The following is a 55,321-nucleotide window of genomic DNA, read 5'->3' on the forward strand; positions in this document are numbered from 1 at the left end:
CCCCCCCCCCTCCCCCCCCCTCCCCCCCCGCGGTGCCAAGCAGCGCCATCCATGGCGCGTCGAGTGCGCATGGCGCCACAATGACCCTGTCCGACGCCACGGCATTTTGCCAGTTCAGAGCAGCCACAGCCAAAGTCGCGCCACACGTGGCGCCATTCGGGCTTGCGCGTGGCGCCATAGTGGTGCCACTATGACGTCATGGACCTCACGCCGTATGTCGACACCCTCCGCCGCGAACTCGCGGTGGCCGCCGAGGCCGGCGGGGAGGATGCCCGCGAGCTGGCCGAGCGGCTCACCGCTCCCCTGGAGTCGGCGACCCGCCTGACCATGCTCAACGTGCTCTCCGCCGCGATGGACGAGATCACCCGCGAACTCGCCCCCGGCTCGGTCGACGTACGGCTGCGCGGACTGGACCCCGACTTCGTGGTGACACTGCCGCCCGCCGGCGGCGGCCCCGCGGACCCGCCCGTCGCGCCCGTCGAACCGCTCAAGGCCCCGGCCGAGGGCGACGAGGGTGGCACCGCCCGCGTCAACCTGCGCCTGCCGGCGCACCTCAAGGCCCGTGCCGAGGAGGCCGCGAGCCGCGAGGGCCTGTCGGTCAACGCGTGGCTGGTACGGGCCGTGTCGGCCGCGGTCGACGGCGCCCCGCAGCCGCGCACGGCGGAGAAGACCCGCACCACCGGACAGAGCTTCACGGGCTGGGTGCGCTGACCGCACCCCGCGCCCGACCCGCTTCACCCACACCGCGTCCCACCAGCGGGGACGACCCAAGGACTCAAGAGGACGGGACAGCCATGCCTTCTTTCGACACGCCCGAACCGATCTCGGTCACCGCCCACGTGGGCGCCGGCTCCGTCCGGTTCACCGCGGGCGACCGCCCCGACACCGTCGTCGAGGTGCGGCCCCGCGACCCGCAGCGGGACAAGGACGTGCGGGCCGCCGACCAGACCGAGGTCGGCTACGCGAGCGGCGTCCTGACCGTCAGGACGAAGGAGCGCCACCTCATCGGGCCCAGCGGCGCCGTCGACGTGACGGTCGAACTGCCCACGGGCTCGCGCGTCGACGTGACCGGCTCCTGGACCCAGGTGCTGGGCGAGGGCCGGCTCGGCGAGGTCCGGGTGAAGACCTCGTCCAACGACGTCCGCCTCGACACGACCGGCCCGCTGCGGCTGACCGCCTCGCACGGCTCGATCAACATCGACCGGGTCGAGGGCGCGGCCGAGATCACCACCAGTTCCGGCAGCCTGCGCGTCGGCACCCTCGACGGTCCCGCCGTCCTGAAGAACTCGCACGGCACCACGACCGTAGGTGCCGCGCTCGGTGAACTGCGGGTGCGCGGTGCCCACGGCAACGTCGACGTCGAGCGCGCCGAGGGCTCGGTCACGGCCACCGTCGCCCACGGCAACCTGCGCGTCGCCGAGGTCGCCGGCGGCACCGTCCGGCTGGAGACCTCCTACGGCGCCATCGAGGTCGGCATCCGCGAGGGTACGGCCGCCTGGCTCGACGTCAGCTCCGAGCGCGGACAGGTGCGCAACACGCTCGCCGACGCCGAGCCCCCGCAGAAGACCGAGGGCACCGTCGAGGTCCACGCCCGCACCCGCTGGGGCAACATCGAGATCCGCCGCGCCCGGGCCTGAGCGCCACCACCCCAACCACCGCCTCCCCCATCCACGTCAGCCTTCGAACGGAGGGCCCCGTGCCTTCATCTGTCATGCCCACGCCCATCCAGCCGGACGGCCACGCGTCGCCGGCCGCCGTCTCCGCCATCGGACTGCGCAAGTCCTACGGCGGCAAGACCGTCCTCGACGGCATCGACCTGCGCATCCCGGCCGGGTCCGTGTTCGCCCTGCTCGGCCCGAACGGCGCCGGCAAGACCACCGCCGTCAAGATCCTTTCCACGCTCATCACCGCCGACGGCGGGCAGGCCCAGGTCGCGGGCCATGACCTGGCCGGCAATCCGCAGGCGGTGCGTGCGGCGATCGGTGTGACCGGGCAGTTCTCCGCGGTGGACGGGCTGATCACCGGTGAGGAGAACATGCTGTTGATGGCGGACCTGCACCACCTGCCCCGGCGCGAGGGACGGCGGGTCGCCACCGAACTGCTGGAGCGCTTCGACCTGACCGAGGCCGCGAAGAAGCCCGCCTCCACCTACTCCGGCGGCATGAAGCGACGCCTGGACATCGCCATGACCCTGGTCGGCAGCCCGCGGATCATCTTCCTCGACGAGCCGACCACCGGCCTCGACCCGCGCAGCCGCCACACCATGTGGCAGATCATCCGCGAACTCGTCACCGGCGGCGTCACCGTCTTCCTCACCACCCAGTACCTGGACGAGGCCGACGAACTCGCCGACCGTATCGCCGTCCTGAACAACGGCACCATCGCCGCCGAAGGCACCGCGGAAGAACTCAAGCGCCTCATCCCCGGCGGACACATCCGGCTCCGCTTCACCGACCCCGCCGCCTACCGGAACGCCACCGCCACCCTGCCCGCCGCCGCCCGCAACGACCAGGCCCTGACCCTGCAGATCCCCAGCGACGGCAGCCAGCACGCCCTGCGCACCCTCCTGGACCGACTCGACGCCGCCGCCGTCCACGCCGACGAGCTGACCGTGCACACCCCCGACCTCGACGACGTCTTCTTCGCCCTCACCGGCGACACCACCCTCCCCCACCAGCCCACGGAGGCCCTGCGATGAGCACCCTGACCCTCGCCCTGCGCGACTCCTCGACGATGCTGCGCCGCAACCTCCTGCACGCCCGCCGCTACCCCTCCCTCACCCTCAACCTCCTGCTCACCCCGATCATGCTGCTCCTGCTGTTCGTCTACGTCTTCGGCGACACCATGAGCGCCGGCATCGGCGACGGCACCCCCGACCGCTCCGCCTACATCGCCTACCTCGTCCCCGGCCTGCTCCTGATGACCATCGGCAGCACCACCATCGGCACCGCCGTCTCGGTCGCCAACGACATGACCGAAGGCATCATCGCCCGCTTCCGCACCATGGCCATCCACCGCGGCTCCGTGATCGCCGGACACGTCGTCGGCAGCGTCCTGCAGTCCGTCCTCAGCGTCGTCCTCGTCGGCGCCGTCGCCGTCGCCATCGGCTTCCGCTCCACCCACGCCACCCCCCTCGAATGGCTCGCCGCCTTCGCCCTCCTGGTCCTGTTCGCCACCGCGCTGACCTGGATCGCCGTCGGCATGGGCCTGGCCGGCCCCAACGCCGAAGCCGCCAGCAACAACGCCACACCCCTGATCCTGCTCCCCCTGCTGTCCAGCGCCTTCGTCCCGCTGCACTCCATGCCCGGCTGGTTCCAGCCCATCGCCCACTACCAGCCCTTCACCCCCGCCATCGAAACCCTCCGCGGCCTCCTCCTCGGCACCGGCATCGGCAACAACGGCTGGATCGCCATCGCCTGGTGCGCCGGCCTCACCGTCCTCGGCTACCTCTGGTCCACCGCGAGGTTCAACAGCACCAGCGCGTTCTGATCCCGTGCCCGCGCACGACGGCGGAGGGCCCGCGACACACGCGGAGCCCTCCGCTCGCGTGTGGCGTCCCGGCTCGCGGGGCGCGGTGAACGGCCCGGCTCAGTCCGTCGTGAGGTGCGTCTCCATCACCGTCACCAGCGTCGCCCGCCGCGAAGTCCCCTTCGGCGCGCGGGTCTGGTCCAGCCGGAGCCCGGCGGCGCGGCCGCGGAGGGTCAGGGTCATGAGCTGGTTGCCGAACCAGGGGCCGTCCAGTTTGCGCCAGCGCAGCGACGGGGTGCCGGCGCGGCCGTGGCGGGTGAGGGCGCGGCCGATGAGGCGGGCGGGGCCGGTCCAGGCGAAGCGGAAGGCGAGGCGCATGTAGCCGGGGATCGTGTTGTGGACCGGCGAGCAGGTGAGCTGCAGCAGCCGGGAGCGCAGGGGTGCGCCGGGGCGGTGGGCCTCGGCGGTGTAGGCGTGGTGGACGTCGCCGGACAGGACGCAGATCGTGGCGGGGGCCTCGGGGCCGTCGGCGGCGTCGGTGAGGAGCCCGGCGAGATCGTCGAAGGAGCCGGGGAAGGCCGCCCAGTGTTCGAGGTCGCCGGCCTGGCGCAGGCGTTCGCCCCGGTGGGTCCAGCGGCGGCCGCGGCTGCCGCCGCAGAGGGCCGCGCTCCACGCCTCGGTGGCGTGGATGGCGTACGGCAGGAGCCAGGGCAGGGAGGTGCCGATGAGCAGGTGGTCGAAGCTGCCGTCGGGGCGGGCGTTCTCGCGCAGCCAGTCGAGTTCCGCCGGGTCCAGCATCGCGCGGTCGTGCTCGTCCAGGACGCGGGCGGCGCGTGAGTCGACCATGAGCAGGCGGGTGCGTCCGAGGTCGCGGCGGTAGCTCCAGCGGGTCTGCGCCGGGTCGGCCTCCACGCGGGCGGCGAAGGCACGCAGGGTCTCGGTGCCGTCGTCGGCGGCGCGTACCGCCGCGAGGAGCCGGTCGTCGGCGAGTTCGGCGGGGGTGAGGTTGCCGAGGTGCTGGTGGACCCAGTACGAGGCCAGGCCGCTGATGACGCGTTCGTTCCACCAGGCCGCCTCCCGCATGGTGTTGCGCCACGTGTGGGAGGTGTTCCAGTCGTCTATGACGTCGTGATCGTCGAAGATCATGCAGCTGGGCACGGTGGACAGCAGCCAGCGGATGTCCGGGTCGAGCCAGGACTCGTAGTAGAGGTGGGTGTATTCCTCGTAGTCGGCGACCTGGTCCCAGGGCGGCTCGTTCAGGTCGCGGCGCCGGGCGAGCCAGCGGCGGGTGGCCGCGGAGGTCTCGTCGGCGTAGATCTGGTCGCCGAGCAGCAGCAGGAGGTCGGGGCGGAGCGCGTCGCCGGATGCGATGTGGTGGGCCAGGGTGTCCAGCGCGTCGGGGCCGATGGGGTCGGGTTCGCCGGGGGGCGGTGCGGCCCAGCGGCAGGAGCCGAAGGCGACGCGCAGCGGCCGTGCGTCCTGCGCGCCCTCCCCATCGCGCCCGGCGGTGTGGATGGTGCTGGGCGGGTACGGGGAGTCGCGCAGCGGCCAGACCTGCTGCCCGTCGAGAAGGACGCGGTAGGCCGTGGCGGTGCCGGGGCGCAGCCCGGTGACGGTGACGATCGCGTAGTGGTGGCCGGCGATCTGCCAGGTGTGCCCGGTGCCGGTGGCCCCGTCGTCGCAGGCGACGGTCGCGGTGGCGGGGCGGTCGGCCTCGACCCACACGGTGGCCGTGTCCTCGTCCACGTATCGCAGCAGCGGTCCCAGGCGCAGTTCTGCCATGGCGGTCGGCCTTCCCTCCGTCGTCGTGAGGTGTGGACGCCGGAGGGAAGGCGTGAGTTCCCGGCCGCGCCCGGGGCCGCGGTCCCGGCGGCCGGGCGGGGCCGGGACGCGGGGTCAGCAGCCGCTGAGGACGCTGCCGAGCTTGCTCTTCTCGGCGGAGTCGACCGACAGGCCGTAGTAGTACTTCACCTGGACCCAGGCGCGCACGTAGGTGCAGGCGTAGGCGGTGCGGGGCGGCATCCACGTGGCCGGGTCCTGGTCGCCCTTGGCCTGGTTCACGTTGTCGGTGACGGCGATGAGCTGCGGGCGGGTGAGGTCGTTGGCGAAGGCCTGGCGCCTTGCGGTGGTCCAGGCGGAGGCGCCGGAGTCCCAGGCCTCGGCGAGGGGCACGAGGTGGTCGATGTCGAGGTCGGAGGCGGCCGTCCAGGTGGCGCCGTCGTAGACGGAGTACCAGCTGCCGCTGGTGGCGGCGCAGGAGGAGTCGGTGACCACGCCGCTGCCGTCGCGCTTGAGCACGGTCTCACGGGTGTTGCAGGCACCGCTGATGGTGATCCAGTGGGGGAAGAGGTCGCGGTCGTAGCCGGTGCGGTTCTCGGTGGCGACCTTGAGCGACGCCAGGTAGGTGCGGGCGGTGGCGGCGCTGACGGGGGTGGGGAGCGCCGCCTGGGCGGTGGGGCCGTTCAGGGTCGCGAAGCCGGCGAACAGGCTGGTGAGAGCCATGAGGAGACCCAGTCGTCGACGCGCGTAGACACTGCGCCGCGCGAGAGCACTGCGTATCCGGGACATAGGGAACTCCCTTGAATGTGGGGGTGTTTGACTGCTGGAACCGCCGGCCATCCTTCTGCTGGGACGTTTCTGCGGGACAAGCGGCAGGTAACAGATTGTCGACATGCACACGTCATGTCTAGGGGTGGGACGGCACCGGATCCGCGCCATGGCGTCCCCTCGCGCGGGCCGACCCCCCTGCGGCCCGGGCGCGGTAGGCGTATGTGTCAGAGCGTCAGAAAGCCGGCACCCGGACCGATCGCGGTGCGCGCCGCACGACGCGTCAGCCGACGGTGGTCGATGAGGCCGGCGGCGAAGGCGGGGATTCACCGCCGCAGGCTCTCGCCGCCATCAGCCACAGCCGCCGTGCCCCGGGATACGCTGCTCCGCTCCGCACCGACTGGAGGTCACCCGAGTGCTGCCCGCACGTCTGCGCGCCGGAGTTCCGTCGGCTCTGGTGATTCTCTCCCCGTCCGGCTGCTCCTTCCCCTGGGGCTGCACCGACACGACCGCGGAGCGCGGTGAGGCCGGAGTCAGGGTGCAGGTCGAGGACACCTACGGGCAGCCTCTCGGCGCCACCGCCGAGGTCGTCGACTGGCACCTCGAGCCCCACCCGCAGGTGCCCTCCGAAGGCGACCAGGTCCGCTTCCGCTACCGCTTCGACGGCGTCGACGGGAGCTCCGACCCCGTGCTGGACGCCTGCGCCGTCGACAGGGAGCGCGTGGCGCTGGGGTGTCAGCCCGTCTCTGCGTCCCAGGCGTTCGGACCGAACGGCGACCCCACGGGCACCGACTGGCTCGCCGTCGAGCACCCCGAGCAGGTTGCCGGAGTGCTGTTGATACCCAACGACCAGTCCTACGGCGGACGAACCTGCGAGCAGGACATCAAGGACGGCGCCGGGCCGCATCCCCCGGCGCCGGCCCGCATCGGGGACCGGTTGTGAGCCGTCGTTCAGTCAGCGAGCCGGCGATGCGGGGCGTCCTGGGCGGCGCCGAACTCGGTCACCGCGTCACGGACGATGGCCTCGAGGCGGGCGTGGTGCGCGCCCCGCCAGTACGGGCGCTCGCAGACGAGGCACTGCGCGAACACGTCGTAGCTGCGGCGGGTGCCGTGCTCCAGCTTCTCCCAGACCGCGTCCTTGCCGGCCTCCCGTAGCCGCCCGTTGCACGCCGTGCAGCGCGTCCAGGGCTCCAGGACGGGAGCGAACCGGCCCAGCACATCGCGCAGTTGCTCGTCGGGCTGGTCGCTGTAGACGTACGCGCCCGCCCACAACTCCCGGCGGCGCAGCAGGCCGCGGTCCCGCGAGAGCATCACCCGCCGCTCGGCGGCCGACCGGGCGGCCAGGGCGGGGTCGCCGATGTCCTCGCTCTCGTAGGCGGCGTCGACTCCCAGCAGGCGCAACCGCCGGGCGAGTGTGCCCAGGTGCACGTCGAGCAGGAAGCGCAGCGGCGCCCCGGGCACCGACTGCGGCCGGGTGACGGGCTCGACCTCCACGTGATCGCCGGCGACCGCCACGTACGACACGGGCACCTCCCGGCCGTCGGCCAGCAGTCGGCCGACCTCCGTGAGCGGGACCCCGAGCGACTCCACGACGTGCCCCAGCGAGGACACGCCGTCGGTGACGACAGTGGTACGCCCCTCCCGTCGCGCCGCCGCGGCGAAGAGCCGCAGCGGGGAGGCGAAGCTGATGCCGATCTCGGGTCCGGTCACGCCGCTCACCCGGCCAGGATGTCACCCCGGCGGCGCGGGGCACACGGGGTTTTCCCCGGCCCGCGTCACACCGCGCGGTGCTCGATGAGGCTGCGGGCACGCTCCGGCACCGTCTGCCGGGCCGGCCACCTTGCGGCCGTCCTCGCCGAGCCGCTCGGGCGGGGCCCAGGCCATGTCCGCCCTCCAGTCGAAGGCGCCGGAGGTCAGGAGGCGTTCGCCCGCGGCCGGCGGCGAGGTCATCTCCGGTCGCCGCAGGCGCTAGCCGATGCGGAGGAGGAGGGCGCCGTCGGCGGCGACCTCGACGTGGACCGCCGCGAGGGTGTCGACGTGGACGGTGGGCTCGTGGGCCGCCGCACGCGGGCCCACCCCGACCACGCGCATCCCGGCGGCCTTGGCGGCCGCGATGCCGACCTCGGAGTCCTCGAAGACCACGCAGTCCTCGGGCGCGAAGCCCAGTTCGGCGGCGCCCTTGAGGAAGCCCTCCGGGTCGGGCTTGCTGGCGCTGACGCGCTCCGCGGTGACCATGACGGCGGGGAGCGGGAGGCGGGCGGCGTCCATGCGGGCCCGGGCGAGCGCCTCGTCCGCGGAGGTCACCAGGGCGTGCGGGCGGCCCTGCAGCGCCGCCATGAAGGCCGGGGCGCCCTCGACCGGGACCACGCCGTCGACGTCGGCGGTCTCCTCGGCGAGCATGCGGGCGTTGTCCGCGTGGTTCTCCGCCATCGGGCGGTCCGGGAGCAGCACCGCCATCGTGGCGTAACCCTGGCGGCCGTGGACGACCTTCATCACGGCGTCGCCGTCGAGCCCGTGCGTCGCGGCCCACCGGCGCCAGCAGCGTTCGACCACGGCATCGGAGTTGACCAGCGTGCCGTCCATGTCCAGCAGCAGAGCGCGGGCGGGGACGACGGTGGACGGCGACAGCATGGAACTCCCTCGGACGTACAAGCAAGTGGCCCGCCCGCCGGTCAGGGGAAACGGGCGGAACCACTTTGTTCCTACACGATACAAAATCGTGCGGCGGTTCCGCCAGGGGGGGTGCCGGGGCGCCGCCCGCGTCGGGGCCGCCCCGCGTCGGGCCGCGCCCCGCCGGCCTCACGGACCGGCGCCCGGCCCGTCCACGTACTGCAGCAGTCCATAGGTGAAGCCCGCGGTCCGGCGGCCCGCCCCTGGCACGGCCTGCGGATCGGTGAACTCCAGCCGCCAGCGGGTGGGGGCGTCGCCCTCCAGGGGCCGTGCGGGCGGGAACGCCCGGGCCACCTCGTCGACGGTGCAGGACCAGGGCGTGAGGTCGTCGAGGCCCGACAGCCTCGGCCCCGGCTCCCCCGGGGCGCGGACCAGCCACTCGTTCCAGATCGCCCCGCCGCCCGGCGCGCACAGCACCTCGAACCGCAGGGTCGGCCACAGCGGGACCGGCCACAGCAGCGCCGGGCAGGTCAGGTCGCCCACCTTCCGCCGGAGCACCGCCTCGGGCGGCCCGAGCACCGTCCGGTAGCGGCGTTCGCCGCGCGGGAAGCCCCTGGCGTGGCCCCAGGCCTGCCAGCGGCGGTTCGCCTCCCGCATCTCGGTACGGCTCGCCCCGAGCGTGCGCAGCGCCTCCTCCACCAGTTCGGGCCGGTGGTCGGCCATGCGCCGCAGCAGTACGAGTTGGAAGCCCCGCGGCCCGAAGTCGTCGATCGCCACGCCCCCATCCTGCCGGAGCGTCCCCGGGGCCCGGGCATGGCGGCGCCCGCCGCGGGACCGGGTCCCGGGGCGGGCGTCGTGAGGCGTATGCGGAGCCGAGGCGGCGGCCGGCCGGTCTCAGCCGGGTCCGTTTCCGCTTCCGCCGTCGCCGGAGTCCGGGTTCGGCGTCGCGCCGGTCTTCGCCTCCAAGGCCGCCCGGGTGTTGGGCCCGTAGACGCCCTGCGGATCGCCCTTGACCCCGTAGAAGAACTGGAAGCGGGCCACGGCGTCACCGACCTTCCGGTCGTAGTCGCCGTTGGAGGGGCCGTAGTAGAGCCGCACCGCCTTGAGACGGTTCTGGAGGTCCACGACCGCGGGGCCCGTGTCGCCGCGCCGCAACGTCGCGGGCGCGGCCGGCGGAGCCGAACTGGGCGGCTGGGAGACCTGGCCGCCGGCGGAGGCCGTCGGCTGCGACGCGGTGGCGCTGGGTGTCGGGGTGCCCGTCGTGGCCGAGGCCGAGGCCGAGGCGCTCGCGGACGCGAGCGTGGAGGGAGTGACGCTGGGCGAGGCCGGGCGCGAGGCGGAGGACGAGGGCCGCGCGGACGTCGGCAGTTCGACCGCGGGCTCGGAGGCGCCCTGGTCGGGGGCGGCCTCGGTACGGTCCGGTATGCCGGTCAGCTGGGCGGTCAGGAAGACCGCGCCGACGGCGAGGCCGACGGCCCCGATGCCCGCGCCGGCGACCAGCGCACCGCGGCGGCGGCGATGGGCCCCGGCGCGGCGCCTGCTCACGGCAGGGGAGGGATAGGGCGCCAGCTCACGGGACGCGGCGGCAACCGGCACCGGCAGCCGGTCCGAGGAGACCGTGCCGAGGTCGATGAGATCGGTGTCCTCGTCCGGCCGCGCCGCCCCCGCGGCCCCCTCCGGCGGCACCGGCGCCAGGGGCGCGGTCGGCGGGTCCGCGTCGTGCGACGGGAAGGCCTCGGCGGCCCCCGCCGCCACGGCGGCCGTGACGGCCTCATCCGCGTCCGCGTACTCCTCCGGCCCCGGCACGTACGGCCGCACCCGTAGGGACTCGTACTCGTGCTCCTCCTGCGAAGCCGGTGATCCCGGCTTGTCAGACGCCACCGGCGCCCCCTCCCCATGCCCTGACAGACGCAGTGATTATGCAGACCGCGCGTGCTCACTGCCCAGGCGCCTCCGTTTCCGACGGTCGTACAAACGGAGCCAATCTTGTGGAAAGGGTGTGAATATTTGTGGGGTAGTGACGTGAACGCGGTACCGGAGCCCCCGGTGCCCGAGCGGAACGAGTCCGTATGGCGCAGGACGACACCACTGCCCCAGCCGGGCGGGCCACGACGGACGGCCCGTCGGAAGTGACCGACAAGCGGTCCGTGTACGTCGCGATCGGCGCGCTCGCGCTCGGTCTGCTGCTCGCCGCCCTCGACCAGACGATCGTCTCCACCGCGCTGCCGACGATCGTCAGCGACCTGGGCGGGCTGAAGCACCTCTCCTGGGTGGTCACCGCCTATCTGCTGGCCTCCACCGCCGCCACCCCGCTGTGGGGCAAGCTCGGCGACATGTACGGGCGGAAGAAGCTCTTCCAGTCCGTCATCGTGATCTTCCTGGTCGGCTCGGCGCTGTGCGGGCTCTCCCGGAGCTTGGGCGAGCTCATCACCTTCCGCGCGCTGCAGGGCCTGGGCGGCGGCGGTCTGATCGTGCTGTCGATGGCCATCGTGGGCGACATCGTGCCGCCGCGCGACCGAGGGCGCTACCAGGGCGTGTTCGGGGCGGTGTTCGGCGCGAGCAGCGTGCTCGGACCGCTGCTGGGCGGGCTGTTCGTGGACACCCTCGGCTGGCGCTGGGTGTTCTACGTCAACCTCCCCCTCGGCATCGTCGCGCTCGCCGTGATCGCCACCGTGCTCCACATCCCGGTCCGGCGGACCACGCACCGCATCGACTACTGGGGCATGGTGCTGGTGGCGGCCGCGGCGACCTGCCTGGTGCTGATGACCTCGCTGGGCGGTACGACCTGGCCCTGGGGCTCCTGGCAGGTCGTCGGGCTGGCGGTGGCCGGCGTGCTGCCGGTCGCCCTCTTCGTCCTCGTCGAGCGGCGGGCCGAGGAGCCGGTGCTGCCGCTGCGGCTGTTCCGCATCCGCACCTTCTGGCTGTGCTCGGTCATCTCGTTCGTCATCGGCTTCGCCATGTTCGGCTCGCTGACCTTCCTGCCGACCTTCCTCCAGGTCGTGCACGGCTACTCGCCGACCTGGTCCGGCGTGCACATGATCCCGATGGTGGTGGGCATGCTGGTGGCCTCCACCGCCTCCGGCCAGATCGTCTCCCGCACCGGCCACTACAAGATCTTCCCGATCGCCGGAACCGCCGTCACCATCGTCGGTCTGTTCCTGCTGCACCAACTCGACGAGACCACCGCGGTCCGGGCGCTGAGCCTGTTCCTGCTCGTCTTCGGCCTCGGGCTCGGCCTGGTCATGCAGGTGCTGATCCTCGCCGTGCAGAACGCCGTCGGCTACGCCGACCTGGGCGCGGCCACCTCCGGCGTCACCTTCTTCCGCTCCATCGGGGCGGCCTTCGGCGTGTCCATCTTCGGCACGATCTTCTCGGCCAACCTCGCCCGCGAGATCACCGCCGCCCTCGCCGGGCTCACCCTGCCGCCCGGCTTCGACCCGGCCGTGATCCAGTCCGATCCGCGCGGCGTGCGCCGGCTCCCGCCGTCCCTGCGCGACCCGGTGCTGCACGCGTACTCCACCGCCATCACCGGTGTCTTCCTGTGGGCGGTGCCGGTCTGCGCGCTGGCCTTCGTCCTGGCCTGGTTCCTGAGGGAGCAGCCGCTGCGGCGCACGGTCACCGTGCCCGACGCCAGCGAGACGATCGGCACCAACCCCGTCGACCGCTCCTCCCTCGACGAGATCGCCCGCGGTCTGAGCGTCCTCGGCAGCCGGGAGGCGCGCCGTGACCTGTACGCCCGGATCACCGCTCTGACCGGCCTCGACGTCCAGCCCGCAGCCGCCTGGCTGCTGCTGTACATCGCCCGCACCGGCTCCGCCGACCCCGTCGACCTCGCCCTGCAGACCACGGTGCCCTACAACGTCATCGAGGCCGCCGCCTTCGAAATCGAGGAACGCCGCTACGCCGTCCGCCACGGCAACCCGCTGCACCTCACCGAACGCGGCCAGGAGGTCGTGGCCCTGCTCACCGAGGCCCGCCGCAAGGTGCTGGCCGAGCTCCTCGGCGACTGGGACCCCGAGCGCCACGCCGACCTCGCGGCCCTGCTCACCCGGCTGACCACCGAACTCTGCGGCCAGGACCGGGACCGCCCCGGTCCCCACCGGCCCACGGCGTGAGCCAAGACGGTCACCGCGCTGACACGGCGAAGGCGGCCAGTGCGGTGAACTCGGGCTCGCGCAGGCCGACGCGCAGGCCGGCGCGGTGCGGGAGGGCCGGACCGGCGCCCGGCTGCTGTTCGTCATCCCGGGGCGCACCACGACGCTCGGGGTGAACGGCCGGGCCCGCGTCTCCCACCCGCCCGGAGCCGCTGTCGCGACTGACCGCCGTGGGCAAGCCGCCGGCCAGTGCGCTGGTGCTGGGGATCGGGGAGGTCTACCCGCACTGCCCCAAGTCGCTCCTGCGCAGCGGGGCCTGGAAGCCGGAGCAGTGGTTGCCGTCGGACGCCCAGCCGGCCTCGGCCGAGGTGACGCCGGCCCAGCCGCGGATGCCGGAGCTGACGATCGCCGACGTCGAGCAGGCGGAGGCGGATTCGCTGAAGGACCGGTACGAGTAACGCGCCCACCAGCGATCGCTGAACCACCAGCCCGCCGGCCCCCGGACCAGCACGCCCCAAGTTCAGTCGCGAGACAGCCCGTTACCCCCCGCCGTACGACCTCTCTGTTGCCTTCTTGCACGCTGAAGCCGGTAGAGAAGTGGTGGTCGTTGGCCGAGAGGGACGAGAAGACATGGATGTGTATGAAGCAGTCGGCAGTCGCCGGGCCGTGCGGGCGTTCAGCGATGAGCCGGTGACCAAAGAGGCACTCGAACGAGTGCTGGCTGCGGCGACGCGTGCTCCGTCGAGTGGGAACCTCCAGCCGTGGCACCTGTATGTCGTGAGCGGCGAGCCCTTGGCCGAACTGAAGAGGCGCGCGACGTCCAGGGCATTGGCGGGCGACCCGGGGGATGAGCGGGAGTATCCGATGTACCCGGCCGAACTGACCTCGCCATATCTGGACCGCTTTTCGGCCGCGGCCGCCCAGCGGTACGAAGCACTGGGGATCGATCGTGACGACCTCGACAGGCCCAGGAAGATCGCCGCCTTGAACTCGGAGGCGTTCGGGGCGCCGGTTGTGCTGTTCTGCTACCTCGACCGGACGATGGGGCCGGGGCAGTGGGGGGACGCGGGGATGTACTTGCAGACGGTCATGCTTCTGCTGAGGGCGGAAGGGTTGCACAGCTGCCCTCAGGTGATGTGGACGATGTATCGCAAGACCGTCAGCCAGTTGGTCGGGGCAGATGACGGGCTCGTGCTGTTCTGCGGTGTCGCGGTGGGATTCGAGAAGGAAGGTGTGCCACCGCTGCGCACAGGGCGGGCGGACATGACAGAGACAGTGAGCTTCATCGGATGGTGACCGTCGGGCGGTCAAGCACCACGGGCCGCGCTACCGCGACCCTCCGGGCCGCGTCGCGCTCCCCGGCGGCAGCCCCAGGGTGTTCACCGGCTGTGGCCTCATCTTGACGGCACCACGCGCAAGCCCCGTGCGGGCCTCCGCCTGGCCACGACGTTCACCGGCCGCTGCCGAGGCCCCTCGCTGTTCACGCTCTTCGACGCGGCATCGATGGCGTCCGGTGATCGCGGACGACAAGGCGGTTTCCCGGACCGGTGGGCGGCGCCCCGCGGGCGCGGGGCGCCGCGCGGGATCAGGCCTGCTTCGGCGCGGCCTGCTGGACGACCTCGAAGGACCACAGGGTGGACCCGGTGGCGGCCGGCCTGGGCCGTTCCCCGCCGCCCTCGCCGCCCTCGCGGTGGGCGGCCTGCATCGGGCCGGACATCCAGTTGCGGAAGTCCTCCTCGCTGCGCCACCGCGTGTACACGAGGTACTGGTCGGTGCCCTCGACCGGGCGCAGCAGCTCGAACCACTCGAAGCCGTCCGAGCCCTCCACGGCGCCCGCCCGCGAGGCGAACCGCTTCTCCAGGACCTCGCGCTGCTCAGCCGGGACGGACAGTACGTTGATCTTGACGACGCTCATGGGTCCATCCTGCCCCAGCGCCCGCCCGTCGTCGGCGCGGCGGGCCGCGAACCACGCACCGGGTGCACCACCCGGCGGTGACCGACAAGGCGAGGAACGGGTACGGCACGTGCCACACGTCAGCTGGAGTCCGCCGGACTGGCAGCCGACTCCACCCCGATCCGGGACGGGAAAAATCGCGTGCCCCGGTCAGCCCCGCGTGTCACGCTGCCCGGCGGAGTGTCGTCCCGAACGTGGAGGAGTATCTGTGTCCGAGAGCGGTGCGCATGCGGTGTCGGCCCTGTTCTCGCAGGGGCGGCTCACGGTCATCCCGCGCCGGGTGGCGCGGCGTGAGCAGTTGCTGCGGCACCTGACCGAGACCCTCTTCCAGCCGGCGCGGGACTATCACGAGCGCGAGGTCAACGAGGCGCTGCGGACGGTGCACGACGACTGCGCGGCCCTGCGCCGTTACCTGGTGGAGGGCGGCTGGCTGGGGCGGTCGGCGGACGGGACCGCGTACCGCAGGAAGCGCTGAACCGCGTCCCCGCAGGGGCGCCGGGTGCTTGTCAGCGGGGTGCGCCGTCCCGCGGCTGACCGGGGGCGGCCGGGCCGGGACCGTCCGGCGCGCTCGGCCCCTCCCCCGGGGCGAGCAGCAGCACGCACACGGCGATGACCCACAGCCCGGCGAGCCCGAGGCCGATGAAGCCGGCGAACGGGATGAACATCAGCACGCCCAGGACGAAGCCCACCCATCCCAGCCAGTGCGGCAGCGGGCCGGCGTCGCCGCGGGAGACGGCCAGTCCCGCCGCGAGCAGCATCACGCCGATCCCGGCCAGGATGGGCATGAACAGGTCGCTGCCGAGGGCGTTGAGGGCCTGCAGGGCGCCGCCGCCGACCAGGGGGCGGTCGCTTGCCTCGACGAGGCTGAGGGTGAGCCCGGCGCTGATCCAGAAGCCGAGGGCGGCCATGATGCCGCCGGCGAAGGCGACCTGGGGCAGCCAGCCGGTGCGGTCGGACGCGGACAGGACGTGCCGCAGGCAGCCGGCGAAGAAGGCCAGGAAGAGCCCCGCGACGAGCAGCAGGTACAGGCCGACGCCCTGCCTGGTGTCGTGGGTGAGGTAGAACGCCCTGACCGCGACCCCGGAACTGCCGATCCCCGGGGTGTCCCCTTGGAGCGCGTAGGAGACGGCGGCGAGGAGCACGGCCGCCAGGCCGGTGAGCGGTCCGAGTCGCATCGGGGGTCTCCGATCCGTCCGTTGGCACCCCCCAGACCGGTTGCTGTCCGGACCGATGCTCTCACGGCTCGCCTGGGGCCGCCCATCGACGGGGCCCACCCGGGGCGCGGCCGGATCGGTGACTCAGTGGGCCTCGGCGACCGCGGCCCGCTCGGGCGAGGCCGCGGCCTGCGCGGGCAGCGTCACCGGGACGACCGTCTGGGCGCGGCGCTCCCGGCGGAAGACGTACGCAGCGAGGGAGCCGGAGCCGCACAGGGCGACGGCGGAGGTGGCGGTGCCGAGCCAGCCGGCGCCGAGCCACTGGCCGCCCGCGTAGCCCAGGCCCACGCTGTACGCGGCCCAGGCCAGGCCGGCCAGCGCCGACCAGGGCAGGAACTCGCGGATGCGGCGGTGCGCGGCACCGGCGGTGAGGCTGACGACGGAGCGGCCGGCGGGGGCGAAGCGGGCGAGCACGACGAGCGCGCCGCCGCCGCGGGCCAGGACGGTTCCGAGGATCTCCTGGGCGGTGGAGAGCCGGCGGGAGTGGGCCACGTGCTGGTCGATCCATTCGCCGCCGCGCCAGGCGAGGCGGTAGGCGGCCAGGTCGCCGAGGGTGGAGGCGACGGCCGCGCAGAGCAGCAGGGCGACCACGTCGAGGATGCCGTTGTCGCCGGCTGCGGTGCCCGCCGTGGCGGCCGAGATCAGCAGGACGCCGCTCGGCATCACCGGCAGGAAGACGTCGAGCACGATGAACGCGGCTACCAGGGCGTAGATCCACGGTGAATCGAACAGGGAACCTGCTCCGATGAACACCGCGTCCTCCTCTCCCGGCGAGTGCGCGGCGCCATCGGGGGGTGAGGCGGTGTCGCGCAGAAGCGGTTCCTCTGCGATCCGCTCTCAGCCGTACAGCGTACGCCAGCCATGCTCCTGCGATCCTCTCGGGGGCGCGTGACGTTTTCCTCATCTTCGATGGCGACCATCGGGAATAGCACGCGATTAACCGGGAGGGGCGACAGAACGTCCCCGGAACGTGATGTTCCATCCCCGCGCTCCGGCCGCATCATGGACATGCCACACATTCGCCGCCCCGCCACCCGGTGTCCGTCGTCGCACATGCGTACGCCCACGCTTCGGCGGGCCCCCGGCGGCCCGTAACGCAATGCTCACCCGAATGAGTGAGTGCAGGGCGCTCCACCCGATGGGTAGCTTCCGAGAGGAAAGCGGCCGAAGGCAGGGGGGACCACCGCACAGGAAACCTTGTTTCACCGTGAATTGATTTCCTTAACCACGCTTTTGTGCGCGTGGGCCATCAGGCCGCAAGGGAAGGACCATTCATGACGGTTGAGCCGGGTGTCGCACCGGGGGCGACGACGGGGAACGGCGAGTCTCAGCGGAGTCTGGGCACCGCTGCCGCGCGGAATTTGGCGACGACCACCAAATCCGCGCCGCAGATGCAGGGAATCACATCGCGGTGGCTGCTGCGGGTGCTGCCGTGGGTCGAGGCCGCCGGCGGCGCCTACCGGGTCAACCGGAGGCTCAGCTACTCGGTGGGCGACGGAAGGGTGGACTTCGTCCAGACCGGCTCCGAGGTCCGGGTGATCCCGGCGGAGCTCGGCGAACTGCCGCTGCTGCGCGGCTTCACCGACGAGGCGGTGCTGGCCGCGCTCGCCGGGCAGTTCGAGCAACGGGAGTTCGCGGCCGGCGAGACGATCGTGGCCGCCGGGCAGCCCGCCGGCCACGTCTTCCTCGTCGCCCACGGCAGGATCGACAAGCTGGCCCCGGCCAAGTGGGACGGCCAGGGCGTGATCGGCAGCATCGCCGACGGTGACCACTTCGGATCCGAGGGACTGGCCGGCCCTGAAAGCACGTGGGAGTACACCGCCAAGGCGGTCACCGCCGTCACCGCGCTCGCCCTGCCGCGCCAGGCCTTCCAGGCCGTCATGCAACAGGCCGACGGGCTGCGCGAGCACGTCGCGGGCTTCGTCACCGGCACCCAGCAGGCGCAGAACAAGTACGGCGAGAAGGCCATCGAACTGGCCTCGGGCCACGTCGGGGAACCGGACCTGCCCGGCACCTTCGTGGACTACGAACTCTCCCCGCGCGAGTACGAACTGAGCGTCGCCCAGACCGTGCTGAGGGTCCACAGCCGCGTCGCGGACCTGTACAACCAGCCCTACAACCAGGTCGAGCAGCAGGTGAAGCTGACCGTCGAGGCGCTGCGCGAACGGCAGGAGCACGAACTGGTCAACAACCAGGAGTTCGGGCTGCTGCGCAATGCCGACTACCGGCAGCGCATCACCACGCACTCCGGCCCGCCGACCCCCGACGACCTCGACGAACTGATCAGCCGGCGCCGCGACGCCCAGTACCTGCTGGCCCATCCGCGCGCCATCGCGGCCGTCGGAAGGGAGTTCAACAGCCGCGGCCTGGTACCGCACTCCATCGATTTCCACGGCCACCACCTGCCGTCGTGGCGCGGAATCCCGATCCTCCCGTGCAACAAGATCCCGATTTCCCGGGAGAACACCACCTCCATCCTGGTGATGCGCACCGGCGAGGACAACCAGGGTGTGATCGGACTGCACCAGACCGGGATCCCCGACGAGTACGAGCCGGGTCTTTCGGTGCGTTTCATGGGAATCGACGAGAAGGCGATCATCTCCTATCTCGTCAGCACCTACTATTCGGCGGCCGTCCTCGTCCCCGACGCCCTCGGCGTCCTGGAGAACGTGGAGATCGCGCGTCCCGGAGCCTAGCCACAGCGCGCACGCGGCTTCCGGGAGCGGCGGCGCGTGCTCGTGGTGAGGCGCGCGGCCCCGCCACGAGCCCGCCCGCCGGCCCGCCGAACCCCCGGGCGGGGCGGGGGTTTTCCCCACCCCGCTTCCGGTGGGCGGCCTGATTCCGGGCACATCGGACGCTCCGTAGCGTCCTGGGTATGACGAAGAGCACCCGCACGTTGAGGACCCTCGCCGCCGCCGCGGGCGTCGTGGCACTGGTCGGTACGGCGTCCGCCTGCGCGAACGCCTCCGACGACAGCGAGCCGGAGCGCAAGAGCTTCGCGCTCGACGGGAACGAACTGACCATCGACTCCTCCGACAGCAAGGTCGTGGTGAGGCCGGCCGACGTGGACGAGGTCCGCGTCACCCGGTGGTTCGACGGCTGGGCCGTGCTCGGCGACACGCCGAAGGCCACCTGGTCGATGCACGGCGGCACCCTGACCTTCCGCACCAAGTGCCAGGGCGTCGTGCAGAACTGCTCGGTGCGCCATGAGGTGCTGGTGCCGCGCGGGGTCCACCTGACGGTGGTCAACGGCGACGGCAGCGTGGAGGCGAGCGGCTTCAGCACCCCGCTGAAGCTCACCACGGGCGACGGCTCGGTCGTCGTCCGGGACGTGACCGGCCCGCTCCGGCTCTCCAGCGGCGACGGCCGGATCGACGCCGGCGGCATCGGCTCCCGCGAGGTCAGCGCCCACACCTCCGACGGCTCGGTGAAGCTGGCCTTCGACAAGGTGCCCGACCTCGTCGAGGCGACCAGCGGCGACGGCCGGGTCAGCGTCGCGCTGCCGCACCAGCGCTACAAGGTCTCCGCACGCTCCGGCGACGGGCACGTCAGCGTCGACGTCCCCCGCGACGACACCAGCGGCCACGTCGTGACGGTCCGTACGGGGGACGGCTCGGTGAGCGTGACGGAAGCCGGCCGCTGACCGCAACCGCCCGGCCCGTGTGTTCGTCCCAGCCAGGTGGGAGACTGGAGCGGACAACCACCGGCGGCGGACCTGCGGGAGAGGGCGACTGTGACGACGGCACGCTCGTGGTGGCGGCGGGGGGACAATCTGCGCGCCGACGCCCAGGCCGCGAAGGATGCCGCCGCCGAGGCGTTCTACGAGCTGGACACGGCCCAGCGCGACCTGGTGATCTCCATAGAGACCATCACCGCGGTCGACAGCTCCCCCGCCGCGCGGCGGGCGAGCGAGGACTTCCGGGCACTGGGCGAGCGCATCGACCAGGTCAGCGCCGCCTACATCGCGGCGGTCGACGCCTACGACCTGGACCGCGACGAGTTGGAGGCCGCCACCGCGGCCCGCGCCCGTGCCGAGCTCACCAAGGCGAAGGACGATCTGGTCCGGGCCAGGAAGGACCTGGACGCCTTCGCCCGGGGGATCGGCCCGCTGCTGGACAAGGCCGAGACCCAGCTCGCCCGCCTCGCCCCCGCCGTCGAACGGGCCCGGCAGGCACTGCTCGCCGCGTCCAACGCGCTGGACGCCGTACGGGCCTCGGGCCTGCGCGCGGACGACCTGGCGGCCCGGCTGGCCGCCCTCGCCCCGGAACTGACCAAGCTCAACCAGGGCGCCGGCACGCACGGCGTACAGGAGACCATCCGGCGCGCCGACGAGGTGCTGCGCACGGCCGAGGCCATCCGCACGGAGGCCGAACGGCTGCCGGAACGGGCCCGGGAGACCGACAAGCGGATCGTGTCGCTGCGTACCCGGACCCAGGCCCTGGCGACCCGCACGGAAGGCGTCGATCCCGTCCTCAGCGAGTTGCGCCGCCGCTTCAGCATGGCGTGCTGGCAGGACCTGCAGCAGGTACCGGAGCGGGCGACGGAGGCCGTCGGCCGCGCGGAGCAGAAGCTCTCGGAGGCGGCCAAGGCCCGGGACGAGCAGCGCTGGCCGGACGCGACGGCCCTGCTGGGCACGGTACGGGCGCTGCTCGACGACGCCGACGCGGCGGTGTCCGCGGCCGGGGACCGGCTGCGGCGGCTCAACGAGGTCAGCAAGGACCCACAGGGCGAGATCGAGCGCACCCGGTTCGCCGTCCGGGACGCCCAGCGGCTCGCCATGCAGGGCCGCTCGACTCCCGAGCAGCGGCACGCCCGCCCCCTCGACGAGGCCGTCGCCCGGCTCGACCGCGCCGTCGAGGGACTCCAGGGCCGGCACCCGGACTGGTGGCACTTCCTCACGGAGACCGCGGCGGTGCGCGACACGGCGGCCCGGGTCGTCGCCGCGATCCGCAAGGACCGCGCCTCCGGGCGGGCCTAGCCGACTTCACCGTCGCGCCGCGCACGCGTGCGGTGGTGTCCGGCGGTGGGCGTCATCCTGGCGTGATGATCAGCTTGCCGCGCTTGGCCGTGCCCTTCCGTTCGAGCTCGGTGAGCGCCGGGATGGCTTGCGAGAGCGGGACCGTGCGGGCGATGGGGGAGCCGCAGCGTTCCCTCCGCACTTTGCCCTTCTCCTTGCGAGACAGGGCGCGCCGCGCCTTCCTCAGCCGTTTCCCGGCCCCGCGGGCCGCTCCCCGCGCCCCAGGGCGCGAGGACACGGCACGACCGGCCCACCGCCGCCGCCCGCACCGCGACAGCCACCACCCGGCGCGGGCCGACGCCGGGGTTCACCGTCGTGCCGCACCGCGCCGCAGGACCACGCGTCCTGCCGCCGGCTGCGGCGTCGCCAAAGCAAGCCACGCCTCCACGGTGCCCGGCCGGGCCGACGGCCTGGCCAAGCGCGACCACACCGTCGCCGTCCTCGGCGACGGCGCCCTCACCGGCGGCATGGCCTGGGGCGCTGAACAACATGGCCGCCGCCAGGGACGGCCCGCTGGTCATCGTCCTCAACGACAGCGGAGCCCGGCAGTGGCCCGCGGCGGCGCCGTCCCGCCGACGGTTGTCCGGCCCCGCCGCGGCCCGTCAGCCGCAGCAGCCCCCGCCGCAGCAGCCCCCGCCGCCCGCCGCCGGGCGGGGGGCCGCCGCGGCGGCGGAAGCGGTGCCGCCGACCGCGACCGTCGACAGGAGCTTGACCGTGTCGTCGTGCCCGGCGGGGCACTCCGCGGGCGCGGCGGACTCGGCCATCGGCCGGCTCAACTCGAACGTGGTGCCGCAGGAGCGGCAGCGGTACTCGTAACGGGGCATGGGCACAGATTAACCACGGCTCACAGCTTGCGCGCCAGGGTCAGCCCGTCCGCCACGGTCAGCAGCAGCGCCTCCACGCGCCCGTCGGAGGCGACACGGTCGTTGAACGCTCGGATCCCCGCCGTGTCACCCGTGGCGCGCGGATCCACGACCCGTCCGTGGAAGAGCGTGTTGTCGGCGGCGATGATCCCGCCGGGCCGCATCCGCGGCACCAGCTCCTCCCAGTAGTTGACGTAGTTGCCCTTGTCGGCGTCGAGGTAGACGAGGTCGATCCACGGATCGCCCGGCAGCGCCCGCAGCGTGTCCAGCGCGGGTGCGATCCGCAGGTCCACGCGGTCGGCGACACCGGCCTTGGCCCAGGCGTCACGGGCGACCGCCGTCCACTCCTCGGAGATGTCGCAGGCGATGAGCCGCCCGTCCGCCGGCAGCGCCTGCGCCATGGACAGGGCGGAGAAGCCGGTGAAAGTGCCGACCTCGACGACCTGCCGGGCCCCGGTCAGCCGCACCAGGAAAGCCAGCAGCGGGCCCTGCTCGCGCGCCGACTGCATGCTCGCCGCGTCCCCGAAGCGAGCGTGGGTGATCTCGACCAGCTCCTCCTGGACGGCGTCCAGCGGCGGGTTGTGCTCGAGGACATAGGCGTACAGTTCGGGCGTGAGCTGCGGGTTCTTGGTCTCGTGCACGGCTGCTCCTTAAGGTGGCGGCATGTACGTGGATGACGTCCTCGCCCTGGTGCCCAGCATGCCAGGCAGGCGGGTGCTGCTGGGGCTGGCGGGCGCGCCCGCGGCCGGCAAGTCGACCCTGGCCCGTTCGCTGGTGGAGGGGGTCGACGCGCGGCTCGGCCCGGGCACGGCGGCGTACGTGCCGATGGACGGCTTCCACCTCTCCAACGCCCAGTTGGACCGGCTCGGACTGCGCGGCCGCAAGGGCGCGCCGGAGACCTTCGACGTGGACGGCTATGTCCATCTGCTGCGGCGGCTGCGCTCGTGGCGGGGCCGCACCGTCTACGCGCCGGACTTCGACCGGGACCTGGACGAACCGGTGGCGGCCGGGATCGCCGTGCCGCCGCAGGCCCGGCTGGTGGTGACGGAGGGGAACTACCTGGCCGACGACGGCGCCGGCTGGCACGAGGTCAGGGACCTGCTGGACGAGCTGTGGTTCGTCGAGTCCGACGCCGCGGTCCGCGAGGAGCGGCTGCTGGCCAGGCATGTGACGGGCGGTCGTACGGAGGCGGAGGCCCGGGCGTTCATCGAGGCCAGCGAACGGCCGAACGCGCTGCGCGTCGAGGCGACGCGCAGCGCGTGCACGCGGGTGGTGCGGCCGGACGGGGTCAGCGGCGCGCCACGCTGAGCATCCGGCGCAGGATCTCCTCCCCCGCCGCGACGCCGGGCAGGGTCAGCGCGTCGACGTGCGGCGCGCCCCAGCCGGTGTCGGCGAGTTCGCCGTGGCCGGGACGCCAGGCGGTGTGGGCGGCGAGCAGCAGCTCGGCGTCCAGGAGGGAGTCGCCCGCGGCGAGCACGTGGTCGGCGCCGGTGCGGCGGACGACCTCGGCCAGGGCCGCGGACTTGGTGAGCGGCTTCGGTACGGCGTAGATCTTGCGGCCTTGCAGCGAGACGGTCCAGCCGCGCTCCTCCGCCCATTCGGCGAGGTCCTTCACCCACAGCTCGGGCAGCAGCGACCGCTCGACGACCAGGTAGACGAACAGGTCCTCGGCGATGCGTTCCTTGCGCAGCCAGGACTCGTCGGCGGTGCGCGCCATGTACGCGCGGACCTCGGCCAGCGGCGCGCAGCCCTCGGCCAGGCGGCGGCGCATCTCGGCGTTCCAGTCGTGGTCGGTGTGGCCCTTGACCAGGATGTGCCCGCCGTTGGCGCAGATCGCGTACCGCGGCACGGGGCCGGGGAGGTTGATGCGCCGGTACTGCTTGCGGGTACGGGTCGTCGCCGGGACGAACTCGGCGGCGGCCGCGAGGCGCTGGATCAGCGCGGCGGCGGTCTCCGTCATGAAGGACAGCGGCCGGCCCTCGTGCACCTCGACGCACAGCAGCCGCGGCGCCTCCTCGTCCGCCATCGACAGGGCCAGGGCCGCCGACGAGTAGATGAGGGTACGGTCCAGGTCGCTGGCGACGAGGGACCTCACGATCTCCGGGCGCTGCTTCACTTGGCCTCCACCGCCTTCCCGTCGGTACCGGTCGCGCCCCGGGTGAAGCGCGGGTGGATCAGCCCGACGCACGAATACGGCAGGTCGTCCACCTCCTCCACCGGGACGCCGCGCTGCTCGGCGAGCAGCCGGATGTGCGCCAGGTCGGCTCCCGCGCCCCGCCGGGCGAGCACCCGCCAGGGCACGCGGCGCAGCAGCACCCGGGTGGTCTCGCCGACGCCCGGCTTGACCAGGTTGACGTCCCCGATCCCGTACTCCTCGCTGATCCGCTCGACCGCGGCCCAGCCCTCCCAGGTGGGCGTGCGGTCGCCGGCCTGGAGCTCCTTGACGTCGCGGGCGACCTCGTCGGTGACGGCGGTGAAGCGGGCCGAGACCTCGTCCAGGAAGAGGTTGGAGACGTCCGAGCCTGCCAGCTCCCGGTAGAACTTGGCGCCGTGGAAGTCGTCGGGGCCGATCAGATCGGCGCGCAGCACGGTGCGCGAGACCAGGCCGGAGACTGTGGAGTTCAGGCACGCGGACGGGATGAGGAAGTCGTCGCGGGTGCCGAAGGTGCGGACGCACGACCCGGGGTCGGCGAGCACCGCGATGTCCGGGTCGAAGCCCGCGAACGGGGCCACGGCGTCGGCCAGTTCGCGGGTGATGGCGCCCTTGCCGGTCCAGCCGTCCACGAACACCGCCCGTGCGGGGTCGTGGTGCTCGGCCAGCCAGCGCAGGGCGGTGGTGTCGATGCCCCGGCCGCGGACGATGGACACGGCGTAGTGCGGCAGGTCCAGGCCGTGCGCGTGCCGGGCCCAGCGGCGCATCAGGACGCCGACCGGGGTGCCCGCGCGGGCCAGCGACACCAGGACGGCGTCCGGGCCGCGTTCGGCGAGCACCAGCTCGGTCACGGCGCCGACGGCGCGGGCGATGCGGCCGGCGGAGTCCGCCAGCGCGTCCCGGAACAGCTCCTGGTACTGGGCGCTGGGCTGGTACTCCACGGGCAGCGACTCCGCGTAGTGCGCCCCGCCGCTCTGGATGGCCTCCTCGCGCTCCTCGGTCGGCGCCTCCAGTTCGACGTCGGAGAGGTCCTTCAGCAGCCAGCCGACCTCGTCGGGCGCGTACGAGGAGAACGAGGGCCCGCGCAGCGGCTCCGGGAGCGTCGGGGCGGGCGGGCGGGGTTCGTACGAGGGCACCACGGCCAGCAGGAGCCTTTCGGTATGGGCGGCGAGCTGCGCGAGCAGCCCTCCGGGGGCGTGCAGGGCGGGCGTGTCGCCCGCGCTGTCCACGACGGCGACGACGGCGTCGAAGCCGGCGCCGGCGATGTTGTACGCGTAGCGCTCGCCGGGCCCGTCGGCCGGGTCGTCGTGGCCGGGGAAGGCGATCCGGGTGCGTATCGCGTACCCCGGGTCGTCCACGGCCAGGACCGGGGAGCGGGTCGTCGTGGAGAACCGCACCTCCGCGGCGGGCAGGGACTCCTGCAGGGCCTGCGCCAGTCGCAGCGGGGCGTACATGAGCTCCTCGTTGCCGAGGACGAGGACACGGGGTGCCGGGCCGTCGCCGAGGACGCGCAGTCCCTCCGCCAGGCGTACCGCCATCGCGGGCAGCGCGGCCTCCAGCCGCGCGCGGTGCGCGGGCGTGAAGCCGTGCCGTCCGCCGTCGGGCAGTCCGGCGGGCCAGTCGAGGCGCACCCGGTGGGGTGCCACCGGGTGCGCCTCGGGCGGGAGGGCGGGCTTCGCGGTGCCGTGCGCGGCGACCAGTTCCTGCCCCCGCTCCAGGACCCCGTCCGGGAGGACGACCGTGCCCGAGGCCAGCGCGATGACGTCGACGCTCGCGCCCAGGTCCGCCGCGAACCGGGTGAGCAGTGCGCGGTCGGCCTCCGAGCGCATGTCCACCAGGGCGACCACGACATAGCGACGGCGCGGGTAGCGGGTGTGCAGCGCCCGCACCGTGTTGAGCACCGTCCGGCCGGTGGAGAACTCGTCGTCCACCAGCACCAGCGGCCCGTCCGCGGCCAGCAGGCCGGCGTCCTCGGGCAGCAGCAGGTGCGAGGTCGCGTGGCTGTGCTCCTCCTCGAAGCCGCCGACCGCCTCGACCCCGGGGACCGGGCGCCGGGTGGAGTGCAGGTACGGGGCGGTCCCGAGGCCGTCGGCCACGGCGTGCCCGAGGCCGGTCGCCGTCTCGGCGTAGCCGAGCACCACGGACCGGGCCGCCTCGGCCTCGCCCAGCAGCTCCCGCACGCGCACGCCGAGCCCGTACCCGGCGTCGTAGACGACGTGCGGACGCTGCGGCACGTGCTTGCCCAGCACATTGGAGACGAGCAGGTGCGCCCGCTTGGGGTTGCGGCGCAGGGCGAGGCCGAGCAGAGCGCTCAGGCCGTCCCCCCGCAGGGTGACGCCGAGCCGGTCGGCGACCCACTGCCCGGACCAGATGTGCTCCACTGCCATGCGTTCGGCACTCTCCCTCTCGTTGCGGTTTGTCACGACGGCACGCATGCGGAGAGCAGCTCGACGAAGCCGATCTCCTCCCGTGCCACGCCGAAGACCTCGGCGCGCCGCACGGTGCGCTCGGCCCAGGCGCGGTGCGGCTTCACCTCGTTCATCTTGTTCGTGTAGGCCGAGCGCAGCACGCCCCCGCCGCTGCGGTCCTCGTGGAGTATGTCGACGGCGTCGCTCCACTCCTCGTGGGAGACGACGCTGAGCGCGTGCACGGGCTGGACGTGCGAGGGGTGGATGCAGGTCTTGCCCTGCAGGCCGTTCGTCCGGTCCAGTTCGATCTCGCGCAGCAGTCCGTCCATGTCCCGCTGGATGAGGGCGTCGCGCAGGTCGACGGCCTCGGGGACGAAGGGGCTCTGCCGCAGCAGCGGCTTGAACATGCGCTCGGAGTGCTTGAAGTACTCCCAGACCGGGCCGGTGATCGTGAAGCCGGTGCCGTCGGCGCGCCCGAGGACGTTGACCACGTCGGCGATGACCGAGGCAACGATGCGGACGTCGTAGGCGGTCATGTCGGGCGAGCGGCGCAGCCCGTAGGCGGAGCAGAAGTCGGTGACGCCGAGCCGCAGCGCGAGGACGCGGTCGCGGTACTTGTCGACGGTGCGGGAGATGCCGTACAGCGTCTCGGTGCGGGTCTCCAGGTGGAGCAGCTGCGGGGACTCCAGGACCGGCATCGCGAACAGCCGCCGTCCGCAGGCCGCCTCGGCGGCGGCGAGGGCCTCCAGGAAGGGGACGCCGGACTCCTCGGTGAACTTGGGGAGCACGAACCCGGAGAGCAGGGACACGTCGTCGCCGAGCCGGCACACGAGGTCGGTGATCTGCTCGGGGGTGCGGACGCGTATGAACAGCAGCGGGGGGTCGCCGTCCGGGACCCGGTGGGACAGCTCGCCGAGCTGGCGGACCAGGTTCTCCTCCCCGGCCTCGACCTCCCGGTCGTCGATGGAGTCCTCCAGGCACAGCACCATCGACACGACACCGCGCGCGGCCTGCTTGAGCACGTCGTCGGCGAGCCGCGACCGGGTGGCCGGGCAGTAGAGGGTGGCGCCGAGGGCGACGGCGAGCATGCCGGCCGGTGAGGCGGCGGTGAACTCGGCGGGCTCCTGGTGGAAGAGCTCGGTCCGTACGTCCGGCGCGAGGTGCCCGAAGTGGCGCATGCTTTCCCCCGTGGCAGGTGGTGGTTGGAGAGGTGGGAAGCGTCCCCCGACGCCGTGGCCGACCATCGTACGTGCGAGCCCCCTGCGGACGTTCCCGGCGTACGTGAAAATCAGGTAACCCCCTCGAGTCCGTTACGTGCCGCCCTGTCCGCGTCTCTCCCCTCCGGCGCACCCGTGCTGTGCCCCGCGTTGTGGGCGCGGCCCCCGGGAGGGCAGGATTGCGCGCATGACGCAGTCGATGGTGAAGGGCTCCAACATCCCGGTGACGGCCTCGGGGGTGCGGGCGGTGCTCCGCTGGAGCCCGGGGGCGGGTGTGCCGGACGTCGACGCCTCGGCGCTGCTGCTGGGTGCGGACGGCCAGGTGCGCTCGGACGAGGACTTCATCTTCTACAACCAGCCCCGGCACCCGGGGGGCGCCGCCCGGCACCTGCCCAAGCGCAGCGAGCCGGCCGGACTGACGGACGCCATCGAGGTGGACCTGGCCGCGCTTGAGGCGGGTGTGGACCGGGTGGTCGTCGCGGCCTCGGCGGACGGCGGCCCGTTCGCCCTCGTCTCCGACCTGACGGTGCTGCTCTACGACACGGCCGCGGGCTCCGACGCCGAGCCGCTGGCGCTCTTCGACGTCGTCCCCGACACCGGCGACGAGTCCGCGCTGATCTGCGGCGAGCTGTACCGCAGGGCGGGCGGCTGGAAGTTCCGCGCGCTGGGGCAGGGCTACGCCTCGGGGCTGGAGGGGCTGGCCACCGAGTTCGGCATCACCGTCGAGGAGGGCGATCTCGACGAGGCGCCGCCGCCGCGGCCGGAGGGCGAGGTGGCCTCGGAGCCGCAGCCCGTGCCGCCGACCGTCGCGGTGACCGGCGAGCCGGACGCCTACACCCTGCAGGCCCCGGCGCCGGTGCCGCCGCAGCCCACCGCGCCGCCCGCCTACGGCTACCCGCAGGAGCCGCAGCCGACGGTGGCCGCCCCGGCGTACGGCTACCCGCAGGAACCGCAGCCGACCGTGGCCGCCCCGGCCTACGGCTACCCGCCGCAGCAGCCCGCGCCGACCGCGGCGGTCCCCGCTCCCGCGTACGGCTATCCGCAGCCGGTGCAGGGTTTCCGGCTGCCGCCGATGGGCCCGCAGTTCCAGGAACGCCGCTGAGCGCTCCCGGCGGGGGGCCGCGCGCTCAGACCTTGGTCTTGTAGCCGCGGCCCCACTGCAGGCCCCAGCCGTAGAGCCGGTCGAGCTCGGCCTGGAAGCCGTACACGTACTTCACCTCGCGGCGCACGGTCAGGTCGCCCTTCTTGTTCTCGATGAGCACCACCGCGCAGGAGCGGGCCTGCGGTTCGCGCTCGTCCAGCAGGATCTCGATCCGCGGGCCCGAGCTGGGGAAGATCTCCACCTTGGCGTGGGTGCGGTCGAAGGCGGGCGTGCCGTCGTAGATGTAGACGAAGACGAGCATGCGCTTGAACTCGTCGTGCTTGTCGAGGTTGATGTAGAGCGTCTCGCCGGAAGAGCCGCCGAAGCGGTCGTCGCCGGTCATCTGGATGTACGGCGGGGCGTCGAGGTCACCGAGGAAGTTGCCGAGCGGCTGGACGACGCCCTTGGTGCCGTCGGCCAGTTCGTACATGCACGCCAGGTCGAGGTCGACGTTGACCATGGCGGGGCCGGCGGCCTGCACCGGCTCCGGCTTGAACAGGTTCATCTGCCGGCTCAGCCAGGAACCGCTGCGCTGGTTCCAGCCGCCGGTGTCGGAGGTGCGCATCTGCCAGGACAGGTTGATGCGCAGGTTGCCGACCGCCGCGCCCTGCTTGGACAGCGAGACGACCTGATGCCGCCTGGTGAGCTCGATGGTGTGCGCGTTCGCCATGTCGAACTGCGCGTTGAAGCCGCCGCTCGGCCGCAGGAAGTTCCACATGCCCGTCCGTCCCCTGCACGCAGGCCGCCCCCCGCCGGGTCGGCGGGGGGCGGCGTGACCCGAATGTCGTGACGAGACGGGGGTCAGACCCCGCTCGTCACCTCCGCTTTGTCGTCCCGCTGCTCGGAGCTTTCCCCGAGACGGCGGTTTCGCACCACCGACGACCAGTAGGACGCACCGATCAGGACGACACCGATGAGGCCGGTGATGACCTCGTTGATCTCGAACTTGATGGTGACCAGGAGGATGATCGCCAGCGCGCCGATCGCGTAGTGCGCGCCGTGCTCCAGGTACACGTAGTCGTCCAGGGTGCCCTTGCGGACCAGGTAGACGGTGAGCGACCGGATGTACATCGCACCGATGCCGAGGCCGAGGGCGATGATGAAGATGTCGTTGGAGATCGCGAACGCGCCGATGACGCCGTCGAAGGAGAACGACGCGTCGATGACCTCCAGGTAGAGGAAGAGGAAGAACGCCGCCTTGCCCGCCAGGCCCACGGCCGAGGCACCGCTGCCGGCCGGCTTGCCGCCCGAGCTTATCTCCTCCAGCTCGGCGTCGGCCTCGTCGGCCTCGTCCTCCAGCCGGTCCTCGAAGTAGCTCGAGATGCCGCCGACGACGAGGTAGGTGACGAGGCCGCCGATGCCGGCGAGCAGCACCGTGGAGGACTTGTCGCCGCCGCCGTGCGAGACCTCGGTGGCGAGGGTGGTGGCGGTGATCAGCAGCGCCACCAGGGCGACGACCACGGAGAGCGTGTCGAGCTTGCCGAGCTTGGAGAGCGGCTTCTCCAGCCAGGCGAGCCACTTGTGCTCACGCTCCTCGAAGATGAAGTCGAGGAAGATCATCAACAGGAACATCCCGCCGAACGCGGCGATCGCCGGGTGCGCGGAGGTGACGAGATGCTCGTACTGGTCCTTGTTGTTGATCGCCAGGTCGATGGCCTCGATGGGCCCGATCTTCGCCGTGATCGACACGATGATGATCGGGAACACGAGGCGCATGCCGAACACGGCGATCAGAATGCCGATGGTGAGGAAGATCTTCTGCCAGAAGGCGTTCATCTTCCGCAGGATCCCGGCGTTGATCACCGCGTTGTCGAAGGAGAGCGAGATCTCCAGCACCGACAGGATGGCGACGAGGGCAAGCCCCTCCGCACCCCACAGGAAACCGGCGAGGGCCAGGCCGGCGGCGGTGACACCGAACGACCAGCCGAAAGTTCGGAGGAGCACTGGATATCCAATCCCTTTACGAAACGTTGACCCCAAAGTCTAGGGCGATGCCCCGGAGCCCTGATGCATACCCCTGGCCAACGGCTCGGAACTTCCATTCGCCGCCGTACCGGTACAGCTCTCCGAAGATCATCGCCGTTTCGCTGGAGGCGTCCTCGGAGAGGTCGTAGCGCGCCAGTTCACTCTGGTCGGTCTGGTTGACCACCCGGATGAAGGCGTTGCTGACCTGGCCGAAGGTCTGACCCCGGGCGTCGGCGTCGTAGATGGAGACCGGGAAGACGATCTTGTCGACCCGCTCGGGCACGGCGGACAGGTCCACCAGCAGGACCTCGTCGTCGCCGTCGCCGTCACCGGTCAGGTTGTCGCCGGTGTGCTCGACCGAGCCCTCCGGGCTCTTGAGGTTGTTGTAGAAGACGAAGTACTCGTCACCCAGCACCCGGCCCGAGGCGCACAGCAGCGCGCTGGCGTCCAGGTCGAAGGGCGCCCCGGTGGTGGAGCGCGCGTCCCAGCCGAGCCCGATCAGCACGCTGGTCAGATTGGGTGCGGCCTTGGTGAGGGAGACGTTGCCCCCCTTGGCGAGCGTCACGCCCATGCTGTTCTCCTCCCCCGCGGGGGCTCGCGGCCCGCCGGACGCGGACCGCGAGACCCCGGCGAATCAGACGTTGACGCCGAAGTCCTGCGCGATGCCGCGCAGCCCGGACGCGTATCCCTGGCCGATGGCCCGGAACTTCCACTCCGCACCGTGCCGGTACAGCTCCCCGAAGACCATCGCCGTCTCGGTCGAGGCGTCCTCGGTGAGGTCGTAGCGGGCCAGTTCCTTGTTGTCGGCCTGGTTGACGACGCGGATGAACGCGTTGCGGACCTGGCCGAACGACTGCTGACGGGTCTCGGCGTCGTAGATCGACACCGGGAAGACGATCTTGGCGACATCGGCCGGCACGCCGGCCAGGTTCACCTTGATCTGCTCGTCGTCCCCCTCGCCCTCACCGGTGATGTTGTCACCGGTGTGCTCCACGGAGCCGTCGGGGCTCCTGAGGTTGTTGAAGAAGACGAAGTGCTGGTCCGAGAGGACCTTGCCCTCGGTGCCCGTGAGCAGGGCGCTGGCGTCGAGGTCGAAGTCCGCGCCCGTGGTGGTGCGGGCGTCCCAGCCGAGGCCGACGATGACGGCCGTGAGGTTGGGGGCCTCCTTCGTCAGCGATACGTTGCCACCCTTGCTGAGGCTGACTCCCACGAGTCCTCCCATGTCATCGCGTGCTGCTTGTCTCGAGGTCGCACCAGGATCAACGCCCTGAGGTTAGTACCCGGTTCCCCGGGACTACAGGGCTTCGAGCGCCTTGACGTACTCGTTCAGGTCACGGGCGTCCGGCAGGCCGTTGACGACGGTCCAGCGGATCACGCCCTCCTTGTCGATGACGAAGGTGCCGCGCACCGCGCAGCCCTTGTCCTCGGCGAAGACGCCGTAGGCCCGGGAGACCTCGCCGTGCGGCCAGAAGTCGGACAGCAGCGGGTACTCCAGGCCCTCCTGGTCGGAGAAGACGCGCTGGGTGTGCATCGAGTCGTTGGAGACCGCGAGCAGTTGGACCTCGTCGTTCTGGAACGCCGGGAGCTCGTCGCGGAGCGCGCACAGCTCGCTCGTGCAGACCCCCGTGAAGGCGAAGGGGAAGAAGAGCAGCACGACGTTCTTCGAGCCCGTGAAGTCGGACAGCCGCACGGTCCGGCCGTGCTGGTCCCTGAGCGCGAAGTCGGGGGCCTTCTCTCCTACGGCGAGCGCCATGGTGGACACACCTCTCCGGTGACGGTGACGGGGCCCGCGGCCGGGCCCCGCGGCCCAGTCTCGCACCGCCCCGCCGGCGAAATGCGAGGCGCCCCCGCGACGCTGGGTCACGGGGGCGCGGTGCCGGTCAGGAACGCCTCAGCGCTTGCCGGCCTTCGCCGTCTTGGGGGTCACCAGACGACTGGCGGTCCAGTCCTTGGAGACGTTGACACTACTGGTCTGAGCCAGGCCCGCAGTCTGCGCGGCCTCTCCGATGTCACTCGGCTCGACGTGCCCGTCACGGCCGGTCTTCGGGGTCATGAGCCAGATCTGGGCGCCCTCGTCGATGGCGGACGTGGCGTCGACCAGGGCGTCGGTCAGATCGCCGTCATCATCACGGAACCACAGGATGACGCCGTCGGCGACGTCGTCATACTCCTCGTCCGCGAGCTCTTCGCCCGTGATCCCCTCAATACCCTCACGGAGCTCGTGATCGACGTCGTCGTCGTAGCCGAGCTCCTGGACCACCTGTCCGGGCTCAAAACCAAGCCGGCTCGCCGGGTTGGTTTGCTCCTCCGCGTGGCCCGCGGTCGCGCTCACGCTCTGCCTCCTGTCATGGGGGTTGTCTTCCCGCTCCTGTGCGGGGTTATGGGCGGTAGTCCACACGGGCGCGGCGGTTCGCGCAAGTACCCAGCCGCCCATCCCGCCCAAACGTTGACGTGTCACCGCAACCCGAACCGTGAGGGGTGACGTGGCTCACTCCACTATGCCAGGATTTCTCCCGAATCGGGGCCGCGGTCGGTCGTACGTCCGAGTGGGCGTAGAGTTGCGGTTTGGTCGGACGGCCACCGGACAGCCATGCGAGAGCCTCAAGAGGGTCTGGAAGAGGGGTCTGTCTCACTTAGTGGTGGTTACCACTCAGTAGAGATGACGTATCCCGAACGCGCGGTACACGATGGAGGCGGCGCGACCCAGCAGAGCAAGACCCTAGAAGCGAAGGAATAGCGTGGCTTCCGGATCAGATCGCAACCCGATCATCATTGGCGGCCTTCCCAGCCAGGTCCCGGATTTCGATCCCGAGGAGACGGCGGAATGGCTCGACTCGCTTGACGCCGCCATCGACGAGCGCGGACGCGAGCGCGCCCGCTACCTCATGCTCCGCCTGATCGAGCGTGCCCGCGAGCGGCGGGTTGCCGTGCCCGAGATGCGCAGCACGGATTACGTCAACACCATCGCGACCAAGGACGAGCCGTTCTTCCCCGGCAACGAGGACATCGAGCGGCGCATCCTCAACGCGACCCGCTGGAACGCCGCGGTCATGGTGTCCCGGGCGCAGCGGCCGGGTATCGGCGTCGGCGGGCACATCGCCACCTTCGCTTCCTCGGCCTCCCTCTACGACGTGGGCTTCAACCACTTCTTCCGGGGCAAGGACGACGGCAAGGGCGGGGACCAGATCTTCTTCCAGGGCCATGCCTCCCCCGGCGTGTACGCCCGGGCCTTCCTGCTGGACCGGCTCTCCGAGACCCAGCTCGACGCGTTCCGCCAGGAGAAGTCCAAGGCGCCGTACGGCCTGTCGAGTTACCCGCACCCGCGGCTCATGCCGGACTTCTGGGAGTTCCCGACCGTGTCCATGGGCCTCGGCCCGCTGGGCGCGATCTACCAGGCCCGGATGAACCGCTACCTGCAGGCGCGCGGCATCGCCGACACCGAGCAGTCGCACGTGTGGGCCTTCCTCGGCGACGGCGAGATGGACGAGCCGGAGTCGCTCGGCCAGCTGTCCCTGGCCGCCCGTGAGGGCCTGGACAACCTCACCTTCGTCGTCAACTGCAACCTGCAGCGGCTCGACGGCCCGGTGCGCGGCAACGGCAAGATCATCCAGGAGCTGGAGTCGCAGTTCCGCGGCGCCGGCTGGAACGTCATCAAGCTGATCTGGGACCGCACCTGGGACCCGCTGCTGGCGCAGGACCGCGACGGCGTGCTGGTGAACAAGCTCAACACCACGCCCGACGGCCAGTTCCAGACCTACGCCACCGAGACCGGCGCGTACATCCGCGACCACTTCTTCGGTGACGACCACCGGCTGCGCAAGATGGTCGACGGCCTCACCGACGACCAGATCCTGCACCTGGGCCGCGGCGGCCACGACCACCGCAAGATCTACGCGGCGTACAAGGCCGCCCGCGAGCACAAGGGCCAGCCGACCGTGATCCTGGCCCAGACCGTCAAGGGCTGGACGCTCGGCCCGAACTTCGAGGGCCGCAACGCGACCCACCAGATGAAGAAGCTGACGGTCGACGACCTCAAGCGCTTCCGCGACCGGCTGCACCTGCCGATCGCGGACAAGGAGCTGGAGTCCGGCGCCCCGCCGTACTACCACCCGGGCCGGAACTCCGAAGAGATCCAGTACATGCACGACCGGCGCAAGGGCCTGGGCGGCTACGTCCCGACCCGCGTCGTGCGGGCCAGGCCGCTGGCGCTGCCGGACGACAAGGCCTACGCGGGCACCCGCAAGGGCTCCGGCCACCAGACGATCGCCACCACGATGGCCTTCGTCCGGCTGCTGAAGGACCTCATGCGGGACAAGGAGATCGGCAAGCGCTTCGTGCCGATCGCCCCCGACGAGTACCGCACCTTCGGCATGGACTCGCTCTTCCCGTCGGCCAAGATCTACAACCCGCTGGGCCAGACCTACGAGTCGGTCGACCGCGAGCTGCTGCTGGCCTACAAGGAGTCCCCGACCGGCCAGATGCTGCACGACGGCATCTCCGAGGCGGGCTGCACGGCCTCGCTGATCGCCGCAGGGTCCTCCTACGCGACCCACGGCGAGCCGCTGATCCCGGTCTACGTCTTCTACTCGATGTTCGGTTTCCAGCGGACCGGCGACCAGTTCTGGCAGATGGCCGACCAGCTGGCGCGCGGCTTCGTGCTGGGCGCCACGGCGGGCCGCACCACCCTCACCGGTGAGGGCCTGCAGCACGCCGACGGTCACTCGCACCTGCTGGCCTCGACCAACCCGGCCGTCGTCGCGTACGACCCCGCGTTCGGCTTCGAGATCGCGCACATCGTCAAGGACGGCCTGCGCCGCATGTACGGCGAGCCCGCCGACGGCGAGGACCCGAACGTGTTCTACTACCTCACCGTCTACAACGAGCCGATCGTCCAGCCGGCCGAGCCGGAGGGCGTGGACGTCGAGGGCATCCTCAAGGGCCTGTACCGCTACCGGGCCGCCGAGGCGGGCGCGATCCCGGCGCAGATCCTGGCGTCCGGCGTGGCCGTGCCGTGGGCGCTGGAGGCGCAGCGGATCCTCGCCGAGGAGTGGAACGTCCGGGCCGACGTGTGGTCCGCGACCTCCTGGAACGAGCTGCGGCGCGACGCCGTGGAGGCGGAGGAGCACAACCTGCTCCACCCGGAGGAGGAGCAGCGCGTCCCGTACGTGACGCAGAAGCTCAGCGGCTCAGAGGGCCCGTTCGTGGCCGTCTCGGACTGGATGCGGGCCGTCCCGGACCAGATCTCCCGCTGGGTGCCGGGCACCTGGCAGTCGCTCGGTGCCGACGGCTTCGGCTTCGCCGACACCCGTGGCGCGGCGCGCCGGTTCTTCCACATCGACGCCCAGTCGGTGGTCCTCGGCGTGCTCACCGAGCTCGCCAAGGAGGGGAAGATCGACCGCTCCGTGCTGAAGCAGGCGATCGACCGGTACCAGCTGCTCGACGTCGCCGCCGCCGACCCCGGCGCCGCGGGCGGCGACGCGTAACACCGTCGTCCCGACCGGGCCCCCGCCGCGCGACCGCGCGACGGGGGCCCCGGCCTTTCCCGGCTCCCCGCGGGCTCGTGTCACTGGTCGACGATCTGGAAGGCGCGGATCGTGTGCCGGGATTCCGGGACCCATGTGCCGGACGGGAACGTCACGAAGTCGCCCTCGGTGGAGCACTCGGCGCTCTGGTAGGTCGTCACGAGCTTGCGGGTCCGGTTGACGAACGACTTCGCGGACGTCCCCGGCGGCAGCGGCACGCAGGAGTTGACGTCGGTGTCGGCGAGCTCGTGGATCAGGCGTGCCCCGCGGTAGTCCGGCCTGCCCCACAGGCACAGCTCCCCGGGGTCGCAGCGGCCGGCGGGGACGGCCGCCGCGGACGGGGCCGGAGCGGCCAGGACCGCGGCGGCCGCGGTCAGGGCAAGGGTCAGGGCTGCGTTGCGCATGTGGATCACTCCCCCGTGATGGTCGGAGCTCCACGGTGAACGGCGAGGCCCGGGGCCGCCAAGGGCCCCGGGCCTCGTTCACCCGGATAGGGAATCGTCCGGCGTCAGATGTGCACCCCGCCGCCGGCGGCGTCCGCGTTGACGCCGCGCTTGGTCAGGAGGGCGATGCCCGCCGCGAAGGCGGCCACGATGCCGGCGACGGTGAAGGCCAGGCCCATCCCCGAGAGGAAGGTCTCGTTGGTGACCTTCGTGATCAGTGCCACGACCTGGGCCGGGGTCTCCTTGGCGACGGGCGGCACACCGACGACGACCGCGTCCGCGGCCTGCGCGGCCGGCTCGCCCTTCAGCGGGGGCAGCCCGGCGGCGGCCCACTTCTCGGGCAGGACGCTGTCCACCCGCGAGGCCATGATCGTGCCCAGGACGGCGGTGCCGAGGCTGCCGCCGACCTGCATCGCGGAGCCCTGGAGGCCGCCGGCCACGCCGGACAGCTCCAGCGGGGCGTTGCCGACGATGACGTCGGTGGCGCCGACCATCACGGGGGCCAGGCCGAGGCCCAGCAGCGCGAACCAGAGGGACATGACGGCGGTGCCGGAGTCGGCCTCCAGGCCGGTCATGCCGAACATGGCGACCGCCGTGCACACCATGCCGCCGACCAGCGGCACCCGGGGACCGAACTTGGTGATCAGCGCGCCTGCGACGGGCGAGCTGACGATCATCATCGCGGTGAGCGGCAGCAGGTGGACACCGCACTCGACCGCCGACATGCCGTGGACGTTCTGCAGGTAGAAGGTGACGAAGAACAGGCCGCCCAGGAAGGCGAAGGCCATCAGCACCATCAGCGCGGTGCCCGCGGACAGCGGCACCGAGCGGAACATCCGCAGCGGGATCAGCGGCTCGGAGGCCTTGGTCTCCCAGAACGCGAACAGGACGAACAGCAGCACCGATCCGACCAGGAAACCCAGGGTCAGCGGGTCGCCCCAGCCCCACTCCGGGGCCTTGATCAGGCCCCACACCAGGCCGAACATCGCGCCGGAGAGCAGCACGATGCCGGGGATGTCGAAGGACCGCGGGGCGTTGTCGGCGCGCACGTCCTTGAGAATGACCAGGCCCATGACCAGCGCGACCAGACCCACGGGCACGTTGATGAAGAAGACCGACTCCCAATTGACGTGCTCGACGAGCAGACCGCCCGCGATCGGCCCGGCGGCGGTGGAGGCACCGATGACCATGCCCCAGATGCCGATGGCCATGTTGAGCTTCTCGGCCGGGAAGGTGGCGCGCAGCAGGCCGAGCGCGGCGGGCTGCAGGAGCGCGCCGAACACGCCCTGCAGGACGCGGAGCGTGATCACCATGCCGACACCGCTGGACACGCCGATCAGGCCGGAGGTGAGGGCGAAGCCGGCGAGGCCGACGAGGAAGGTCTGCCGGTGCCCGAACCGGTCGCCGAGCTTGCCCGCGGTGATCAGCGAGACCGCCAGGGCCAGCATGTACCCGGTGGTGATCCACTGGATCTGCTCGCGGGAGGCACCGAGGTCGGCCTGGATGGCCGGGTTGGCGACGGCGACGATCGTGCCGTCCAGCGCCACCACCATGACGCCGATGGCGACCGAGAACAGGGTCAGCCAGGGGTGGCCGCGCAGGGGCTTCTTGGAGGGCGCCGGTATCTGGTCCGGGCCCTTGCCGGTGACGACGGAGGCTTGGGTCATGGGCAAGAGATTATGTCAGCGCCTGACATTTGACCAAAGCAGTCATCCGTCGTAACTGTCAGGAGCACGGAAGTATGGTGGGGCCCCTGGAGGTGGACGGCAGATGAAGCACGCGATGCGCGCGACGCCCGTGTGCGGACTGCGCGAACGCAAGAAGCAGCGGACGCGCGACGCGCTCATACGGGCCGCGATCGAGCTCTTCGTCGTCAAGGGGTACGAGCGCACGACCGTCGACGAGATCGCGGCCGGGGTCGAGGTCTCCCAGCGCACCTTCTTCCGCTACTTCGCGGGCAAGGAGGAGGTCGCGCTCGCGCTGGAGGACAGCGTCGAGGAGGCCTTCGTCGACGCGGTGGCCGAGCGGCCGGCCGGCGAACCGCCCTTCGAGGCGCTGCGCGCGGCGCTGGACGAGTCCTGGCACAGCATCAGCGCGGTCATCGCCGCCGTCGTGCCACTGTCCACCTACATGGCGATGTACCGGGTGATCGAGTCCACGCCGACGCTGCTGTCCGCCCAGATGCGCCACTCGGCGCTCGTCGAGGAACGGCTCGCCTCGGTCATCGCCGCCCGCGAGGGCCTGGACCCGGCCGACCCGCGGCCGCGGGTGCTCGTGGCGGCCGTCGGCGGGGTCATCCGGGTGGCCCAACGCCTGTGGGGCGACGGCGACGAGACCAGCGTGGAGTCCATCCGCCGGATCACCGAGGACCACCTGAACCTGCTGGTCCCGGTCCTCGCACAGCCGTGGGACGAACACCCGGGTGTGTCCGGAATCTCCTTGTTCCAAACGTGACTTGAGTCACGGCGCGCCCGGGTGATCTCCAGCGTCTCCTAGGGTGTCCCCCAGTGAACCTCGTCGACGAGCGCTTCAGCTCTCCCTCCGTGCGCGCCCTCCTGGCCCTGGCCGTGGTCTTCGTCATGCTGGCGACCACCGGCTGGACCGCGCTGCGCCATCACAAGGGCGGCGGGGACGCGCTGGCGGTGGCCACGGCCGCGTGGCGGCACGGCTCGGTGGGCGGGCATCCGCTCCCCGACCCCCGGTCGGGCCCCGGCATCATCGCCCGCTTCTTCGCCTCGGTCGGGCCGGACGGCGCCAAGCGGCTCGCCGAGCGCTACCCGCTCGTCGTCGGCAACCTCAACGGCGCTCCGATCTCGCTGCGTTACCAGGCCAACCGGCGCTCGCTCCGCACGGCCGGCCTTCAGGAGACCGCCCGCTCGCACAGCTCCCTGCTGACCGCCGAGGGCCGCGAGGACGCCGCGCAGCGCGCCGGCCGCTACGCCTCGCTACTCGACGGCGGACGGCAGATCCTCGCCTTCGACCCCACCGGCCGCGGACGCGCCGCCGAAGTGTTCGGCGACCTCGACACCGCCGAACGGGTGTCGGTCGTCGTGCCCGGGGTCGACACCGACGTGCTCTCCTTCGAGCGCGAGGACGATCCGGCCCGCGCCCCCGTCGGCATGGCCCGCGCGCTGTACGCGGCCGAGCGCGCCGCCGCCCCGCGCACGAGCACGGCCGTGATCGCCTGGGCCGACTACACCACCCCGCAGGGCGTGGGCCTGGACGCCTCCACCGGGGAACTCGCCGAGCAGGGCGCCGTCCGGCTGACATCACTGGTTCGGGCGCTGCCGGGACGCGGTTCGGTCTCGCTGTTCTGCCACTCCTACGGCTCGGTGCTGTGCGGCGTCGCCGCCCCCGGCCTGCCGTCCGGCCGGGTCTCCGACATCGCCGTCTTCGGCAGCCCCGGCATGCGGGCGGACACGGCGGCCGACCTCGGCACGGCCGCCCGGGTGTGGGCCACACGCGACGGCACCGACTGGATCGGCGACGTGCCGCACATGGAGTTCGCCGGCCTCGGCCACGGCGCGGACCCCGTCTCCCGGGCCTTCGGCGCCCGGGTGGTGACCTCCGAGGACGCCGAGGGACACGCGGGGTACTTCCGCTCCGGCACCGACAGCCTCGCCAACTTCACCAGCATCGCCCTCGGCCGCTACCCGGACGTCCGGTGCGCCGCCGGCAGCGACTGCACGGCGGGCGCGGCCTGGTAGGCCTGGCCTACGCCTGGCCTAGTCCGGCCGCTCCCGGCCGGTTCCCGAAACGGCGACGCGGCCTACGATGACCCGTATGGGTGACGTATTGGCCGGATCCAACGCCGTATGGGAGTTCGATACCGATGCGGTGCTCATCCGTTACGAGCGGGGGATGCGCAACTCGAAGCTGCTGCAGACCCTGGTGCGGCGGCGTGTCCCCTACGAGGCCCTCGCGGGCGTCGAACTGGCCCCGGGGCGGCGCGGCACGATCGTGCTGCGCGCGCTCCCGCGGCGGGGCGCCGATCCGCTGATGGAGGCCGCCAAGGGCCAGCTCAAGGAGACCGCCGACCCCTACCGCCTGGTGCTGCCCGCCGAGCGGGAGCTGCTCGCCGAGTACTACGCCGGGGAACTGCTCTCCGCGATCGGGGCGGCCGGCGGCGGCGCGGACGCCGAACCGGCCCCGCGCCACCTGGTGGAGGTGCCGTCCGCGCCCCTGTCGTTCAAGGCGTACGACGGCAAGGCGTCCTTCGACGGCGAGACGGTGTCCTTCCGCTGGTTCTGGACGGGCGCGTCGACAGCCAAGTGGAAGGCCGGTGACCAGCACTTCCCGGTCGCCGGGCTGTCCGGCGTCGACTGGCGCTCCCCCGAGATGCTCGGCGGCCACCTGCGGCTGCTGGCGCGCGACGCGGAGGGCCGCCCCTCCGGCAACCCCGACGACGACCCGGCGACCGTGGTGTTCGGCCTCGGCTACGGCCTCGTCCACGAGTCGCTGCCGCTGGCGGCGGCGGTCCTGGCGGCGGTCCAGCGGGCCGCTCGGACGCGGCCCGCCCTGGACCGGGACGGCTACTCGCGGGCCGCCGACGTGGACGACATGTCGGGGTAGCGGTCACCCGCGACCTGCCCGGCGATCGGCTCCAGCCGGCCCAGCTCGGCCTCGTCGAGGACGATCCGGGTGGCGGCGGCGTTCTCCCGCAGGCGCTCGGCCCTGCGGGTGCCCGGGATGGGCACGACGGTCAGCCCGTGCACCTGCGCCCGCTGCTGCACCCACGCCAGGGCGATCTGGGCGGGCGTGGCGTCGTGGGCCTTCGCGACCTCGCGCAGCGGCTCCAGCAGGTCGAGGTTGCGCTTGGCGTTCTCCCCGGAGAAGCGGGGCTGGTACTGACGGAAGTCGTCCGCCGACAGCTGGGAGGCGTCCTGGAAGGAGCCGGTCAGGAAGCCGCGGCCCAGCGGGGAGTACGGCACGAGTGCCACCCCCAGCTCGGCGGCGGCACCGGTCAGCGAGATCTCCACGTCCCGGCTGAACAGCGACCACTCGGACTGCACGGCCGCGATCGGGTGCACGGCGTGTGCCTCGCGCAGCTCGGCCCCGGTCACCTCCGACAGGCCCAGGTGCTTCACCTTGCCCGCCCGCACCAGCTCGGCCATCGCGCCGACGGACTCGGCCAGCGGCACGGCGGGGTCGCGGCGGTGCATGTAGTACAGGTCGATGACGTCCACGCCGAGGCGCCGCAGGCTGCCGTCGACTGCCCGGCGGATGTACTCCGGGTCGTTGCGCACGCCCCGGTACCGCAGGTCGTCGGCCTTGCGCTCTATGCCGAACTTGGTGGCGAGGGTGATCCCGTCCCGGTGCTCCCGCACGAAGGGGGCGATGAACTCCTCGTTGGCCCCCATGCCGTACACATCGGCGGTGTCGAAGAGCGTCACCCCGAGGTCCAGGGCGGTGCCGAGCGTGGCGCGGGCCGCGGCCTCGTCGGTGGGGCCGTAGAACTCGCTCATCCCCATGCAGCCCAGGCCCTGCACGCCGACCAGGGGGCCGCTCGTGCCGAGCGTGACCTTGACGATCGGCTCGTTGTTGTCGCTCATCCCGTTCATGCCCTCTCCGACGCCCGGCGGGCGTCAGCGTAGGTGTCGATCTTGTGGTCGAGGACCGCGAGGGTGTCCTGCAGCTCGGCGATCCGCCGCACCACGTCGCGCCGGGTCGACTCCAGCAGCTCCTGGCGGTCGCAGAAGGTGTGCTCCCCCAGCCGCACCAGCTCGGCGTAGCGGACCATGTCCGCGACCGGCATCCCGGTCAGCCGCAGCTTGCCGACGAAGGCCAGCCAGTCGAGGTCGCGGTTGGTGAAGCGGCGCTGCCCGGTGTGGGAGCGGTCGACGTGCGGCATCAGCCCGATCCGCTCGTACCAGCGCAGCGTGTGCGCGCTCAGACCGGTGAAGGCCGCCACCTCGCTGATCGTGTAGCGGTCCCGGCCGTCCGGGAGGGGGTGCCGCACCTCGTCGGAGCAGCTGAGTACGCTTCCGGGCTTGCCCTTGGCCACCTGCGTCACGGTCATGGGTTCCACGCTAAAACCCTGGAGTGCACTCCAGGCAAGGCCATTCGTTAGGCTCACGGTCATGCGGAGCCTGAGCAGCCTGAACGCGATCGAGAACTGGCCTGTCCCGACGGCCGCGGCGGCGGTCGTCCGCCGTGACGGCACCGTCCTGGGAGCGTACGGCGAGACCGGGCGGCGCTTCCGGCTGGCCTCGGTGACCAAGCCGCTGTCCGCCTACGCGGCGCTGGTCGCGATCGAGGAAGGCGCGATCGAGCTCGACGAGGCGGCCGGCCCCGAGGGCTCGACCGTACGGCACCTGCTCGCCCACACCTCCGGCCTCGCCTTCGACGAGCACCGGGTGATGGCGGCCCCCGGCACGCGGCGGATCTACTCCAACGCGGGCTTCGACGCGCTGGCGGACCACATCGCCAAGGCCACCGAGATCCCCTTCGCCGAGTACCTGCGGCAGGCGGTCCTGGAGCCGCTCGGCATGCACGCCACCGACTGCCCGGGCTCGGCGGGCGCCGGCGCGGTCTCCACCGCCGACGACCTGGTCCGCTTTGCCGTCGAGCTGCAGGCACCGCGGCTGCTGGCCGCGGAGACGGTCGCCGCGGCGACCTCCGTCGTCTTCCCCGGCCTCAAGGGCGTGCTGCCCGGCTACGGCGGCCAGAACCCCAACGACTGGGGCCTGGGCTTCGAGATCCGGGGCCACAAGTCCCCGCACTGGACGGGCGCCTCGTCCTCCCCGCGCACCTTCGGCCACTTCGGCCAGTCCGGCACCTTCCTGTGGGTCGACCCCGACGCCGGCGCCGCCTGCGTCGTCCTGACGGACCGTGACTTCGGCGAGTGGGCCCTGCCGTTGTGGCCGGCGCTCACGAACGCGGTGCTGGCGGAGCTCTGACCGCTCCCCCGCCACGCGCGTTCCCGGGCCCGGAGCCGCGCCGGAGCCGCGCCGGAGCCGCGCGGCGGGCTTTCCCGGCACGCGGCGCGGAACTACGCGCCGCGGGACTGTCCGGGGAGAGCCGTGACGAGCGTCAGCGGGATCGGTCCGCAGGACCGGCCGCTGAAGCTCCGCAGGAGCGAGCCGGCCAGGTGCCGGGGGTCGGTGGAGGCGGCGACCCGGCCCCGGGCGTTGACCAGGGCGGCCGGCGCGGGCAGCCGGCGCAGCAGCGGCAGCACCGCGGCCTCGAAGTGCCGCAGGTACACGTCGGCGGCGGCGACGCCGAGGAAGCGGCCGCCGTGCTGGACCGGCACCGACAGGGTGAGGCTGTACTCGTCGGAGCACAGGTAGTCCACGTACGGTCCGGCCACGGCGCGCTCGCCGGTGCTGCGGGGCAGCGCGAACCAGTCCCAGTGCGTGTAGTCCGAGTAGGCCGAGGTGCCCGGGTCGAGGTCGGGCAGGAGCGGTCGCAGGCCGTCCTCCCCGTGGTTCTGCCACCACTCCAGCCAGGCCGGCACATCGCCGAGCAGCCCGGGTTCGGCGATGAAGCCGATGCCGGAGACCAGGTCGTGCCGGCGCCGCAGCCGCTCGTGCAGCAGCGGGCGCAGGGCGGCGAGGTCCGCGGTGGTGGGGGCCCGGCCGGCGGCGCGGACGGCGGCGATGGCGGTGGTGCGCTCGGCGACCTGGGCGACGTCCGCGAAGACGTCCTCCAAAGTGCCGCGGACCCGGTCCACGACGTCGGCGACGACCTCGTCGACGAGGGTGGTTGAGCTGACGGCCACGGCGGCTGCCTCCGGTGCGGGAGGACGGGAGGTGCGGACGCCCGGGTCAGCCGGTGACGGTCAGACGCAGTCCGATCAGGCGCTCCATCGCGTGCTGCACCCGCCGTTCGGCCAGGGACCGGGCCAGCTCCGGGTCGCCGTCGCGCACGGCGCGGAGCAGCGCGCGGTGCAGCCCGACGACCTCCGCGCGGGCGTCGTCCTCCCCGAGTGCGAGACAGATTAGCGCTCCGATCTCCGCCTGGATACGGATCTCCTCCTTGGTGAGACGGGCCGACTGGGCGGCCGCGGCGAGCTCCACGTGCAGCCTGCCGTAGACGCGGCCGCGGGCGGCGAGGTCGTCGGCGGCCTCGAACTCCTCCAGGGAGCGTTCCAGCGGAACGAGGTCCGCGGGCTCGGTGCGCTGGGCGGCCAGCCGGGCGGCGGTGCCGGCGACGGCGGCCCAGTGGTCGGCCAGGTCACGCAGTTCCTCGGTGCTCCAGTCGGCCAGCCGGTGGCCGAGCCGGGTGGTGCGCGGCGGGTCGGGGGCGGTGACGAAGCTGCCGCCGCCGCGACCGCGGCGGGTGGTGACCAGTCCCTGCTGGCGCAGGGCCATGAGGGCCTCGCGCAGGGTCACGGTGGACACGCCGAGGCGGGTGGCGAGCTCGGTCTCGCCGGGGAGCTGCTCGCCGTCGGCGAGCAGGCCCAGTTCGATGGCGTCCGCAAGGCGCCGTACGACCGCGTCGACCCGGGCGAGGTTGCCGACCGGCGCGAAGACGGCGTGCAGCGCGCCATTCGAAAGTTTGCTCACCCGCCCACCTTCTCACTTGGCGAAAGTTTTACCCCGGCCAGGCCTTGTCCTTTGAAATATAACTTCATAGGTTTCCGGTCAATGTTCCAGGCGAAGAGAAAGGTTCCCCGCCGATGGAGGGAACGGCCGAGGCAACGGACACCGGGACCCCCGCCGTACGCCTGAGGGACCTGCGCAAGTCCTTCGGCCAAGTGCACGCGGTCGCCGGGGTGGACCTGGAGATCGCCGACGGAGAGTTCTTCTCGATGCTGGGCCCCTCCGGTTCCGGCAAGACCACGGTGCTGCGGATGATCGCGGGCTTCGAGGCCCCCACCGCCGGCACCGTGGCGCTGGCCGGCCGGGACGTCACCCGGCTCGCCCCCTTCGAGCGGGACGTCAACACCGTCTTCCAGGACTACGCGCTCTTCCCGCACATGACGGTGGAGCAGAACGTCGCCTACGGGCTGAAGGTCCGCGCGGTGCCCAAGGCGGAGCGGATCGAACGCGCCCGCGCGGCGCTCGCCTCGGTCCGGCTGGAGGGCTTCGGCGGTCGCCGCCCGGCGCAGCTCTCCGGCGGCCAGCGGCAGCGGGTCGCGCTGGCCCGCGCCCTGGTGGGCCGGCCCCGGGTGCTGCTGCTCGACGAGCCGCTGGGGGCGCTCGATCTCAAGCTGCGCGAGCAGATGCAGGTCGAACTGAAGGCGATCCAGCGCGAGGTGGGCATCACCTTCGTCTTCGTCACCCACGACCAGGAGGAGGCGCTGACCCTCAGCGACCGGATCGCGGTCTTCAACGGCGGCCGGATCGAGCAGGTGGGCACCCCCGCCGAGGTGTACGAGCGGCCGGCCACGCCCTTCGTCGCCGGCTTCGTCGGCACCTCCAACCTGCTCACCGACGACACCGGGACCTACAGCGTCCGCCCGGAGAAGATCCGCCTGCTGGCCCCCGGCGTGCCCCCCGGGCCCCCGGACCCCGCGGACGACGAGCTGCGCACCGTCTCCGGCACCGTCGCCGAGGTCGTCTACCTCGGCGACGCCACCCGCTTCCTGGTCGACCTCGACGAGGGCGGCCGGCTGACCGCCCTGCAGCAGAACCAGGAGACCTCCTCGGCCGACGTCGCCGCCTACCGGGGAACCCGCGTCCGCCTCCAGTGGCACCGCCGGCACAACGTCACCGTCCAGTCCCCCCACCCGGAAACGGAGTCCACGTGCGTCTGACCCGTACCCTCGCAGCCTTTACCGTCCTGGCCCTGGCCACCGCCTGCGGCGGGTCGTCCCCCTCCGGAAAGGGCACCGGCCCCTCCGGCGGCGCCTTCACCCCGCCCAAGCTCAGCGCGCCGAAGGCCCTGGGCAGGACCGAGGGCGCGGTCAACCTGATCGCCTGGGCCGGCTACGCCGAGGACGGCTCGAACGACAAGTCCGTCGACTGGGTCACCCCGTTCGAGAAGGCGACCGGCTGCCAGGTCAACACCAAGGTGGCCGGCACGTCCGACGAGATGGTCAGCCTGATGAAGACCGGCCAGTACGACGCCGTCTCGGCCTCCGGCGACGCCTCGCTGCGCCTCATCGCCTCGGGCGACGCGGCGCCGGTCAACACCGGGCTGGTCCCCAACTACAAGGACGTCTTCGCCAGCCTGAAGATGCAGAAGTGGAACTCGGTGAACAAGGTCGCCTACGGCATTCCGCACGGCCGCGGCGCCAACCTGCTGATGTACCGCACCGACAAGGTCTCCCCCGCCCCCACTTCCTGGTCGGCGGTCTTCGAGGCGGCCTCCCCCTACAAGGGCCACGTCACCGCGTACGACTCCGCCATCTACATCGCGGACGCCGCGCTGTACCTGATGAAGACCAAGCCGGAGCTGGGCATCAAGGACCCGTACGCGCTGGACCAGAAGCAGTTCGACGCCTCCGTCGCCCTGCTGAAGGAGCAGAACGCCAACGTCGGCGAGTACTGGAGCGACTACCTCAAGGAGATCTCCGCCTTCAAGAGCGGCGACTCCGTCATCGGCACCAGCTGGCAGGTCATCGCCAACCTCGCCAAGGGCGAGAAGGCGCCGGTCGAGGCGGTCCTGCCGAGCGAGGGCTCCACCGGCTGGTCCGACACCTGGATGGTCTCGGCCAAGGCCAAGCACCCCAACTGCGCCTACAAGTGGCTTGACTGGATCGTCTCGCCGAAGGTGAACGCCCAGGTCGCCGAGTGGTTCGGCGAGGCCCCGGCGAACGAGAAGTCCTGCGCCCTGACCGCGGACAAGAACCACTGCACCGTCTTCCACGCGGCCGACGAGCCGTACTGGAAGCAGGTCCACTTCTGGAACACGCCCATCCCGCAGTGCCTGGACGGCCGCACCGACGTGAAATGCGTGCCCTACGCCAAGTGGGTCCAGGCCTGGACCGAGATCAAGGGCTGAGCCGTCCGTGACCACCTCGTCCACCCCGTCCACCACGAGCGGCGCCCTCGGGCGGCGGCTGGCAGGTTCCCTGCACCGCCGCCCGCGGCTGCGGCTGTCGCTGCTGCTGTCCGCCCCGCTGCTGTGGCTGGTCCTGGCCTATCTGGGCTCGCTGGCAGCGCTGTTCCTCTCCGCGTTCTGGACGACCGACGCCTTCACCTCCGACGTGGTCAAGGTCTGGAACACCGACAATTTCCGCACCGTCCTCACCACCGGCGTCTACCGGGACGTCGCCCTGCGCAGCATCGGCGTCGCGGTCGCGGTGACCGCGATCGACATCGTCATCGCCTTCCCGATCGCCTTCTACACCGCCCGGGTGGCCGCCCCGAGGTACCGGCACCTGCTGGTCGTCGCCGTGCTCACGCCGCTGTGGGCGAGCTACCTGGTCAAGGCGTACGCCTGGCGGATCATCCTCTCCGAGGACGGGCCGCTGGACTGGGTGCTCAGGCCCCTCGGTCTGAGCGGTCCCGGCTACGGGCTGCCCGCGGCGATCATGGTGCTGGCCTACCTGTGGCTGCCGTACATGATCCTGCCGATCCACGCCGGGCTGGAGCAGCTGCCGGCCAGCCTGCTGGACGCCTCCGCGGACCTGGGCGCCCGCACCTGGCGCACCTTCAGGTCCGTGGTGCTGCCGATGGTGCTGCCCTCGGTCGCGGCCGGCTCCGTCTTCACCTTCTCGCTCAGCCTCGGCGACTACATCGCGGTGCAGATCGTCGGTGGCAAGACCCAGCTGATCGGCAACGTCGTCTACTCCAACATCACCCTCGACCTGCCGCTCGCCGCCGCGCTGGGCACCGTGCCGGTCGCGGTCATCGTCGTCTATCTGCTGGCCATGCGGCGCACCGGCGCGCTCCGGAGTCTGTGAGGGCCGTGACCATGCAACTATCCCGTCCCGCCCGCGTCGCCCTGCGCGTCGCGGCCGTGCTGGGCTTCACCTTCATCTACGCACCGCTGCTGCTCGTCCTGCTCAACTCCTTCAACGCCGCGCGCGGCTTCGGCTGGCCCCCCTCGGGCCTGACCCTGCACTGGTGGGCCGACGCCTGGCACAGCTCCGGCGCCCGCTCCGCGCTGTGGACCTCGGTGAAGGCGGGCCTGGGCGCGACAGCGATCTCCCTGGTCCTCGGCACCATGATCGCCTTCGCGGTCTCGCGGTACCGCTTCTTCGGGCGGGAGGCGCTCTCCTTCCTGGTCGTGTTGCCGATCGCGCTGCCCGGCATCGTCACGGGCATCGCCCTCAACACCGCGTTCCGCACGGTGCTGGAACCGCTCGGGGTCGGGCTGGGCCTGTTCACGGTCGTCGTCGGCCACGCCACCTTCTGCGTCGTGGTGGTCTTCAACAACGTCGTGGCCCGGCTGCGGCGCACCTCCGGCTCGTTCGAGGAGGCGGCGATGGACCTGGGGGCCGACACCTTCCAGGTCTTCCGCGACATCACCTTCCCGCTGGTGCGCACGGCCGTGCTGGCGGGCGGGCTGCTCGCCTTCGCCCTCTCCTTCGACGAGATCGTCGTCACCACCTTCACCGCCGGTCCCGGCGTCCAGACCCTCCCCGTGTGGATCTTCAGCAACATGGCCAGGCCGCAGCAGGCTCCCGTCGTCAACGTGGTCGCCGCCGTCCTGGTCGCCGCGTCGGTGGTCCCGGTCTACCTCGCCCAGCGGCTGTCCGCGGACTCCGCCTCGGGAGGCCGCATCTGAGCCACGGGTGGGCGCGGGAGAGGGGTCCGTGCCATGCATCCGCCCGGATAAGGCAGGCTTGTACCCGTGCCAGAACCCGCGCTGAACGCAGTCGACCCCGCCCGCGACCACTCCCACTCCGCCACGCTGAAGAGGCTGGAGAAGTCCTCGGGGCGCCTGGCGGCGGCCGCGATCGCGCGGATGGACGCGCAGCTGCCCTGGTACCGGGCCATGCCGCCGGAGAACCGCTCGTGGATCGGGCTGGTGGCGCAGGCGGGCATCGCGGCCTTCACGGAGTGGTTCCGCCACCCGGAGACCCCGCAGGCGATCAGCACCGACGTCTTCGGCACCGCCCCCCGGGAGCTGACCAGGGCCATCTCGTTGCGCCAGACGGTGGAGATGGTGCGCACCACCATCGAGGTCATGGAAGCGGCGATCGACGAGGTCGCGGCTCCCGGCGACGAGTCGGTGCTGCGCGAGGCACTGCTGGTGTACGCGCGGGAGATCGCCTTCGCGACGGCCCAGGTGTACGCCCAGGCCGCCGAGGCGCGCGGCGCCTGGGACGCCCGGCTGGAGTCCCTGGTGGTCAACGCGGTGCTGTCCGGGGAGGCGGACGAGGGCGTGCTGTCGCGGGCGGCGGCGCTCGGCTGGAGCTCCCCCGACAAGATCGCGGTGGTGCTGGGCACGGCACCCAACGGCGACAGCGAGCTCACCGTCGAGGCGATCCGGCGGGCGGCGCGGCACGCCAAGCTCCAGGTTCTCACCGGAGTGCTCGGCGACCGGCTGATCGTGGTCGCGGGCGGCGACGGGGACCCGCTGCGGGTGGCCAAGGCGCTGATCGGGCCGTTCGCTGCGGGGCCGGTGGTGGCCGGGCCCCTGGTGGGCGACCTGCTGGCGGCGTCGAAGTCCGCGCAGGCCGCGGCCGCCGGCCTGCGGGCGTGCGCGGCCTGGCCCGACGCCCCGCGCCCGGTGCTGGCCGACGACCTGCTCCCGGAGCGCGCGATGGCGGGCGACCGACACGCCCGCGATCAGCTGGTGGAGGAGATCTACAGGCCGTTGGAGGAAGCTGGTTCGGCACTGCTTGAGACTCTGTCCGTCTACCTCGAACAGGCCTCGTCGCTGGAAGGGGCCGCCCGGATGTTGTTCGTTCACCCCAACACCGTTCGCTACCGGCTTCGACGTGTGACGGACGTCACCGGCTGGTCGCCGTCGGACGTACGCTCCGCATTCACGCTACGTATCGCGCTCATCCTGGGCCGGCTCTCCGAGTCCGGGCACACACCGTAGATACACTCAGGGCCTTTGTGGGACACCAACAAATCGCCCGTCGGTTCTTGGTCCCTGTCCCCACGGGCGGGGATCACCCCGGTCAAGAGAGAGTTGAAAGCGTGCTCGTACTCGTCGCTCCCGGCCAGGGCGCCCAGGCGCCCGGCTTCCTGAACCCCTGGCTCGAACTCCCCGGTGTCGCCGACCGCCTCGCCGGTCTGTCCTCGACCGCCGGGCTCGACCTCGCCCGCTACGGCACCAAGGCCGAGGCCGAGGAGATCCGTGACACCGCCGTCGCCCAGCCCCTGCTGGTCGCGGCCGGTCTGGTCGCGGCGGAGCAGCTGTTCGGCGATCCGGGCGCCGCGCGCTGCGCGCTGGGCGCCGTGGCCGGTCACAGCGTCGGTGAGATCACGGCGGCGGCCGTCGGGGGTGTGCTGAGCGCCGACGCGGCGATGACTTTCGTCCGTACCCGCAGCACCGCGATGGCCCAGGCCGCGGCCGTCACCGAGACCGGCATGTCGGCCGTGCTCGGCGGCGACCCGGACGTGGTCGTCGCCCACCTGGAGAACCTCGGCCTCACCCCGGCGAACATCAACGGCGCCGGTCAGATCGTGGCGGCCGGCACGGCGAAGCAGCTCGCGGAGCTGACCGCGGACAAGCCGGAGAAGGCGCGGGTCATCCCGCTGAAGGTGGCGGGCGCGTTCCACACCCACCACATGGCCCCGGCCGTGGCCGTGCTGGACGAGCTGGCGCAGACGCTGAAGGTCGCCGACCCGGCGCTGCCGTACGTGTCCAACACCGACGGCACGGTCGTCTCCTCCGGCACCGAGATCGTCTCCCGCCTGGTGTCGCAGGTTTCCAACCCGGTCCGCTGGGACCTGTGCATGGAGACCTTCAAGGAGCTCGGCGTCACCGCGATCATCGAGCTGGTGCCGGGTGGCACCCTGGTGGGACTGGCCAAGCGCGCGCTGCCCGGCGTCGCGACCCTGGCCCTGAAGACCCCGGACGACCTCGACGCCGCCCGCGCGATCGTGGCCGAGCACGGCCCCCAGGAATAGGAGTCCCCGCAGACATGCCGAAGATCAAGCCCAGCAAGGGCTCCCCGTACGCGCGCATCATGGGTGTCGGCGGCTACCGGCCGACCCGCGTGGTGCCCAATGAGGTGATCCTGGAGAACATCGACTCCAGCGACGAGTGGATCCGCTCCCGCTCCGGCATCGCCTCCCGGCACTGGGCCGGCCCGGACGAGACGGTCGCCGAGATGTCGGTCGTCGCGGCGGGCAAGGCCATCGCCGACGCGGGGATCTCGGCCGAGGACATCGGGGGCGTCATCGTCGCCACCGTCTCCCACTTCAAGCAGACGCCGGCGGTCGCGACCGAGATCGCGCACCGGATCGGCGCGGGCAAGCCGGCCGCGTTCGACATCTCGGCGGGCTGCGCCGGCTTCACCTATGCCGTGACCCTCGCCAAGGGCATGGTCACCGAGGGCAGCGCGAAGCACGTCCTGGTGATCGGCGTCGAGCGGCTGAGCGACCTGACCGACAAGTCGGACCGCGCCACCGCTTTCCTCTTCGGCGACGGCGCCGGCGCCGTCATCATCGGCCCGGCCGACGAGCCCGAGATCGGCCCCACCGTGTGGGGCTCGGAGGGCGACAAGGCCGGCACCATCACCCAGACCGTGGCGTGGGACCGCTTCCGTGTGGGTGACGTCGCTCAGCTGCCGGTGGACGAGAACGGGGAAGTGAAGTTCCCCGCGATCACCCAGGAGGGCCAGACCGTCTTCCGCTGGGCGGTGTTCGAGATGGCCAAGGTGGCCCAGGAGGCGCTGGACGCCGCCGGGATCACCGCGGCCGACCTGGACGTCTTCATCCCGCACCAGGCCAACATGCGCATCATCGACTCGATGATCAAGGCGCTCAAGCTGCCTGAGCACGTCGCGGTCGCCCGCGACATCGAGACCACCGGCAACACCTCCGCCGCGTCGATCCCGCTCGCGATGGAGCGCCTGCTCGCCACCGGACAGGCGAAGAGCGGCGACACGGCCCTGATCATCGGTTTCGGGGCGGGGCTCGTCTACGCCGCCACGGTCGTTACCCTCCCCTAGGCAACACCCACGCGGCGCGCACTCCCGCCCGCCGCAGCCCGTAGTAACCAGCACGAAGAAGGAGAGCGCCGCCATGGCCACCCAGGAAGAGATCGTCGAGGGTCTCGCCGAGATCGTGAACGAGATCGCCGGCATCCCGACCGAGGACGTCCAGCTGGACAAGTCCTTCACCGACGACCTGGACGTCGACTCGCTGTCCATGGTCGAGGTCGTCGTCGCCGCCGAGGAGCGCTTCGAGGTCAAGATCCCGGACGACGACGTCAAGCAGCTGAAGACCGTCGGCGACGCCGTCGACTACATCCTCAAGGCCCAGGCCTGAGCCTGAGCCACCCCTGGACGACGTGTCTGTCGCCCGCCCTTCTAGACGTGGAGAGACAATCCCTGTGAGCCCGACCAATCACACCGTGGTCGTCACCGGTATCGGCGCAACCACTCCGCTGGGCGGGGACAGCGCGTCGACCTGGGAAGGGTTGACCGCCGGACGTTCCGGCGTCCGACCCCTGGAGCAGGACTGGGCCGCCGAGCTGCCGGTGCGCATCGCCGCGCAGATCGCCGTGGAACCGCTGGAGGTCCTGCCCCGCCCGGTCGCCCGCAAGCTCGACCGCTCGGCGCAGTTCGCGCTGATCGCCACCCGTGAGGCCTGGGCCGACGCGGGCTTCACCGCCAAGGCCGGCGAGGACAGCTCGGTCGACCCCGACCGCCTGGGCACGGTCATCGCCTCCGGCATCGGAGGCGTCACCACGCTGCTCGACCAGTACGACAACCTCAAGGCGTCCGGCCCGCGCAAGGTGTCCCCGCACACCGTGCCGATGCTGATGCCCAACAGCCCCTCGGCCAACGTCGGGCTGGAGGTCAACGCCCGCGCCGGTGTCCACACCCCGGTCAGCGCCTGCGCCTCCGGCGCCGAGGCCGTCGGCTACGCGTACGAGATGATCCGCTCCGGCCGTGCCGACGTGGTCGTCGCCGGCGGCACCGAGGCGGCCATCCACCCGCTGCCGATCGCGGCCTTCGCCAACATGATGGCGATGTCGAAGAACAACGACGACCCGCAGGGCGCCTCCCGCCCGTACGACAAGGGCCGCGACGGCTTCGTCCTCGGCGAGGGCGCGGGTGTCGTCGTCCTGGAGTCGGCCGAGCACGCCGCCAAGCGCGGCGCCTGGGTCTACGCCGAGGTGCTGGGCCAGGGCCTGTCGGCCGACGCCCACCACATCGCGCAGCCCGAGCCCACCGGCCGCGGCATCGCCGCCGCGCTGGAGCAGCTGATCGCCGCCACCGGCCTGGACCTGGCGCAGGTCGCCCACCTCAACGCGCACGCGACGTCCACCCCGCAGGGTGACGTCGCCGAGGTCAAGGCGCTGCGCAAGGTGCTCGGCGACCACCTCGACCACGTGGCCATCTCCGCCACCAAGTCGATGACCGGTCACCTGCTGGGCGGCGCGGGCGGCATCGAGACGGTCGCCACCGTCCTCGCCCTGCACCACCGGATCGCCCCGCCGACGATCAACATCGCGGACCTGGACGACGAGATCGACCCCGGTCTGGTCTCCACCGAGGCGCGGAAGCTGCCGCAGGGCCCGATCGTGGCCATCAACAACTCCTTCGGCTTCGGCGGCCACAACGTGGTCATGGCCTTCAAGGCCTGAGCCGTACGGCACTCCTGAGGGCCGGTCAGCCGCTCGCGCGGCCGGCCGGCCCTCGGCCGTCTCCCGGGTCAGGGGCAGCCGACGACCTGCCCGGCCCAGGAGAGCCCGCCGCCGAAGCCCAGCAGCAGCACGGGAGCGCCGGGGGTCAGCTCGCCGCGTTCGACGAGCTTGGAGAAGGCGAGCGGCACCGAGGCCGCGGAGGTGTTACCGGAGTCGACGACGTCACGGGCCACCACCGCCTGCGGGGCGCCCAGTTCGCGTACGACGCTCTCGATGATCCGCAGGTTGGCCTGGTGCGTCACGATGCCGCCGAGGTCGCCGACGGGGATACCGGCGCGCCGGCAGGCCTCCTCGGCGATCGGGGCGAGGGTGGTGGTGGCCCAGCGGAAGACCGCCTGACCGTCCTGGGCGAAGCGGGGCTGCCAGGCGCCTGCCAGCCGTACGGCGTCGGCCCGGGTGGGGTCGGAGCCCCACACGACCGGGCCGATGCCGGGGCTCGTCCCCGGAGCGGCATCGGCGGCGCTGACGACGGCCGCACCGGCCCCGTCGCCCAGCAGGACGCAGGTGCTGCGGTCGCTCCAGTCGGTGAGGTCGGACATCTTCTCGGCGCCGATGACCAGGGCGTGCCGGGCGGCGCCGGCCCGCACGGAGTGGTCGGCGGCGGCGAGCGCCGTGGTGAAGCCCGCGCAGGCGTTGTTGAGGTCGTAGGAGGCGGGCGCCGTCATGCCGAGCCGGGCCGCGACCTGGGCGGCGGTGCTGGGGCTGCGGTCGATGGCGCTGGAGGTGGCCACGACGACCAGGTCGATCTCGGCGGGGTCCAGGCCGGCCGTGGCGAGTGCCTTGCCGGCGGCGGCTACGGCCATGTCGGCGACCGTCTCGTCCTCGTCGGCGATGTGCCGGGTCGCGATGCCGGTGCGCTGCCTGATCCAGGCGTCACTGGTGTCGACCATGGCTGCCAGCTCGTCGTTGGTGAGGACGCGCTGCGGCTGGTGGTGGCCCAGGGCGGCGATACGGGATGCAGTCATGGCGGCACTATAGCGACCGATCGGTCGGACTCTAAACGGGAAGGGATGGCTACGATGGCCGCATGAGC

56 protein-coding genes and 2 pseudogenes (1 of these 58 cut by a window edge) are annotated in these 55,321 nt (G+C 72.1%); 30 read left to right on the forward strand and 28 right to left on the reverse strand.

Going from position 1 to position 55,321, the window contains the following annotated elements; translation table 11 throughout:
- Window positions 1-198 precede the first annotated feature (198 nt).
- From ACRWNP_RS28400 to ACRWNP_RS28415, 4 genes are all read left to right on the forward strand, one after another.
- Window positions 199-711, forward strand: a complete 513-nt coding sequence (locus tag ACRWNP_RS28400) for a toxin-antitoxin system HicB family antitoxin (RefSeq protein WP_431966263.1) — start codon at window positions 199-201, stop codon at window positions 709-711.
- Between the two features lie 83 nt (window positions 712-794).
- Window positions 795-1,637, forward strand: a complete 843-nt coding sequence (locus ACRWNP_RS28405; RefSeq protein WP_431966265.1) for a DUF4097 family beta strand repeat-containing protein — start codon at window positions 795-797, stop codon at window positions 1,635-1,637.
- Between the two features lie 74 nt (window positions 1,638-1,711).
- On the forward strand, window positions 1,712-2,698 hold the full coding sequence (locus ACRWNP_RS28410; protein WP_431966267.1) for an ATP-binding cassette domain-containing protein: 987 nt from the start codon (window positions 1,712-1,714) through the stop codon (window positions 2,696-2,698).
- The gene (locus tag ACRWNP_RS28415) at window positions 2,695-3,489 is read left to right on the forward strand and encodes an ABC transporter permease (protein WP_431966269.1); all 795 of its coding nucleotides are present in this window, start codon (window positions 2,695-2,697) and stop codon (window positions 3,487-3,489) included. Before ACRWNP_RS28410 ends, ACRWNP_RS28415 begins: the two co-directional genes overlap by 4 nt.
- A gap of 99 nt (window positions 3,490-3,588) precedes the next feature.
- Here ACRWNP_RS28415 and ACRWNP_RS28420 read toward each other — a convergent pair whose 3' ends face one another.
- Window positions 3,589-5,250 carry an alkaline phosphatase D family protein gene (locus ACRWNP_RS28420; protein WP_431966271.1) on the reverse strand — a complete coding sequence of 554 codons (1,662 nt, stop codon included), beginning with the start codon at window positions 5,248-5,250 and terminating at the stop codon, window positions 3,589-3,591.
- A gap of 114 nt (window positions 5,251-5,364) precedes the next feature.
- Window positions 5,365-6,036 carry an HNH endonuclease family protein gene (locus tag ACRWNP_RS28425; protein WP_431966273.1) on the reverse strand — a complete coding sequence of 224 codons (672 nt, stop codon included), beginning with the start codon at window positions 6,034-6,036 and terminating at the stop codon, window positions 5,365-5,367.
- A gap of 436 nt (window positions 6,037-6,472) precedes the next feature.
- Here ACRWNP_RS28425 and ACRWNP_RS28430 point away from each other — a divergent pair, with 436 nt between their 5' ends.
- A complete protein-coding gene (locus ACRWNP_RS28430) occupies window positions 6,473-6,958 on the forward strand; it encodes a hypothetical protein (RefSeq protein ID WP_431966275.1) in 486 nt (161 codons plus the stop codon).
- An 8-nt stretch (window positions 6,959-6,966) separates the two neighbouring features.
- Here ACRWNP_RS28430 and ACRWNP_RS28435 read toward each other — a convergent pair whose 3' ends face one another.
- From ACRWNP_RS28435 to ACRWNP_RS28450, 4 genes are all read right to left on the reverse strand, one after another.
- Window positions 6,967-7,725, reverse strand: a complete 759-nt coding sequence (locus tag ACRWNP_RS28435) for a Mut7-C RNAse domain-containing protein (protein ID WP_431966370.1) — start codon at window positions 7,723-7,725, stop codon at window positions 6,967-6,969.
- A gap of 258 nt (window positions 7,726-7,983) precedes the next feature.
- Window positions 7,984-8,646: an HAD-IA family hydrolase gene (locus ACRWNP_RS28440; protein ID WP_431966277.1), complete on the reverse strand. Its 663-nt coding sequence runs from the start codon at window positions 8,644-8,646 to the stop codon at window positions 7,984-7,986.
- A 168-nt stretch (window positions 8,647-8,814) separates the two neighbouring features.
- The gene (locus tag ACRWNP_RS28445) at window positions 8,815-9,348 is read right to left on the reverse strand and encodes a hypothetical protein (protein ID WP_431966372.1); all 534 of its coding nucleotides are present in this window, start codon (window positions 9,346-9,348) and stop codon (window positions 8,815-8,817) included.
- Window positions 9,349-9,519: 171 nt separating this feature from the next.
- Complete coding sequence (locus ACRWNP_RS28450) at window positions 9,520-10,506, reverse strand: peptidoglycan-binding domain-containing protein (protein WP_431966279.1); 987 nt, start codon at window positions 10,504-10,506, stop codon at window positions 9,520-9,522.
- Window positions 10,507-10,694: 188 nt separating this feature from the next.
- Between ACRWNP_RS28450 and ACRWNP_RS28455 the strand changes: the two genes are divergently transcribed.
- The 3 genes and pseudogenes from ACRWNP_RS28455 to ACRWNP_RS28465 all read left to right on the forward strand — a co-directional run bounded on the left by ACRWNP_RS28455 (window position 10,695) and on the right by ACRWNP_RS28465 (window position 14,015).
- Window positions 10,695-12,740, forward strand: coding sequence for an MFS transporter (locus tag ACRWNP_RS28455; protein WP_431966281.1), 2,046 nt, complete (start codon window positions 10,695-10,697; stop codon window positions 12,738-12,740).
- Window positions 12,741-12,834: 94 nt separating this feature from the next.
- A pseudogene (locus ACRWNP_RS28460) lies at window positions 12,835-13,177 on the forward strand (MSMEG_1061 family FMN-dependent PPOX-type flavoprotein); the annotation flags it as partial.
- Between the two features lie 172 nt (window positions 13,178-13,349).
- Entirely contained in the window at window positions 13,350-14,015 is a 666-nt protein-coding gene (locus ACRWNP_RS28465) for a nitroreductase (protein WP_431966283.1), read from the forward strand.
- Window positions 14,016-14,304: 289 nt separating this feature from the next.
- On the opposite strand, the gene ACRWNP_RS28470 is transcribed toward ACRWNP_RS28465, so the two are convergent.
- On the reverse strand, window positions 14,305-14,634 hold the full coding sequence (locus ACRWNP_RS28470; protein ID WP_431966285.1) for an antibiotic biosynthesis monooxygenase family protein: 330 nt from the start codon (window positions 14,632-14,634) through the stop codon (window positions 14,305-14,307).
- Window positions 14,635-14,881: 247 nt separating this feature from the next.
- Here ACRWNP_RS28470 and ACRWNP_RS28475 point away from each other — a divergent pair, with 247 nt between their 5' ends.
- The gene (locus tag ACRWNP_RS28475) at window positions 14,882-15,148 is read left to right on the forward strand and encodes a DUF2087 domain-containing protein (RefSeq protein WP_431966287.1); all 267 of its coding nucleotides are present in this window, start codon (window positions 14,882-14,884) and stop codon (window positions 15,146-15,148) included.
- Between the two features lie 31 nt (window positions 15,149-15,179).
- On the opposite strand, the gene ACRWNP_RS28480 is transcribed toward ACRWNP_RS28475, so the two are convergent.
- Window positions 15,180-15,848 carry a hypothetical protein gene (locus ACRWNP_RS28480; RefSeq protein WP_431966289.1) on the reverse strand — a complete coding sequence of 223 codons (669 nt, stop codon included), beginning with the start codon at window positions 15,846-15,848 and terminating at the stop codon, window positions 15,180-15,182.
- A 123-nt stretch (window positions 15,849-15,971) separates the two neighbouring features.
- On the reverse strand, window positions 15,972-16,640 hold the full coding sequence (locus tag ACRWNP_RS28485; protein ID WP_431966291.1) for a DedA family protein: 669 nt from the start codon (window positions 16,638-16,640) through the stop codon (window positions 15,972-15,974).
- A 521-nt stretch (window positions 16,641-17,161) separates the two neighbouring features.
- Between ACRWNP_RS28485 and ACRWNP_RS28490 the strand changes: the two genes are divergently transcribed.
- The 3 genes from ACRWNP_RS28490 (at window position 17,162) to ACRWNP_RS28500 (ending at window position 20,865) form a co-directional block, all read left to right on the forward strand.
- On the forward strand, window positions 17,162-18,583 hold the full coding sequence (locus ACRWNP_RS28490) for a family 2B encapsulin nanocompartment shell protein (RefSeq protein ID WP_431966293.1): 1,422 nt from the start codon (window positions 17,162-17,164) through the stop codon (window positions 18,581-18,583).
- 179 nt (window positions 18,584-18,762) lie between these two features.
- The gene (locus ACRWNP_RS28495; protein ID WP_431966295.1) at window positions 18,763-19,530 is read left to right on the forward strand and encodes a DUF4097 family beta strand repeat-containing protein; all 768 of its coding nucleotides are present in this window, start codon (window positions 18,763-18,765) and stop codon (window positions 19,528-19,530) included.
- A 90-nt stretch (window positions 19,531-19,620) separates the two neighbouring features.
- Window positions 19,621-20,865, forward strand: coding sequence for a hypothetical protein (locus ACRWNP_RS28500; protein WP_431966297.1), 1,245 nt, complete (start codon window positions 19,621-19,623; stop codon window positions 20,863-20,865).
- 52 nt (window positions 20,866-20,917) lie between these two features.
- On the opposite strand, the gene ACRWNP_RS28505 is transcribed toward ACRWNP_RS28500, so the two are convergent.
- A complete protein-coding gene (locus ACRWNP_RS28505) occupies window positions 20,918-21,046 on the reverse strand; it encodes a hypothetical protein (protein ID WP_431966299.1) in 129 nt (42 codons plus the stop codon).
- Between ACRWNP_RS28505 and ACRWNP_RS28510 the strand changes: the two are divergent.
- Window positions 21,018-21,383: pseudogene (locus ACRWNP_RS28510) on the forward strand (1-deoxy-D-xylulose-5-phosphate synthase N-terminal domain-containing protein); the annotation flags it as partial. The gene ACRWNP_RS28505 and the pseudogene ACRWNP_RS28510 overlap by 29 nt on opposite strands.
- Before the next feature lie 123 nt (window positions 21,384-21,506).
- Here ACRWNP_RS28510 and ACRWNP_RS28515 read toward each other — a convergent pair.
- Both ACRWNP_RS28515 and ACRWNP_RS28520 read right to left on the reverse strand, forming a co-directional pair.
- Window positions 21,507-21,728 carry an FmdB family zinc ribbon protein gene (locus ACRWNP_RS28515; RefSeq protein WP_431966301.1) on the reverse strand — a complete coding sequence of 74 codons (222 nt, stop codon included), beginning with the start codon at window positions 21,726-21,728 and terminating at the stop codon, window positions 21,507-21,509.
- Window positions 21,729-21,748: 20 nt separating this feature from the next.
- Complete coding sequence (locus tag ACRWNP_RS28520; RefSeq protein ID WP_431966303.1) at window positions 21,749-22,408, reverse strand: O-methyltransferase; 660 nt, start codon at window positions 22,406-22,408, stop codon at window positions 21,749-21,751.
- Between the two features lie 22 nt (window positions 22,409-22,430).
- Here ACRWNP_RS28520 and ACRWNP_RS28525 point away from each other — a divergent pair, with 22 nt between their 5' ends.
- Window positions 22,431-23,075 carry a nucleoside/nucleotide kinase family protein gene (locus ACRWNP_RS28525; protein WP_431966305.1) on the forward strand — a complete coding sequence of 215 codons (645 nt, stop codon included), beginning with the start codon at window positions 22,431-22,433 and terminating at the stop codon, window positions 23,073-23,075.
- Here the strand turns inward: ACRWNP_RS28525 and ACRWNP_RS28530 are convergent.
- The 3 genes from ACRWNP_RS28530 to ACRWNP_RS28540 are packed head-to-tail and all read right to left on the reverse strand — an operon-like array spanning window position 23,056 to window position 27,505.
- Window positions 23,056-23,883 (reverse strand): HAD family hydrolase, encoded by an 828-nt coding sequence (locus ACRWNP_RS28530; protein WP_431966307.1) that lies wholly within the window; start codon window positions 23,881-23,883, stop codon window positions 23,056-23,058. The genes ACRWNP_RS28525 and ACRWNP_RS28530 overlap by 20 nt on opposite strands.
- Window positions 23,880-26,306, reverse strand: a complete 2,427-nt coding sequence (locus ACRWNP_RS28535; RefSeq protein ID WP_431966309.1) for a phosphoribosyltransferase — start codon at window positions 26,304-26,306, stop codon at window positions 23,880-23,882. Before ACRWNP_RS28535 ends, ACRWNP_RS28530 begins: the two co-directional genes overlap by 4 nt.
- A 32-nt stretch (window positions 26,307-26,338) precedes the next feature.
- Entirely contained in the window at window positions 26,339-27,505 is a 1,167-nt protein-coding gene (locus ACRWNP_RS28540; protein ID WP_431966311.1) for an HpcH/HpaI aldolase/citrate lyase family protein, read from the reverse strand.
- A 226-nt stretch (window positions 27,506-27,731) separates the two neighbouring features.
- Here ACRWNP_RS28540 and ACRWNP_RS28545 point away from each other — a divergent pair, with 226 nt between their 5' ends.
- Window positions 27,732-28,646, forward strand: a complete 915-nt coding sequence (locus ACRWNP_RS28545) for a TerD family protein (RefSeq protein ID WP_431966313.1) — start codon at window positions 27,732-27,734, stop codon at window positions 28,644-28,646.
- Window positions 28,647-28,671: 25 nt separating this feature from the next.
- On the opposite strand, the gene ACRWNP_RS28550 is transcribed toward ACRWNP_RS28545, so the two are convergent.
- The 6 genes from ACRWNP_RS28550 to ACRWNP_RS28575 form a co-directional block, all read right to left on the reverse strand.
- Window positions 28,672-29,403, reverse strand: coding sequence for a TerD family protein (locus ACRWNP_RS28550; RefSeq protein ID WP_431966314.1), 732 nt, complete (start codon window positions 29,401-29,403; stop codon window positions 28,672-28,674).
- Between the two features lie 83 nt (window positions 29,404-29,486).
- Window positions 29,487-30,629, reverse strand: a complete 1,143-nt coding sequence (locus ACRWNP_RS28555) for a DUF475 domain-containing protein (protein ID WP_431966315.1) — start codon at window positions 30,627-30,629, stop codon at window positions 29,487-29,489.
- Between the two features lie 16 nt (window positions 30,630-30,645).
- Window positions 30,646-31,221: a TerD family protein gene (locus ACRWNP_RS28560; protein ID WP_431966316.1), complete on the reverse strand. Its 576-nt coding sequence runs from the start codon at window positions 31,219-31,221 to the stop codon at window positions 30,646-30,648.
- A 63-nt stretch (window positions 31,222-31,284) separates the two neighbouring features.
- A complete protein-coding gene (locus tag ACRWNP_RS28565; RefSeq protein WP_431966374.1) occupies window positions 31,285-31,860 on the reverse strand; it encodes a TerD family protein in 576 nt (191 codons plus the stop codon).
- An 84-nt stretch (window positions 31,861-31,944) separates the two neighbouring features.
- Window positions 31,945-32,403: a peroxiredoxin gene (locus ACRWNP_RS28570; protein ID WP_431966318.1), complete on the reverse strand. Its 459-nt coding sequence runs from the start codon at window positions 32,401-32,403 to the stop codon at window positions 31,945-31,947.
- Between the two features lie 138 nt (window positions 32,404-32,541).
- Entirely contained in the window at window positions 32,542-32,982 is a 441-nt protein-coding gene (locus ACRWNP_RS28575) for a DUF3052 domain-containing protein (protein WP_026250565.1), read from the reverse strand.
- A gap of 406 nt (window positions 32,983-33,388) precedes the next feature.
- On the opposite strand from ACRWNP_RS28575, the gene aceE reads away from it, so the two are divergent.
- The gene (gene aceE, locus ACRWNP_RS28580; RefSeq protein ID WP_431966320.1) at window positions 33,389-36,133 is read left to right on the forward strand and encodes a pyruvate dehydrogenase (acetyl-transferring), homodimeric type; all 2,745 of its coding nucleotides are present in this window, start codon (window positions 33,389-33,391) and stop codon (window positions 36,131-36,133) included.
- Window positions 36,134-36,213: 80 nt separating this feature from the next.
- On the opposite strand, the gene ACRWNP_RS28585 is transcribed toward aceE, so the two are convergent.
- Together ACRWNP_RS28585 and ACRWNP_RS28590 are read right to left on the reverse strand one after the other, a co-directional pair.
- Complete coding sequence (locus tag ACRWNP_RS28585; RefSeq protein WP_431966322.1) at window positions 36,214-36,576, reverse strand: peptidase inhibitor family I36 protein; 363 nt, start codon at window positions 36,574-36,576, stop codon at window positions 36,214-36,216.
- Between the two features lie 104 nt (window positions 36,577-36,680).
- Window positions 36,681-38,282, reverse strand: a complete 1,602-nt coding sequence (locus tag ACRWNP_RS28590) for an MFS transporter (protein ID WP_431966324.1) — start codon at window positions 38,280-38,282, stop codon at window positions 36,681-36,683.
- 103 nt (window positions 38,283-38,385) lie between these two features.
- Here ACRWNP_RS28590 and ACRWNP_RS28595 point away from each other — a divergent pair, with 103 nt between their 5' ends.
- The 3 genes from ACRWNP_RS28595 (at window position 38,386) to ACRWNP_RS28605 (ending at window position 41,187) form a co-directional block, all read left to right on the forward strand.
- Entirely contained in the window at window positions 38,386-39,069 is a 684-nt protein-coding gene (locus ACRWNP_RS28595; RefSeq protein ID WP_431966326.1) for a TetR/AcrR family transcriptional regulator, read from the forward strand.
- A 53-nt stretch (window positions 39,070-39,122) separates the two neighbouring features.
- Window positions 39,123-40,322, forward strand: coding sequence for an alpha/beta hydrolase (locus tag ACRWNP_RS28600; RefSeq protein WP_431966328.1), 1,200 nt, complete (start codon window positions 39,123-39,125; stop codon window positions 40,320-40,322).
- Between the two features lie 76 nt (window positions 40,323-40,398).
- Window positions 40,399-41,187, forward strand: a complete 789-nt coding sequence (locus ACRWNP_RS28605) for a DUF4429 domain-containing protein (protein WP_431966330.1) — start codon at window positions 40,399-40,401, stop codon at window positions 41,185-41,187.
- Here the strand turns inward: ACRWNP_RS28605 and ACRWNP_RS28610 are convergent.
- A complete protein-coding gene (locus tag ACRWNP_RS28610) occupies window positions 41,148-42,167 on the reverse strand; it encodes an aldo/keto reductase (protein ID WP_431966376.1) in 1,020 nt (339 codons plus the stop codon). The genes ACRWNP_RS28605 and ACRWNP_RS28610 overlap by 40 nt on opposite strands.
- 5 nt (window positions 42,168-42,172) lie before the next feature.
- Complete coding sequence (locus ACRWNP_RS28615; RefSeq protein WP_431966332.1) at window positions 42,173-42,634, reverse strand: MerR family transcriptional regulator; 462 nt, start codon at window positions 42,632-42,634, stop codon at window positions 42,173-42,175.
- 61 nt (window positions 42,635-42,695) lie between these two features.
- Here ACRWNP_RS28615 and ACRWNP_RS28620 point away from each other — a divergent pair, with 61 nt between their 5' ends.
- A complete protein-coding gene (locus ACRWNP_RS28620) occupies window positions 42,696-43,514 on the forward strand; it encodes a serine hydrolase domain-containing protein (protein ID WP_431966334.1) in 819 nt (272 codons plus the stop codon).
- Window positions 43,515-43,606: 92 nt separating this feature from the next.
- On the opposite strand, the gene ACRWNP_RS28625 is transcribed toward ACRWNP_RS28620, so the two are convergent.
- A complete protein-coding gene (locus ACRWNP_RS28625; RefSeq protein ID WP_431966336.1) occupies window positions 43,607-44,335 on the reverse strand; it encodes a cache domain-containing protein in 729 nt (242 codons plus the stop codon).
- 46 nt (window positions 44,336-44,381) lie between these two features.
- Entirely contained in the window at window positions 44,382-45,122 is a 741-nt protein-coding gene (locus tag ACRWNP_RS28630) for a FadR/GntR family transcriptional regulator (protein WP_431966338.1), read from the reverse strand.
- A gap of 113 nt (window positions 45,123-45,235) precedes the next feature.
- On the opposite strand from ACRWNP_RS28630, the gene ACRWNP_RS28635 reads away from it, so the two are divergent.
- The 9 genes from ACRWNP_RS28635 (at window position 45,236) to fabF (ending at window position 54,228) form a co-directional block, all read left to right on the forward strand.
- On the forward strand, window positions 45,236-46,315 hold the full coding sequence (locus tag ACRWNP_RS28635; protein WP_431966340.1) for an ABC transporter ATP-binding protein: 1,080 nt from the start codon (window positions 45,236-45,238) through the stop codon (window positions 46,313-46,315).
- Window positions 46,306-47,505, forward strand: a complete 1,200-nt coding sequence (locus ACRWNP_RS28640; RefSeq protein ID WP_431966342.1) for an ABC transporter substrate-binding protein — start codon at window positions 46,306-46,308, stop codon at window positions 47,503-47,505. The genes ACRWNP_RS28635 and ACRWNP_RS28640 overlap by 10 nt, the downstream gene beginning before the upstream one ends.
- Before the next feature lie 7 nt (window positions 47,506-47,512).
- A complete protein-coding gene (locus ACRWNP_RS28645) occupies window positions 47,513-48,409 on the forward strand; it encodes an ABC transporter permease (RefSeq protein WP_431966344.1) in 897 nt (298 codons plus the stop codon).
- Window positions 48,410-48,420: 11 nt separating this feature from the next.
- Window positions 48,421-49,236 carry an ABC transporter permease gene (locus ACRWNP_RS28650; protein WP_431966346.1) on the forward strand — a complete coding sequence of 272 codons (816 nt, stop codon included), beginning with the start codon at window positions 48,421-48,423 and terminating at the stop codon, window positions 49,234-49,236.
- A gap of 66 nt (window positions 49,237-49,302) precedes the next feature.
- Complete coding sequence (locus tag ACRWNP_RS28655) at window positions 49,303-50,502, forward strand: PucR family transcriptional regulator (RefSeq protein WP_431966348.1); 1,200 nt, start codon at window positions 49,303-49,305, stop codon at window positions 50,500-50,502.
- Window positions 50,503-50,603: 101 nt separating this feature from the next.
- Window positions 50,604-51,539, forward strand: a complete 936-nt coding sequence (locus ACRWNP_RS28660) for an ACP S-malonyltransferase (protein ID WP_431966350.1) — start codon at window positions 50,604-50,606, stop codon at window positions 51,537-51,539.
- 14 nt (window positions 51,540-51,553) lie between these two features.
- On the forward strand, window positions 51,554-52,585 hold the full coding sequence (locus ACRWNP_RS28665) for a ketoacyl-ACP synthase III (RefSeq protein ID WP_431966352.1): 1,032 nt from the start codon (window positions 51,554-51,556) through the stop codon (window positions 52,583-52,585).
- Between the two features lie 73 nt (window positions 52,586-52,658).
- Window positions 52,659-52,904, forward strand: coding sequence for an acyl carrier protein (locus ACRWNP_RS28670; RefSeq protein WP_018556746.1), 246 nt, complete (start codon window positions 52,659-52,661; stop codon window positions 52,902-52,904).
- A 64-nt stretch (window positions 52,905-52,968) separates the two neighbouring features.
- A complete protein-coding gene (fabF, locus tag ACRWNP_RS28675; protein WP_431966354.1) occupies window positions 52,969-54,228 on the forward strand; it encodes a beta-ketoacyl-ACP synthase II in 1,260 nt (419 codons plus the stop codon).
- A 68-nt stretch (window positions 54,229-54,296) separates the two neighbouring features.
- On the opposite strand, the gene ACRWNP_RS28680 is transcribed toward fabF, so the two are convergent.
- A complete protein-coding gene (locus ACRWNP_RS28680; RefSeq protein WP_431966356.1) occupies window positions 54,297-55,253 on the reverse strand; it encodes a beta-ketoacyl-ACP synthase 3 in 957 nt (318 codons plus the stop codon).
- 62 nt (window positions 55,254-55,315) lie between these two features.
- Here ACRWNP_RS28680 and ACRWNP_RS28685 point away from each other — a divergent pair, with 62 nt between their 5' ends.
- On the forward strand, window positions 55,316-55,321 hold the beginning of the coding sequence (locus ACRWNP_RS28685) for a TetR/AcrR family transcriptional regulator (RefSeq protein ID WP_431966358.1). Its footprint extends 597 nt past the window's final position; 6 of the gene's 603 nt are visible here — the first part of the coding sequence; it begins with the start codon at window positions 55,316-55,318; its stop codon lies off the right edge, out of view.

It is taken from the genome of Actinacidiphila sp. bgisy160, assembly GCF_965342435.1.
GTDB lineage: Bacteria > Actinomycetota > Actinomycetes > Streptomycetales > Streptomycetaceae > Actinacidiphila.

Excerpts from the sequence above, each read along its gene's own strand:
- ACRWNP_RS28515 (WP_431966301.1), bottom strand. The coding sequence starts at position 21,728 with ATGCCCCGTTACGAGTACCGCTGCCGCTCCTGCGGCACCACGTTCGAG.
- ACRWNP_RS28615 (WP_431966332.1), bottom strand. The coding sequence starts at position 42,634 with ATGACCGTGACGCAGGTGGCCAAGGGCAAGCCCGGAAGCGTACTCAGC.
- ACRWNP_RS28420 (WP_431966271.1), bottom strand. The coding sequence starts at position 5,250 with ATGGCAGAACTGCGCCTGGGACCGCTGCTGCGATACGTGGACGAGGAC.
- ACRWNP_RS28570 (WP_431966318.1), bottom strand. The coding sequence starts at position 32,403 with ATGGCGCTCGCCGTAGGAGAGAAGGCCCCCGACTTCGCGCTCAGGGAC.
- ACRWNP_RS28620 (WP_431966334.1), top strand. The coding sequence starts at position 42,696 with ATGCGGAGCCTGAGCAGCCTGAACGCGATCGAGAACTGGCCTGTCCCG.
- ACRWNP_RS28665 (WP_431966352.1), top strand. The coding sequence starts at position 51,554 with ATGCCGAAGATCAAGCCCAGCAAGGGCTCCCCGTACGCGCGCATCATG.
- ACRWNP_RS28670 (WP_018556746.1), top strand. The coding sequence starts at position 52,659 with ATGGCCACCCAGGAAGAGATCGTCGAGGGTCTCGCCGAGATCGTGAAC.
- ACRWNP_RS28410 (WP_431966267.1), top strand. The coding sequence starts at position 1,712 with ATGCCCACGCCCATCCAGCCGGACGGCCACGCGTCGCCGGCCGCCGTC.
- ACRWNP_RS28585 (WP_431966322.1), bottom strand. The coding sequence starts at position 36,576 with ATGCGCAACGCAGCCCTGACCCTTGCCCTGACCGCGGCCGCCGCGGTC.
- ACRWNP_RS28650 (WP_431966346.1), top strand. The coding sequence starts at position 48,421 with ATGCAACTATCCCGTCCCGCCCGCGTCGCCCTGCGCGTCGCGGCCGTG.
- ACRWNP_RS28495 (WP_431966295.1), top strand. The coding sequence starts at position 18,763 with ATGACGAAGAGCACCCGCACGTTGAGGACCCTCGCCGCCGCCGCGGGC.
- ACRWNP_RS28455 (WP_431966281.1), top strand. The coding sequence starts at position 10,695 with ATGGCGCAGGACGACACCACTGCCCCAGCCGGGCGGGCCACGACGGAC.
- ACRWNP_RS28525 (WP_431966305.1), top strand. The coding sequence starts at position 22,431 with ATGTACGTGGATGACGTCCTCGCCCTGGTGCCCAGCATGCCAGGCAGG.
- ACRWNP_RS28405 (WP_431966265.1), top strand. The coding sequence starts at position 795 with ATGCCTTCTTTCGACACGCCCGAACCGATCTCGGTCACCGCCCACGTG.
- ACRWNP_RS28560 (WP_431966316.1), bottom strand. The coding sequence starts at position 31,221 with ATGGGCGTGACGCTCGCCAAGGGGGGCAACGTCTCCCTCACCAAGGCC.
- ACRWNP_RS28465 (WP_431966283.1), top strand. The coding sequence starts at position 13,350 with ATGGATGTGTATGAAGCAGTCGGCAGTCGCCGGGCCGTGCGGGCGTTC.
- ACRWNP_RS28425 (WP_431966273.1), bottom strand. The coding sequence starts at position 6,036 with ATGTCCCGGATACGCAGTGCTCTCGCGCGGCGCAGTGTCTACGCGCGT.
- ACRWNP_RS28550 (WP_431966314.1), bottom strand. The coding sequence starts at position 29,403 with ATGTGGAACTTCCTGCGGCCGAGCGGCGGCTTCAACGCGCAGTTCGAC.
- ACRWNP_RS28540 (WP_431966311.1), bottom strand. The coding sequence starts at position 27,505 with ATGCGCCACTTCGGGCACCTCGCGCCGGACGTACGGACCGAGCTCTTC.
- ACRWNP_RS28545 (WP_431966313.1), top strand. The coding sequence starts at position 27,732 with ATGACGCAGTCGATGGTGAAGGGCTCCAACATCCCGGTGACGGCCTCG.
- ACRWNP_RS28480 (WP_431966289.1), bottom strand. The coding sequence starts at position 15,848 with ATGCGACTCGGACCGCTCACCGGCCTGGCGGCCGTGCTCCTCGCCGCC.
- ACRWNP_RS28440 (WP_431966277.1), bottom strand. The coding sequence starts at position 8,646 with ATGCTGTCGCCGTCCACCGTCGTCCCCGCCCGCGCTCTGCTGCTGGAC.
- ACRWNP_RS28605 (WP_431966330.1), top strand. The coding sequence starts at position 40,399 with ATGGGTGACGTATTGGCCGGATCCAACGCCGTATGGGAGTTCGATACC.
- ACRWNP_RS28445 (WP_431966372.1), bottom strand. The coding sequence starts at position 9,348 with ATGGCCGACCACCGGCCCGAACTGGTGGAGGAGGCGCTGCGCACGCTC.
- ACRWNP_RS28635 (WP_431966340.1), top strand. The coding sequence starts at position 45,236 with ATGGAGGGAACGGCCGAGGCAACGGACACCGGGACCCCCGCCGTACGC.
- ACRWNP_RS28490 (WP_431966293.1), top strand. The coding sequence starts at position 17,162 with ATGACGGTTGAGCCGGGTGTCGCACCGGGGGCGACGACGGGGAACGGC.
- ACRWNP_RS28595 (WP_431966326.1), top strand. The coding sequence starts at position 38,386 with ATGAAGCACGCGATGCGCGCGACGCCCGTGTGCGGACTGCGCGAACGC.
- ACRWNP_RS28680 (WP_431966356.1), bottom strand. The coding sequence starts at position 55,253 with ATGACTGCATCCCGTATCGCCGCCCTGGGCCACCACCAGCCGCAGCGC.
- ACRWNP_RS28535 (WP_431966309.1), bottom strand. The coding sequence starts at position 26,306 with ATGGCAGTGGAGCACATCTGGTCCGGGCAGTGGGTCGCCGACCGGCTC.
- ACRWNP_RS28590 (WP_431966324.1), bottom strand. The coding sequence starts at position 38,282 with ATGACCCAAGCCTCCGTCGTCACCGGCAAGGGCCCGGACCAGATACCG.
- ACRWNP_RS28415 (WP_431966269.1), top strand. The coding sequence starts at position 2,695 with ATGAGCACCCTGACCCTCGCCCTGCGCGACTCCTCGACGATGCTGCGC.
- ACRWNP_RS28610 (WP_431966376.1), bottom strand. The coding sequence starts at position 42,167 with ATGAGCGACAACAACGAGCCGATCGTCAAGGTCACGCTCGGCACGAGC.
- ACRWNP_RS28470 (WP_431966285.1), bottom strand. The coding sequence starts at position 14,634 with ATGAGCGTCGTCAAGATCAACGTACTGTCCGTCCCGGCTGAGCAGCGC.
- ACRWNP_RS28400 (WP_431966263.1), top strand. The coding sequence starts at position 199 with ATGGACCTCACGCCGTATGTCGACACCCTCCGCCGCGAACTCGCGGTG.